Annotated in this window: 54 protein-coding genes (1 of these 54 running past the window's edge); 20 read left to right on the forward strand and 34 right to left on the reverse strand. The window is 68.8% G+C overall.

Translation table 11 applies throughout. From position 1 onward, the window contains the following. Nucleotides 1-66 precede the first annotated feature (66 nt). The 12 genes from RBB34_RS09025 to RBB34_RS09080 form a co-directional block, all read right to left on the reverse strand. Entirely contained in the window at nt 67-1659 is a 1593-nt protein-coding gene (locus tag RBB34_RS09025; protein WP_306118883.1) for an ABC transporter ATP-binding protein, read from the reverse strand. Between the two features lie 47 nt (nt 1660-1706). Continuing rightward, complete coding sequence (locus RBB34_RS09030; protein ID WP_306118884.1) at nt 1707-2741, reverse strand: BMP family ABC transporter substrate-binding protein; 1035 nt, start codon at nt 2739-2741, stop codon at nt 1707-1709. 25 nt (nt 2742-2766) lie between these two features. Beyond that, nucleotides 2767-3558, reverse strand: coding sequence for a GntR family transcriptional regulator (locus tag RBB34_RS09035; RefSeq protein ID WP_306118885.1), 792 nt, complete (start codon nt 3556-3558; stop codon nt 2767-2769). Between the two features lie 107 nt (nt 3559-3665). Beyond that, entirely contained in the window at nt 3666-4718 is a 1053-nt protein-coding gene (locus tag RBB34_RS09040) for a dihydrodipicolinate synthase family protein (RefSeq protein ID WP_306118886.1), read from the reverse strand. Beyond that, on the reverse strand, nt 4715-5398 hold the full coding sequence (locus RBB34_RS09045; RefSeq protein ID WP_306118887.1) for a TetR/AcrR family transcriptional regulator: 684 nt from the start codon (nt 5396-5398) through the stop codon (nt 4715-4717). The genes RBB34_RS09040 and RBB34_RS09045 overlap by 4 nt, the downstream gene beginning before the upstream one ends. Then, nucleotides 5385-6413: an NAD(P)-dependent oxidoreductase gene (locus tag RBB34_RS09050; RefSeq protein ID WP_306118888.1), complete on the reverse strand. Its 1029-nt coding sequence runs from the start codon at nt 6411-6413 to the stop codon at nt 5385-5387. Before RBB34_RS09050 ends, RBB34_RS09045 begins: the two co-directional genes overlap by 14 nt. A gap of 29 nt (nt 6414-6442) precedes the next feature. Next, nucleotides 6443-7897: a mandelate racemase gene (locus RBB34_RS09055; RefSeq protein WP_306118889.1), complete on the reverse strand. Its 1455-nt coding sequence runs from the start codon at nt 7895-7897 to the stop codon at nt 6443-6445. Continuing rightward, complete coding sequence (locus tag RBB34_RS09060) at nt 7894-8736, reverse strand: sugar phosphate isomerase/epimerase family protein (RefSeq protein WP_306118890.1); 843 nt, start codon at nt 8734-8736, stop codon at nt 7894-7896. Before RBB34_RS09060 ends, RBB34_RS09055 begins: the two co-directional genes overlap by 4 nt. 2 nt (nt 8737-8738) lie before the next feature. Then, the gene (locus RBB34_RS09065) at nt 8739-9236 is read right to left on the reverse strand and encodes a tripartite tricarboxylate transporter TctB family protein (RefSeq protein ID WP_306118891.1); all 498 of its coding nucleotides are present in this window, start codon (nt 9234-9236) and stop codon (nt 8739-8741) included. Then, a complete protein-coding gene (locus tag RBB34_RS09070) occupies nt 9233-10282 on the reverse strand; it encodes a Gfo/Idh/MocA family oxidoreductase (protein WP_306118892.1) in 1050 nt (349 codons plus the stop codon). The genes RBB34_RS09065 and RBB34_RS09070 overlap by 4 nt, the downstream gene beginning before the upstream one ends. Then, nucleotides 10275-11792, reverse strand: coding sequence for a tripartite tricarboxylate transporter permease (locus RBB34_RS09075; protein WP_306118893.1), 1518 nt, complete (start codon nt 11790-11792; stop codon nt 10275-10277). Before RBB34_RS09075 ends, RBB34_RS09070 begins: the two co-directional genes overlap by 8 nt. Nucleotides 11793-11884: 92 nt before the next feature. Further along, the gene (locus tag RBB34_RS09080; protein WP_306118894.1) at nt 11885-12898 is read right to left on the reverse strand and encodes a tripartite tricarboxylate transporter substrate binding protein; all 1014 of its coding nucleotides are present in this window, start codon (nt 12896-12898) and stop codon (nt 11885-11887) included. Between the two features lie 169 nt (nt 12899-13067). Between RBB34_RS09080 and RBB34_RS09085 the strand changes: the two genes are divergently transcribed. From RBB34_RS09085 to RBB34_RS09095, 3 genes are read left to right on the forward strand one after another with little or no spacing between them, the layout of a single operon-like run. Then, on the forward strand, nt 13068-14069 hold the full coding sequence (locus RBB34_RS09085; RefSeq protein ID WP_306118895.1) for a succinylglutamate desuccinylase/aspartoacylase family protein: 1002 nt from the start codon (nt 13068-13070) through the stop codon (nt 14067-14069). Nucleotides 14070-14072: 3 nt separating this feature from the next. After that, nucleotides 14073-15014, forward strand: coding sequence for a threonine/serine dehydratase (locus tag RBB34_RS09090; protein ID WP_306118896.1), 942 nt, complete (start codon nt 14073-14075; stop codon nt 15012-15014). Between the two features lie 54 nt (nt 15015-15068). Continuing rightward, nucleotides 15069-15950 (forward strand): DMT family transporter, encoded by an 882-nt coding sequence (locus RBB34_RS09095; protein ID WP_306118897.1) that lies wholly within the window; start codon nt 15069-15071, stop codon nt 15948-15950. On the opposite strand, the gene RBB34_RS09100 is transcribed toward RBB34_RS09095, so the two are convergent. From RBB34_RS09100 to RBB34_RS09115, 4 genes are read right to left on the reverse strand one after another with little or no spacing between them, the layout of a single operon-like run. Then, entirely contained in the window at nt 15941-17059 is a 1119-nt protein-coding gene (locus RBB34_RS09100; protein WP_306118898.1) for an anhydro-N-acetylmuramic acid kinase, read from the reverse strand. The genes RBB34_RS09095 and RBB34_RS09100 overlap by 10 nt on opposite strands. 12 nt (nt 17060-17071) lie before the next feature. Continuing rightward, the gene (locus RBB34_RS09105) at nt 17072-18085 is read right to left on the reverse strand and encodes a serine hydrolase (protein WP_306118899.1); all 1014 of its coding nucleotides are present in this window, start codon (nt 18083-18085) and stop codon (nt 17072-17074) included. Next, nucleotides 18064-19020: an oligopeptide/dipeptide ABC transporter ATP-binding protein gene (locus tag RBB34_RS09110; RefSeq protein WP_306118900.1), complete on the reverse strand. Its 957-nt coding sequence runs from the start codon at nt 19018-19020 to the stop codon at nt 18064-18066. The genes RBB34_RS09105 and RBB34_RS09110 overlap by 22 nt, the downstream gene beginning before the upstream one ends. Further along, nucleotides 19017-20033 carry an ABC transporter ATP-binding protein gene (locus RBB34_RS09115; protein WP_306118901.1) on the reverse strand — a complete coding sequence of 339 codons (1017 nt, stop codon included), beginning with the start codon at nt 20031-20033 and terminating at the stop codon, nt 19017-19019. Before RBB34_RS09115 ends, RBB34_RS09110 begins: the two co-directional genes overlap by 4 nt. Before the next feature lie 135 nt (nt 20034-20168). On the opposite strand from RBB34_RS09115, the gene RBB34_RS09120 reads away from it, so the two are divergent. The 5 genes from RBB34_RS09120 (at nt 20169) to RBB34_RS09140 (ending at nt 25149) form a co-directional block, all read left to right on the forward strand. After that, complete coding sequence (locus tag RBB34_RS09120; RefSeq protein ID WP_306118902.1) at nt 20169-21668, forward strand: ABC transporter substrate-binding protein; 1500 nt, start codon at nt 20169-20171, stop codon at nt 21666-21668. After that, nucleotides 21665-22609: an ABC transporter permease gene (locus RBB34_RS09125; RefSeq protein WP_306118903.1), complete on the forward strand. Its 945-nt coding sequence runs from the start codon at nt 21665-21667 to the stop codon at nt 22607-22609. The genes RBB34_RS09120 and RBB34_RS09125 overlap by 4 nt, the downstream gene beginning before the upstream one ends. Then, on the forward strand, nt 22606-23433 hold the full coding sequence (locus RBB34_RS09130; protein ID WP_306118904.1) for an ABC transporter permease: 828 nt from the start codon (nt 22606-22608) through the stop codon (nt 23431-23433). The genes RBB34_RS09125 and RBB34_RS09130 overlap by 4 nt, the downstream gene beginning before the upstream one ends. Then, complete coding sequence (locus tag RBB34_RS09135; protein WP_306118905.1) at nt 23430-24242, forward strand: GntR family transcriptional regulator; 813 nt, start codon at nt 23430-23432, stop codon at nt 24240-24242. Before RBB34_RS09130 ends, RBB34_RS09135 begins: the two co-directional genes overlap by 4 nt. Nucleotides 24243-24387: 145 nt before the next feature. After that, a complete protein-coding gene (locus RBB34_RS09140) occupies nt 24388-25149 on the forward strand; it encodes a dienelactone hydrolase family protein (RefSeq protein ID WP_306118906.1) in 762 nt (253 codons plus the stop codon). Between the two features lie 63 nt (nt 25150-25212). Here RBB34_RS09140 and speE read toward each other — a convergent pair whose 3' ends face one another. Then, nucleotides 25213-26109 (reverse strand): polyamine aminopropyltransferase, encoded by an 897-nt coding sequence (gene speE / locus RBB34_RS09145; RefSeq protein ID WP_306118907.1) that lies wholly within the window; start codon nt 26107-26109, stop codon nt 25213-25215. 4 nt (nt 26110-26113) lie between these two features. Then, nucleotides 26114-26509 (reverse strand): adenosylmethionine decarboxylase, encoded by a 396-nt coding sequence (gene speD / locus RBB34_RS09150; protein WP_346432534.1) that lies wholly within the window; start codon nt 26507-26509, stop codon nt 26114-26116. A 564-nt stretch (nt 26510-27073) separates the two neighbouring features. Here speD and RBB34_RS09155 point away from each other — a divergent pair. From RBB34_RS09155 to RBB34_RS09170, 4 genes are all read left to right on the forward strand, one after another. Next, nucleotides 27074-27712 carry a gluconate 2-dehydrogenase subunit 3 family protein gene (locus RBB34_RS09155; protein WP_306118909.1) on the forward strand — a complete coding sequence of 213 codons (639 nt, stop codon included), beginning with the start codon at nt 27074-27076 and terminating at the stop codon, nt 27710-27712. A 54-nt stretch (nt 27713-27766) separates the two neighbouring features. Continuing rightward, complete coding sequence (locus RBB34_RS09160; protein ID WP_306118910.1) at nt 27767-29521, forward strand: GMC family oxidoreductase; 1755 nt, start codon at nt 27767-27769, stop codon at nt 29519-29521. Further along, nucleotides 29521-30855 carry a DUF255 domain-containing protein gene (locus tag RBB34_RS09165; protein WP_306118911.1) on the forward strand — a complete coding sequence of 445 codons (1335 nt, stop codon included), beginning with the start codon at nt 29521-29523 and terminating at the stop codon, nt 30853-30855. The genes RBB34_RS09160 and RBB34_RS09165 overlap by 1 nt, the downstream gene beginning before the upstream one ends. Before the next feature lie 100 nt (nt 30856-30955). Then, nucleotides 30956-31738 (forward strand): ZIP family metal transporter, encoded by a 783-nt coding sequence (locus tag RBB34_RS09170; protein WP_306118912.1) that lies wholly within the window; start codon nt 30956-30958, stop codon nt 31736-31738. Between the two features lie 11 nt (nt 31739-31749). Here RBB34_RS09170 and RBB34_RS09175 read toward each other — a convergent pair whose 3' ends face one another. The 3 genes from RBB34_RS09175 to RBB34_RS09185 are packed head-to-tail and all read right to left on the reverse strand — an operon-like array spanning nt 31750 to nt 33986. Next, on the reverse strand, nt 31750-32562 hold the full coding sequence (locus RBB34_RS09175; protein ID WP_306118913.1) for a GntR family transcriptional regulator: 813 nt from the start codon (nt 32560-32562) through the stop codon (nt 31750-31752). After that, nucleotides 32559-33353 carry a hypothetical protein gene (locus RBB34_RS09180; protein ID WP_306118914.1) on the reverse strand — a complete coding sequence of 265 codons (795 nt, stop codon included), beginning with the start codon at nt 33351-33353 and terminating at the stop codon, nt 32559-32561. Before RBB34_RS09180 ends, RBB34_RS09175 begins: the two co-directional genes overlap by 4 nt. A gap of 12 nt (nt 33354-33365) precedes the next feature. Further along, nucleotides 33366-33986, reverse strand: coding sequence for a cysteine hydrolase (locus RBB34_RS09185; RefSeq protein ID WP_306118915.1), 621 nt, complete (start codon nt 33984-33986; stop codon nt 33366-33368). A 105-nt stretch (nt 33987-34091) separates the two neighbouring features. On the opposite strand from RBB34_RS09185, the gene RBB34_RS09190 reads away from it, so the two are divergent. Together RBB34_RS09190 and RBB34_RS09195 are read left to right on the forward strand one after the other, a co-directional pair. After that, entirely contained in the window at nt 34092-35264 is a 1173-nt protein-coding gene (locus RBB34_RS09190; RefSeq protein WP_306118916.1) for an FAD-dependent monooxygenase, read from the forward strand. A gap of 27 nt (nt 35265-35291) precedes the next feature. Then, nucleotides 35292-36794, forward strand: coding sequence for an aldehyde dehydrogenase (locus RBB34_RS09195; protein WP_306118917.1), 1503 nt, complete (start codon nt 35292-35294; stop codon nt 36792-36794). Nucleotides 36795-36835: 41 nt separating this feature from the next. Here RBB34_RS09195 and RBB34_RS09200 read toward each other — a convergent pair whose 3' ends face one another. The 9 genes from RBB34_RS09200 to RBB34_RS09240 are packed head-to-tail and all read right to left on the reverse strand — an operon-like array spanning nt 36836 to nt 44596. Beyond that, nucleotides 36836-37702: an alpha/beta hydrolase gene (locus RBB34_RS09200; protein WP_306118918.1), complete on the reverse strand. Its 867-nt coding sequence runs from the start codon at nt 37700-37702 to the stop codon at nt 36836-36838. Then, nucleotides 37696-38523, reverse strand: coding sequence for a DUF4437 domain-containing protein (locus RBB34_RS09205; protein ID WP_306118919.1), 828 nt, complete (start codon nt 38521-38523; stop codon nt 37696-37698). Before RBB34_RS09205 ends, RBB34_RS09200 begins: the two co-directional genes overlap by 7 nt. 1 nt (nt 38524) lies before the next feature. Continuing rightward, complete coding sequence (locus RBB34_RS09210) at nt 38525-38830, reverse strand: hypothetical protein (protein ID WP_306118920.1); 306 nt, start codon at nt 38828-38830, stop codon at nt 38525-38527. After that, a complete protein-coding gene (locus RBB34_RS09215) occupies nt 38827-39888 on the reverse strand; it encodes a class I SAM-dependent methyltransferase (RefSeq protein WP_306118921.1) in 1062 nt (353 codons plus the stop codon). Before RBB34_RS09215 ends, RBB34_RS09210 begins: the two co-directional genes overlap by 4 nt. Before the next feature lie 16 nt (nt 39889-39904). After that, complete coding sequence (locus tag RBB34_RS09220; protein WP_306118922.1) at nt 39905-40885, reverse strand: oligopeptide/dipeptide ABC transporter ATP-binding protein; 981 nt, start codon at nt 40883-40885, stop codon at nt 39905-39907. Next, complete coding sequence (locus RBB34_RS09225) at nt 40882-41889, reverse strand: ABC transporter ATP-binding protein (RefSeq protein WP_306118923.1); 1008 nt, start codon at nt 41887-41889, stop codon at nt 40882-40884. The genes RBB34_RS09220 and RBB34_RS09225 overlap by 4 nt, the downstream gene beginning before the upstream one ends. A gap of 12 nt (nt 41890-41901) precedes the next feature. Continuing rightward, on the reverse strand, nt 41902-42777 hold the full coding sequence (locus tag RBB34_RS09230) for an ABC transporter permease (protein WP_306118924.1): 876 nt from the start codon (nt 42775-42777) through the stop codon (nt 41902-41904). Continuing rightward, nucleotides 42774-43715 carry an ABC transporter permease gene (locus tag RBB34_RS09235; protein WP_306118925.1) on the reverse strand — a complete coding sequence of 314 codons (942 nt, stop codon included), beginning with the start codon at nt 43713-43715 and terminating at the stop codon, nt 42774-42776. The genes RBB34_RS09230 and RBB34_RS09235 overlap by 4 nt, the downstream gene beginning before the upstream one ends. Next, nucleotides 43712-44596, reverse strand: coding sequence for a hypothetical protein (locus tag RBB34_RS09240; protein WP_306118926.1), 885 nt, complete (start codon nt 44594-44596; stop codon nt 43712-43714). The genes RBB34_RS09235 and RBB34_RS09240 overlap by 4 nt, the downstream gene beginning before the upstream one ends. A 133-nt stretch (nt 44597-44729) precedes the next feature. Here RBB34_RS09240 and RBB34_RS09245 point away from each other — a divergent pair, with 133 nt between their 5' ends. After that, the gene (locus RBB34_RS09245; RefSeq protein WP_306118927.1) at nt 44730-45842 is read left to right on the forward strand and encodes a class I SAM-dependent methyltransferase; all 1113 of its coding nucleotides are present in this window, start codon (nt 44730-44732) and stop codon (nt 45840-45842) included. Continuing rightward, on the forward strand, nt 45839-46093 hold the full coding sequence (locus tag RBB34_RS09250; protein ID WP_306118928.1) for a hypothetical protein: 255 nt from the start codon (nt 45839-45841) through the stop codon (nt 46091-46093). The genes RBB34_RS09245 and RBB34_RS09250 overlap by 4 nt, the downstream gene beginning before the upstream one ends. Nucleotides 46094-46202: 109 nt before the next feature. On the opposite strand, the gene RBB34_RS09255 is transcribed toward RBB34_RS09250, so the two are convergent. From RBB34_RS09255 to RBB34_RS09270, 4 genes are all read right to left on the reverse strand, one after another. Further along, nucleotides 46203-47711 carry an ABC transporter substrate-binding protein gene (locus RBB34_RS09255; protein ID WP_306118929.1) on the reverse strand — a complete coding sequence of 503 codons (1509 nt, stop codon included), beginning with the start codon at nt 47709-47711 and terminating at the stop codon, nt 46203-46205. Between the two features lie 321 nt (nt 47712-48032). Next, nucleotides 48033-48653 (reverse strand): 3-isopropylmalate dehydratase small subunit, encoded by a 621-nt coding sequence (gene leuD / locus RBB34_RS09260; RefSeq protein ID WP_306118930.1) that lies wholly within the window; start codon nt 48651-48653, stop codon nt 48033-48035. Continuing rightward, on the reverse strand, nt 48653-50059 hold the full coding sequence (leuC, locus tag RBB34_RS09265; RefSeq protein WP_306118931.1) for a 3-isopropylmalate dehydratase large subunit: 1407 nt from the start codon (nt 50057-50059) through the stop codon (nt 48653-48655). The genes leuD and leuC overlap by 1 nt, the downstream gene beginning before the upstream one ends. Next, on the reverse strand, nt 50056-50865 hold the full coding sequence (locus RBB34_RS09270; protein ID WP_306118932.1) for a GntR family transcriptional regulator: 810 nt from the start codon (nt 50863-50865) through the stop codon (nt 50056-50058). The genes leuC and RBB34_RS09270 overlap by 4 nt, the downstream gene beginning before the upstream one ends. A 195-nt stretch (nt 50866-51060) precedes the next feature. On the opposite strand from RBB34_RS09270, the gene RBB34_RS09275 reads away from it, so the two are divergent. From RBB34_RS09275 to RBB34_RS09290, 4 genes are all read left to right on the forward strand, one after another. After that, nucleotides 51061-52743: a hydantoinase B/oxoprolinase family protein gene (locus RBB34_RS09275; protein WP_306118933.1), complete on the forward strand. Its 1683-nt coding sequence runs from the start codon at nt 51061-51063 to the stop codon at nt 52741-52743. Continuing rightward, nucleotides 52740-54794 (forward strand): hydantoinase/oxoprolinase family protein, encoded by a 2055-nt coding sequence (locus tag RBB34_RS09280; RefSeq protein ID WP_306118934.1) that lies wholly within the window; start codon nt 52740-52742, stop codon nt 54792-54794. Before RBB34_RS09275 ends, RBB34_RS09280 begins: the two co-directional genes overlap by 4 nt. After that, nucleotides 54791-55711 (forward strand): isocitrate lyase/phosphoenolpyruvate mutase family protein, encoded by a 921-nt coding sequence (locus tag RBB34_RS09285; protein WP_306118935.1) that lies wholly within the window; start codon nt 54791-54793, stop codon nt 55709-55711. Before RBB34_RS09280 ends, RBB34_RS09285 begins: the two co-directional genes overlap by 4 nt. A gap of 436 nt (nt 55712-56147) precedes the next feature. Next, nucleotides 56148-56474, forward strand: partial view of a methyltransferase domain-containing protein gene (locus RBB34_RS09290; RefSeq protein WP_306118936.1) — the start only. 1356 nt of this gene lie beyond the right edge of the window; the window shows 327 of its 1683 coding nt (coding positions 1-327); its start codon is at nt 56148-56150; its stop codon lies beyond the right edge, outside the window.

Below are 56474 nucleotides of genomic sequence, written 5' to 3' on the forward strand. Positions count from 1 at the left end.
TTGGGCCATCGTCAGCAACCGGACGCCCTACGCGACAAACTTCAAAAATGCTGCTTGACTCAAACATTAGGCTGCCACGTCCCGGCCGCTATCGGTCTGCAGCATCAGCCGGCCGATCGCCTCGGCCGTCGCCTCGGCCGCATCGATCGTGCCGACGATCCGGCCCTCGGCCATCACCACGATGCGGTGGCACAGCGCGATCAGCTCGTCGATCTCCTCGGAGACGACGAGCACCGCGCCGCCATCGCGCGCATAGTCGCGGATGATGCCGTGTATGGCGGCGATGCCGCCCAGATCGACGCCGCGCGTGGGTTGGGCGATCACCATCAGGCGCGGATCGGAGGCGATCTCGCGCGCGAAGACGACCCGCTGCTGATTGCCGCCCGAAAGGCTGCTCGCCGGGTCGGCGAGCCGGCCGTAACGCACATTGAGACGGGCCAGCCGCTCGCGCGCGGCCGCGCCGAAGGCGCGCAGATCGATGAGCGGGCCGGCGCGGTATTGCGGCGCGCGCTGGCTGGCCGCCATCACGTTGTCGCCGATGGTTGCCGACCTGGCGAGCCCTTCATGGCCGCGATCGGGGCTGACGAAGCCGACGCCCGCGCGCCGGAAGGCGGCATTGTCCTTTCCCGTCAGGTCCGTGCCGGCAAGGCCGATCGTGCCCGAGGCCGGCGCGCGCAGCCCTGTCAGGCATTGGGCCAGTTCGTCCTGCCCATTGCCGGAAACGCCGGCAACGCCGACGATCTCGCCGCGATGGACGGCAAGGTCGATATCGAAGAGCGGGTGCGACCGGTCGACCGAGATTGCGCACAGCCCCGTGACCGAGAGCAGCGGCGCGCCGTCCCCGTCGGCGCCGAACTCGGTGCGCGCGGCATGCGGCACCACGCCGCCATCGCCGATGATGTGCCCGGTCAGCGTGTCGATATCGGTCTGCGCGACGGGCGTCGAGGCGATGATCGCGCCGCGCCGCATCACGGTCACCCGGTCGGCGAGCGCCATCACCTCGTGCAGCTTGTGGCTGATGAAGACGATCGAGGTGCCCTCGGCCCGCAACTGGCGCAGCAGCACGAACAACTCGTCCACCTGCTGCGGCGCCAGCACGGCGGTCGGCTCGTCCAGGATCACCGTGCGCATGCCACGCCGCAGCAGCCGGAAGATCTCCACATATTGGCGCACATGCACCGGCGCGGCGCCGCCGCGGCGATCCCAGTCGATCTCGATGCCGGCGCGCGCCGCCATTTGCGCGCCCTGCCCGCGCGCGGCCGCCCAGTCGATCAGCGCCAGCGGCCCGCCGCCGCCGCGCGGCGGCTCGTCGCCCAGCACGAAATTCTCCAGCAGGCTCAGATCCGGCGCCAGCATGAATTCCTGATGCACCATACCGATGCCGAGCCCCAGCGCGTGCTGCGGATCGCGCAGCCGGATCGGTTCGTCCTGGTGGATGATGGTGCCGGTATCGGGCTGTTCGAGCCCCTGCAACAGGCGCATCAGGGTCGACTTTCCGGCCCCGTTCTCGCCGACGATGGCGTGGATTTCGCCCGGCGCGACGCCCAGCGTGATGTCGCGATTGGCCAGCACGGCGCCATAGCGCCTGGAAACGCCCTGCGCACCGAGCCGGATCGCCACGCCGTCGACGCCGGCAGCTTTGTGGACTGGATGGGTCACGCCGTCTCTCGTGGCGGTGGCCGGCGGGCGCCCGCGACGGCCGCGGTTTACTGGAAGAACGTCGGATAGCCCTGCGTGGAGACGTCCCAGACCTCGATCTCGCCATCGATGATCTGCTGGCGCATCTCGGCAATGCGGTCCAGATAGTCCTGCGGGATCATGTCGCGCGTGTATTCCATCTCGGTCAGCGCCACGCCGTTCTCGGCAAGCCCGAAATCGAGCACTTCGCCGCCCGGAAAGTCGCCGGCCGCATAGTCCTCGATCACCGACTGCACGGCGACGTCGACGCGCTTGATCACGCTGGTCAGCACGTTGCCCGGCGCCATGGAATCCTGGTCGGTGTCGACGCCGATGGCGAACCTGCCCTCGGCCTTGGCGGCCTCGATGATGCCGATGCCGGTGCCGCCGGCGACCTGGTAGACGATATCGGCGCCCTCGTCGAACATGGCCCGGGCGAGCTGTTCGCCCTTGGCCGGATCGCCGAAGGATTCCGCATAGGCCACCTTGACCTCGACATCGGGGTCGACGGCCTTCGCGCCCTCGATATAGCCGGAGATGAACTTGTCGATGCCCGGCGACTTCACCCCGCCGATCACGCCGATCACGGCGTCCTCGTTGATGCCCTCGATCGAGGTGTCGGTGGTCACCTGCGCGGCCAGCGCACCGGCGAGATACGAGCCCTCATGCTCGCCGAACACGACCGAGGCGATGTTCTCGCCCTGCCGGGTCTGGTTCATGATCACCCAGTTGGCGTCGGGATAGTCGGGGGCGAGGTTTTCCATGGGCTCGCCATGGATCCATTCAAGGCTGATGATCAGCCCGAAACCGCCATCGGCGGCGCGGCGCATGATTTCCTCGCCCTGGGCGACGACATCCTTGGATTCGATCGTCCGCCCCTCGAGCCCGGTGGCTTCGATCGCCGCCTGATAGCCGGCATGGGCGGTATCGTTCCACGAGCCGTCGCCGAGCCCGCCCTGCGCGATGATCAGCGCGACAGGCGCGGTTTCGGCCTGTGCGGCGACCGGCGCGAGCGCTGTGCCGGCCAGCGCCATGGCGGCGCCGAATGCAGTCAAGGTTTTCATTTCACTCCCCTTTGCGGTGACATGGTCAAGCCGTGAACCCTTCGCTCGATGCGGCCAGGCGCGGCCCCTTGCTGGCGTCGCGATGACCGCGCACGAGATGGGCGTCATAGGTGTAGTAGTCGGCGCGATAGACGGCCTCGACGGCCTCGATCAGTTCGCCGTCATCGGCATAGCTCATGCGCAGCACGACGATCACCGCCGCCGGCGCCGTAATGTCGAGCAGCGCGCATTCCTGGGCGGTGGCCAGCCGCGCCGTGACGCGCTCGCGCGCCTCGCAGATGCCCAGCCCCGCCTCGCCAAAGGCGCGATAGAGCGAAAAATCCGGCGCATCGAGGCGTTCGTCGCCCTTTGCGCCGAGCGCCGGCACCCGGTGGCACACCCAGACCGGCAGCAGCGAATTGTGCACCGCGCAGGGGGTGGCATCGACATGGCGCACCCGGCGAAGCAGCATGGTCGGCACGGAAAGGCCGAGCTGGCGCGCTTCTTCGGCACTGGCGGGGCGAAACTCGATCGGCGTCTGGCGCGTGTCGTGCCCGTCCCTGCGAACCGTCTCGGTAAAGCTCAGCAATTGCCCGGCCTTGCGGTGCAGCGAGCGGCTGGCGACGAAACTGCCCGCCCCCTGGCGCCGGGTCACGAAACCCTGGTCGACGAGCTGGCCGATGGCGCGCACCACCGTGCCGCGACTGACCCCGTTGCGGGCCGAGAGTTCGGCCTCGCTGGGCAGCCGGTCGCCGGCCTGCCATTCGCCGCTCTCGATTCGGCCGCGAAGCTCCTCGGCGAGCAGGCTGTAGCGTGGGGCGCGGGGCATCTGGTCCATGCGGCGACGCTAAACTGCGCTAGTTGACTAGTCAACTTCGAAATCATGACGCCGCCGATCGCGCACCGCGGGCGGTCGCGACGGCGCCGCCGGCGCCGCCGGCGCGTTCAGGCGAGCCAGCGTTCGAGATTTGCGCGCACGAATGCGTCGTCGGTCAGTTCGGGATAGTCGCGGCAAATGCGGTCGAGTTCGTCCGCCTGTCCCGGCCCCATCGCCTCGTTGGGATCGAGGCACCACGTCCCCTCCAGCAGTCCCTGCCGGCGCAGCACCTCGTGAATGGCGGCGATGCAGCCGGCGAAATCGTTGGCGACATCGAACAGGACGCCGTTGGCGTCGGTCACGCGCGCGTCGAGCTCGAGCCACGCATCCGTCGAGCGCGCCTCGGGCCGGTTGTGGATCTCGTCGAGCAGTTCGACCGCCCGCTTCGTCCACACGGCCCAGTGGCCGAGCAGTCCGCCCCGGATCCGCACGGTCACCGGTACGCCCTCGCGCCTGAAGGTGAACGGGGTCAGCAGATCGGCGACGATGTGATCGTCATTGCCGGTATAAAGCGTGATGCGGTCCTCGGCCCGCGCCTCGATCACCGCGCGCACCACATCGAGCGTGCGATAGCGGTTGAACGGCGCGATCTTGATCGCCACGACGTTCTCGATGCCCGCGAAGTCCTTCCAGAAGCGGTGCGACAGGCGCTGGCCGCCCACCGCCTCCTGCAAGTAGAAGCCGACCAGCGGCAGCACCTCGGCGACCGCGCGGCAATGGGCGACCAGTTCGGCTTCGGAGCGGTCCTTGAGCGCGGCCAGGCTCAGCAGCACCGCGTGATAGCCGTGGGCGCGGGCGATCTGTGCTTCGCGCACCGCATTGGCGGTATCGCCCACCGCCCCGGCGACCATCACCGGCTCGCAGGCCCGCGCCGCCGCTTCCTCGGCGGCCAGCGCCAGCACCGGCTCGAAAAGGCCGTGCTGGCGGATTTCGAACTGCGTGGTGTGCACGCCCACCGCGAGCCCGATCGCGCCGGCATCGAGATAGTAGCGCGACAGGGCGCGCTGGCGCCGCTCGTCGAGCCTGCGCCCCGCGTCGAGCGCGAGCGGATGGGCCGGAATGACACCGCCGCGCCGCAGCGCCTGATACGGTGTCGAGGCAAGGTCTGGCTTGGCCGTCACGATAGCGTCTCCCGATCGCCTGCCCCGGGCCGCAGATAGCCCAGAACGACCTCGACGATGTGCCCGCGCCGGGCGCGTGCGACATCGGGCGTTCGCGGCAGGTCGAAGATTTCCGAAAGGGTCGCCCGGTTGGCCGTGAAGAAATAGGCGACCGAGGCGATGGTGATGTAAAGCTGCACCGGATCGACGCCGGCGCGGAACACGCCCTGCCGTTCGCCCCGGTCCAGGATGCGCCGGATCACCGCGACCAGCGGCGTGGTCAGCCGGCGCGCGTCGCCGGTGTCCCTGAGGTGGACGGCACCGTGCAGGTTCTCCTCGTTGAGCAGCTTGATGAAGCTGGGATTGCGCTGGACGTAGTCGAAGGAGAATTCGACCAGCCGGCGCATTGCCGTCTCCGGCGGAAGGTGCTCGAGGTCGAGCGCCTGCTCGGCGCTGCGGATCCTGTGATAGGTGCGCTCGAGCACGGCGGCGAACAGTTCGTCCTTGCCGGCGAAGTAATGATAGATGAGCGCCTTGTTGCAGCCCGCGCGTTCGGCGATCGCCGCGATGCGCGTGCCGCCGAGCCCCTTTTCGGCGAACTCCCCCTCGGCCGCGTCCAGGATGCGCCGGCGGGTGGCCACGGCGTCGCGCTGCGGCGCCGTCGCCGCGACCGCGCCCTCGGCCGCGTCAGTATGTGCCATCGCGCACCTCGAATCGCGTCGGCTTGCCGAGCGTCTTGCCGCCGCGCTTGAGCCAGTCGGCCGTCCAGTCGACCAGCACCGGCAGCGGCACGGTCGGATAGCCGAACAGGCGCTGCTGCCTGCCGGTGTCGACGATCCACGCTTCGTCCTGTTCGGCCCCCTCGAACGTCACGTCCTTGCCGAACAGGTCGCCAAAGCGCAGCGCAATCTGCCGCACCGAGGCCAGCTCCGGTCCCGACAGGTTGAGCACGAATGCGGGGTGATCGGCGTGCGCCAGCGTGCGCAGGGCGATGTCGTTGGCATCGCGCTGCCAGATCACGTTGCAGTGCCCGCTCGCCAGCGGCACCGGCTCGCCGTCGAGCACCGCGCGGGCGATATCGTGCAGGACGCCGTAGCGCAGGTCGATCGCATAGGACAGCCGGATCAGCGCAAGCCTGGTGCCGTGCACATTGGAGAAATGCTCGAACATGCGCTCGCGCCCGATGCAGGAATTGGCGTACTCGCCCGGCGGCGTGAGCGGGTCGCCCTCGCGTGCGCCGGGTCCGTGCACATCGGCGAAGGCATAGACGCACGCTGTCGAGAACACGGCGATGCGGCTGTCGCGGAAGGCCTCGGCGACGATGGCGGGCACATGCGAATTCATCGCCCAGGTCAGCGGCTGGTTGCCTTCCGAGCCGAACTTGCGGCCGGCCATGAACACCGCATTGGCGGTCTTTTCGAGCCCCTCGACCGCCGAACGGTCGAGCAGGTCGCAGGCGACGGTCTCGATGCCCCAACCCTCGAGACGGTCGCGCAGCGCCGCATCGGAAAACCGCGCGACGCCGATGACCCGCTTGTCCGGCGCCGCGCGCTTGGCCATGCGCGCCAGTGTGGGTCCCATCTTGCCGCCCACGCCCAGGATCGTGATGTCGCCCTCGAGCCGGGCGAGGGTCTCGACCAGCGCGTCGCTGGGCTGCGACAGCATGTCGTCGAGCATCGCCTCGTCTTCGATGGCCGGGGGCACTTGCGTTGTCATGGTGAAGGTCCTTGTTCTTGTCGTTTCCGTCAGTCGGCCCGCGCGGCGAGCGTCGCCGGGTCCCATTGCGCCGCCGGCGTCATGGCGTCGAGGTCGGGCGCACACGCCGTGCCCAGCCCCGGCACCTGCAGCGAGGCGATGTGCAGCCGGCCGGTCTCGGTGACCAGCCGCGCACCATCCGCTTCGGAGCGGTAGAGGTCGGCGTGATGGCCGACCGCGCACTCGATCTCGGCCGGCGTCAGATGGCCCAGACCGCCGAAATAGTGATGGCCGTTGCGCTCGACATGGCCGATGCCGAGTGTCGCCACCACGGCGAGATCGGCGTTGAGCGAGACGATCGGCAGGCAGCTCAGATCCTCGGCGGACTGGAAGTAGTGCCCCGCCCCCGCCTCGCTGTTGCGCCGCGCGATCAGCATGGCGTTGAGCAGCGAGTGGATGACGCCCTTGCAGTTCTTGTGGCTGACGCCGCGATAGCCCAGCGCCATCGCCTCGTGGAAGGCCGTCGTCCAGCCATCGGCCTCGTCGATCAGCATGGGCAGGCCGATGGTCGCAAGCGCGGCCGCGTCGATCGGGCCGGCCATCGCCGCATCGCGCGTGACGGGCTGTTCGATGAACAGCGTCCGGCCCAGCAGGCGCGCTACGGCCTCGCTCGCGCGGATCGTCTCCAGATAGCCGGCGAACGCATCGATATCGGCGAACTGCTCGTTGCCGTCGAGCGTGATCGCGATGTCGCGGCCGGTCGCCTCGATCAGCCGGCTCATCCGCGCCAGCCGCTCGCGGTCTTCCTCCAGCGTGCCGCCGATCTTGACCTTCAGATAGGACAGATTGTCGTGCGCGATGTAGTCCTCGAGCGTCTCGGGGGCGCCGTCGCCGCGCCGGTCGGCCGGTGCGATCTCGTCGGCGAAGATGGGATCGGCGAGCCCGACCGTGTGCCGCAGACCGATATCGGCGGCCGGCACGGCGGGCAGCGCCTCGGCGACCGTCATGCCGGCCAGTTCGTCGAACACGGTTTCGGGCGCCAGCGCCAGGTCGTTGTCGACAACCAGGTTGAAGAAGGGCTTTCCGAGCGCCCGGCCGAGCGCGTCGATCATCGCCCGCTCGACCATCGAAACGCCGAAGGACGCGCCCAGATGGTTGAAGCCGGCGGCGATCGCACGGTCGTGGATCTCGGCATCCAGCGCGCGCCAGTTCTCGAACGGGTTCGCCGCCTGCATCGCGCTTGCCGCGGCGATGGCATCCCCGCAGACGCCGATCAGGTCGGTGACATTGTCCTGCGGCGTCTTTTCGGGGCGCTTGTCGAACCATTTGTAGGCCAGAAGATCGGAGGCGTAGCCGGTCAGGCGGGTGCCGTTCACGCTGACGTCGAGCGCCAGCGTGGCGCTGGCGACCTTCTCGATGGTCACCACGCCGAAGCGGAACGGCATGCGCGCATCGATATTGACGATGCCGATCCGGCCTTCATGCACCTTGAGGCGATGGGTCACGCATGGTCTCCTTTTGCGGCCTCGATGAGACCGCGCACATAGCCGATCGCGCGGGCGGCCGAGGCCGGCCCGTCCGGGTGATAGTCGAAGGGCTCGATTCCGATCAGCCCGTCATAGCCGTGATCGGCGAGCGTGCGCACGATCGGCGCGAACCGGTGTTCGCCCTGGCCCGGCCCGCGCCGATTGGACTCGTTGAAGTGGATATGGGCGATCATGCCGCCCGGCAGGTGGCGCGCCAGCACCGCCTGCGGTTCGTCGGCCTCCCCGCCCCAGGCCGCCGAGGTGTCGAGCATGGTCCTGAGCCCGGCCGTATCGGCGCGGGCGATCAGCGCGAGCGCCTCGTCGACCGAATTGACGAAGTCGGTCAGCACCGGCGACAGCGGCTCCAGACAATAGGTCAGCCCGGCCGCCTGCGCCGCCGCGCCCGCCGCCTGCAGGTGACGCACGGCGACCTCCTCGGCGCGTTCGCGGCTTTCGGCATGGGCAATGGCGCGCTGTGCGGGCGAGCCGTGAACGATCACCGAGCCGCCGAGCTGATGGCACAATTCGACCATTGCCAGCATGTGATCGCGCGTGCGGCTGCCCGTCGCCGGGTCGTCGCTCGTCAGCGAAATGCCTTCCGGCACGTTCATCAGCCAGTGCAACCCGGTGATGGCGATGCCGGCGTCTTCGGCCATGGCGCGAATCTGCCGCGCCCGGTCGCCGCGCACCGTCGCCGGCTGGTCCGACAGCGTGAAGGGCGCGATCTCCAGCCCGTCATAGCCCAGTGCGGCAGCGAAACGGCACTGGTCGGCGATGTCCAGATCGGCGATGACTTCATTGCAAAGCGTGATGCGCATTTTCACCCCGGCAGCGTGACGAGAAAGAGTTTGGTGAACACCCCCCATATGGCGATGGTTGCAACGCCCGACAGCACCGCGGCGCCCAGCGCGGTGCGCGCCAGCGAGGCGGTGCGGTCCGTGCGCATCCACTCGGCAATGAAGGTGAACACGAAAATGAACCCGGCGGTCGCCGGGACGAAGGGCACCTGTCCGAAAAGGCCGATGCCGTAGACCACGATGGCGCCGATGGTGAAGCCGGTGCGCAGCGCCGAGGCGCGGTCCCAGTTGGCGATGCCCGGATTGCGATCCTCGCCGCCACCGCGCAGGCCGCGCAGCATGAGCGCGATGCCGAGCACCAAGATGATCGCCGACAGCAGTCCGGGCGTGATGCCCGGCGCCGTCAGCGGATCGATGTTGCGCTCGGCAAAGCGCGGCATGCGCCACGAGGCGGTCAGCGCCGCCGCCCCGAAGACGGTGACCACCAGGCCCGCAATGGCATCCACGCGCCTGACGCTCATGCGGCCCGCCCTCCGCGCGCGATCTCGATTTCGGCCAGTGCCGCCCGGTCGATGGCCGCCGGCAGCGCCTCGACGAGCCGGGCGAGGTCGCAAACCGCCCAGCGCGGCGGCACCATGACCGGGCTTCGGCCGTCGACCGCCTCCAGGAACCGCGCAAAGCCGGCCGCCAGCAGCGATTGCGGCGTGACATTCTCGACGGTCTCCACCACCGGTTCGCCCGGCAGCGGGCGGACGATCGCCTCGTCCTCCTCGAAGCGGACCGGCCGCAATTCGAGCCGGTTGGCGTTGAAGTCGAGCGTCAACGTGCCCGCTTCGCCGACGACACGCAGATATTTGTCGGTGCGCGCGCCGGGCGCGAACGGATCGTCCGCGGCGCCGGGCGCCAGCATGCCCAGCCCCAGCCGCGCCGGAAGATCGTCGCCGAAGGTCAGATCGAGCGCCAGATCGTCATAGCCGGTGCCGCGGAAACGCCCAATGGCGCGTGCCCCGATCCGCGAAATTGGCCGGCCGGCGAACAGGCGCATCAAATCGATGATGTGCAGCCCGTCATTTTCCAGAAGGCTGACCGCGCGGAATCGCCGCTTCCAGCCGGCAAAGCGGCCCTCCATCAGGGTCGGCCGCCCGACGGCCCCGCCGGCGAGCATCTGCCGGGCCCGCGCGACCAGCGGATGCATGCGCAGGATGAACCCGACCTGCAGCGGCAGGCCGCTGTCCTCGAGCCGCGCCATCAGCGCGTCCGCCTGGGCGACCGAAGCGACGGCCGGCTTTTCGAGCAGCACCGGCTTGCCGGCGTCGAGGGCGGCCATGGCGAGATCGAAATGGGTCGCCGGCGGCGAGACGATGTCGACGATGTCGGCACCGGCGATCGCGGCCACCGGATCGGCGGCGATGCGGGCCTGGGCAATGCCGTCGGCCGCCGCGCGCGCCCGCGCTCCTGCCCCCGGCTCGGCAATGCCGAGTTCGATATCGGCGCCCAGCGCCCGCCAGGCGGCCGCATGCTGCGCGCCGAACGCGCCGTAGCCGCAGATCAGGACGCGCCTAGGCATTGGCCTTCTCCTGCCCGCGCCGGAACAGCCGCGCCAGCGCCCGCCGCACCGGCGCAAGGCCGACGATGACGACGACCAGCACCAGCCCGGCCAGGATCGCGCTGATCGGCCGCGAGACGAAATCCATCGGGTCGCCCTGGCTCAGCGACAGGCTGCGCCGGAAGTTGGCGTCCAGGATCGGCCCCAGAACGACGCCCAGGATCAGCGGGGCGACCGGAAAGCCCGCCTCGCGCATCAAGAAGCCCAATATGCCGAAGGCGACCATCACATAGACATCGAACACGCGCCCGGCCACGGCAAAGGCGCCCACCGCGCACAGCGCGAAGATGACGCCGAGCAGCCATTCGCGCCGCACCTGCAGGATCATCAGCAGCGGCCGCGTGAGCGCGATGCCGAGCACGAAGATCGCAACGCTCGCCCAGAACACCATGGCGACGATCGAAAAGAAGAAATCCGGCTGGGTGATCATGATCAGCGGACCCGGCCGCAGCCCGTGGATCACCATGGCGGCCAGCAGCACCGCCGCCGGCGCCGAGCCGGGTATGGCGAGCGTCAGCACCGGCACGAGGGCGCCGGGCACGGCGGCACTGTTGCCGGTTTCGGCGGCGAGCAGCCCTTCCACCGAGCCGCGGCCGTATTGCCCCTGCTCGCGGGCGGCGCGCCGGGCCGCCGCGTAGGACACCCAGGACCCCATGTCCTCGCCGACGCCCGGCACCACGCCCATGAACGTGCCGATCAGCCCCGAGCGCAGCCAGGTGCGCACCGAGCGCACGCCATTGCCCACGCCGCGCAGCACCGACTGCGCATTGGCCCGCACCACCTCGCCCGCCGGCTGGCGCATGACCGAGATCACCTCGGCGCAGCCGAACGCGCCCACCAGCACCGGCAGCAGGCCGAATCCGCCCTCAAGGTCCCGATAGCCATAGGTGAAACGCGAATAGGCGTGGATGCTCTCCTGGCCGACCATGGCGATGAACAGGCCGAAGAAGCCGGCGATCCAGCCCTTGAGCGGATCGTCGAGCGCGGTCAGCTGGCCGCACAGCGTGATGCCGAAGATCGCCAGCCAGAAGAACTCGAAGGAGGTGAATTCGAGCGCGAACTCGGCCAGCACCGGCGCGATCATGGCAAGCCCGACCATGCCCGCCATGGTGCCCAGGAACGAACCGGTCGTCGCCACCGCCATGGCTTCGCCGGCGCGTCCGGAGACGGCCAGCGGATGGCCGTCGAGCGCCGTCGCCGCATTGGCCGGCGTGCCGGGAATGTTGAGCAGGATCGCCGAGCGGCTGCCGCCGTAGATGGCGCCGATGTACACGCACACCAGGATCAGGATCGCCGACTGGGCCGGCATGGTGAAGGTCAGTGTCGCCACCAGCGCCACGCCGAGCGTCGCCGTCAGCCCCGGGATCATGCCGACGACGATGCCCAGCAGCGTCGCCCAGGCCACGTGCACGATCTGGCCCGAAAGCGCGATCTGGGCGATCGCGCCGGCAAATTGGGACAAGCCTTCCATGGCGTCAGATCTACCCGACCTGGCGTTGCGGGGGAACCAAGTGGAAAACGGCGGCTGACCGCGTCAGCCGCCGTTCCGGGAGGTCCGCGACCTTATTCGGGCCGCGGGATGCCGAAATCGGCCGGGCTGTTGGGCGCGGTCTGCGCCTCGTATTGCTGCCAGGCATTGATGCTCAGGAAGGGCATGGCCTTCTCGGCGGCTTCCTGGCCATAGGAGGGATCGAAGATGGCCGCGCGCTCGGCGGCGAACTTCCGCAGCGCCTCGGAATCGGCGATCTCGTTCTCCCAGACCGCATCGAGCGTGTTCAGGATGTTCTCGGGCGTGTCGGCCGGAACGAAGACGCCGAAATAGTTCGGCGCGGTGCGGATCTCCGGAAGCCAGTCGGTGATCGGCGGGATGGTGCCGTCATAGCCGTCGATCTCGAGCGCCGTGCCTGCGACGGCGGCGAGCGGCCGCAGGCGGCCGGCGCGGATCATGTCGACCTGCTCGGTCGCCGTGGCGGCCGTCATCTGGGTTTCGCCGGCGACCGTCGAGATCACCGCCGGATTGCCGCCCTCATAGACGATCTGCCGGTAGTTGATGTCGGCCACCGCGTCGATCGCCTGCATGTTGACGGCCGTTGCCGAGGTCAGACCGGCCGAGGAGACGGTGATCGGCTCTTCGGCGGTCTTGAGCGCCTCCAGCAGTTCGCCGAAATCGTCCCACTCGCTGTCGGCGGGCACGGAAATCAGGCCGGGATAGGCGACATGCAGATAGAGCCGCCAATCGTCGAGCGTGGCGTCCAGCGTGCCGATCACCGGATAGGCGCCAAGATCGCCGGCCGCGCCGGCGGCCATGGTCAGCCCGTCGCGATCGGACTCCCAGACCGAGCGCGTGCCGACCGAACCGGCCGCCCCCGGCTGGTTCATGACGACCACGTCCTGGCCGAGCGCCTCGGTCAGTTCGCCGGCCAGCACGCGGGTGACCGTGTCGGTCGAACCGCCCGCAGCCCACGGCACGATGATCGTGATCGGGCTTTCGGGTTGCCAATCCTGCGCGTTCGCGGTCAGCGGCATCGCCACCAGGGCGACGGCGGCGGCCGCCAGAACTCCAATGCGAGACAGCATGCGCTGTGTCCTCCCTAATTAACTAAACGGTTAGTTAGTAAGCATCCGGCCCGGAGGCTGTCAAGTCTGGCATCGCCGACCCATGGCTTGACAGGGACGCCCGTCGCATCGCTTATCCGGGCAGGCAATTTCATATGGAAAACCGGGACTTGGCAGGGCGGAGACAGACATGGGCACCGATATCGGCTGGACGGACATCGATTTTGACAGGCCCGGCAAGCAGACCGGCTTCTTCAACCTGCCCAACTCGGTGCATGACGATGCCTGGGGCGTCGTGCCCATCCCGCTGACCGTCATCGCCAACGGATCGGGGCCGACGATCATCCTGCAGGGCGGCAATCACGGCGACGAATACGAAGGGCCGATCGTGCTTGGCGAACTGATCCGCGATCTCGATCCGGCGACGATCAGCGGCCGGCTGATCATCGTTCCGGCGATCAACCTGCCGGCGGTCGAGGCCGCCTCGCGCGTCTCGCCGGTGGACGGGCTCAACATGAACCGGACGTTCCCCGGCGACCGGCTCGGCTCGCTGACCCGGCAGATCACCGCCTTTGTCCACGACACGCTGTTTGCCATGGCCGATGCCTTCGTCGACCTGCATTCGGGCGGCTCGTCGCTAGCCATCGTGCCCGCCGCGATCGTCGAGCCGTCCGAGAATGCCGAACTGGCGCGCAAGAACCGCGAGGCGGTCATGGCCTTCGGTGCGCCGATGAACGTGGTGATCTCCAACTATGGCGACCCGCGCACCTCGACCGCCTCGGCCGTGCGCGCCGGGCTGGTCACGGTCGGCACCGAAATGGCCGGCGCCGGCACCGTCACGCCCGAGGCGGTGCGGGTATGCCGGCGCGGCGTGCGCAACCTGCTGGTCCATTTCGGCGTCACCGAAGGGCAGATCGAGCGGCCGCAGACGGCAAGCGGCGAACTTCACGCCATTGCCGGCACGCATTCTTATGTTATCGCTCCCAGCCATGGCGTGTTCGAGCCGTATCACGAGCTTGGCGCGACGGTCCGCGCCGGCGAGCCGGCCGGCCGCGTTCACGCCCTCGCCGACCCCGCGAGCCCGCCGCGCGAACTGGCCTTCGGCGCCGACGGCATCGTCTTTGGCCGGCGCCATTTCGGTCGCGTCCGGCCGGGCAATTGCTGCCTGGTCGTCGCCTCGCCCACGGAGTAGGCAATGATCGAACTTGACGACATCAAGACCGCCGCCGAGCGCATCGCAGGCCACGTCCGGCGCACGCCGCTGATGGCGGCCACCGCGCTCGAGGCCCCGCCCACCCGTGCCGCGCTGCATCTCAAGCTAGAATGCCTGCAGGCGTCCGGCTCGTTCAAGGCGCGCGGGGCGACCAACAAGCTGCTGGCGACGCCGCCCGAGGCGCTGAAGGCCGGCGTCGTCACCGCTTCGGGCGGCAATCACGGCCTGGCCGTCGCCCGCGCGGCCCGCTCGATCGGCGCGTCCGCGACGATTTTCGTCACCACCAGCACCACGCAGGCCAAGGTCGACAAACTCAACGCGCTTGGCGCCGACGTCACCGTGATCGGCTCGGTGTGGAACGAGACCAACGAGCATGCGCTTGCCTTCGCGGACCGGCACGGCGCGGCCTATTTCCATCCCTTCGCCGACCCGCTCGTGGTCGCCGGCCAGGGCACGCTGGCGCTGGAGATCCTCGACCAGAACCCCGGTCTCGACACGGTGCTGATCGCCATTGGCGGTGGCGGTCTGATCACCGGCATGTCGGTGGCGCTCAAGGCGCTCAAGCCCGATATCCGCATCATCGGCATCGAGCCGGTCGGCGCGCCGACCTTTCACGCCTCCGTCGCCGCCGGCGGCGTGGTCGCGCTCGATGCCGTGACGACGCGCGTCGCCACCATGGCCTGCGCGAAGACGGACGAAGCGCTCTTCGAACGCGCCCGCCCCCTGATCGACGAGATCGTTCTGCTCGAGGACGCCGAGATGCTCGACGCGGCGAAGTGGCTGTGGTTCGAGATGGGCCTCGCCGCCGATCTCAGCGGCGCCGCCGCCGTCGCCGCGCTGCGCACCGGCAAGGTCGCGCTTCCGCCCGATGCGGTCGCCTGCGCACTGGTCTGTGGCGCAGGTCCCGACGCGCTGATGGACTGATCGAACCTCGACCGCGCTTGACTTGGGCGCAACGCAGGCGTGGTAGTTGCCGCGATGAACACGCAAATCCTGCCCGCCCTGGCGCTGGCGATCTTCGGCCTTGCCGCGCTGACGGGCATGGACGCGGTCGCCAAATATCTTTCGGCCGACTTCGCCACCGACGAGATCCTGTTCCTGCGCTATCTCGGTCCGGCGGTCGCGCTTGCCGGCGTGATCGCGCTGACCGGCCGGCGCTGGCCGCAGCGACACTTCTTCGCCACGGCCGCCTTGCGCGCGGTCTTCATCGCGCTGACCGGCTTCCTGTTCTTCTTCGCCATATCGCGGCTGCCGCTGGCCACCGCGACCGCCATCGCCATGACCGGCCCGGTCTATATCGCCCTGCTGGGCGTGTTCGCGCTCGGCGAAGCCTGGAACAGATCGCTGACGGCGGCGCTGATCCTTGCGCTTTCGGGCGCGCTGACGATCGTGCTGGGATCGGCCAATTCGCCGCTGGCCGCCGGCGGCGACCCGCTCGCCTGGGCCGCCGCGCTTCTCGCGCCGGTGACCTATGCGGTCATGATCATTCTGTTGAAGCTGCATGCCGCCCAGGAAGGCGCGATCGCCATCGGCTTCGGCCAGGCCGTGCTGGTCGCCGCGATCATGGCGCCCTTCGCCCTGCCTGGCATGGCCATGCCCCAGGGCGCCCAGTGGTGGCCGGTCACCGGCATCGGCGTGCTCGGCACCGTGGGCATGCTGGCGCTGACCCGTGCGCTCAAGGCGCTGCCGGCCTCGCTGTTTTCCTTCGTCGACTATCTCTCGCTCGTCTGGGCGGCGCTGTTCGGCTACGTGTTCTTTTCCGAATGGCCGACCGTGCCGGTCTGGTTCGGCGCCGGTCTGATCATTGGCGGCTGCATCCTCGCCGCCACGCGCCAGCGCCAGCCGGACGCTCAGGGCTGAGCCAGGCGCCCGCCGCACAGCGGCTCCGGCACGCCCGTCGTCTCCGGAAAGCTCAATGGCAGGCCCGCGAGATGGCGCATGGCGAGGAAGGCAAAGCATTCCGCCTCGATGGCATCGCCCCGCCAGCCGACGGCCTCGGCCGGCACCGCCTCGACGCTGGCGCGCACCGCCAGCGCCGCCATCAGCGCCGGATTGCGCCGGCCGCCGCCGCACACGATCAGGCGGCTGGGCCGGACGGGCAGAAGATCGAGCCCCTTGCCGACGGCGGCCGCCGAAAACGCGGTCAGCAAGGCCGCCCCGTCCTCGGGCGAACAGCCCTCGGCCATCCCCATGGCGAAATCGAACCGGTCGAGCGACTTGGGAAAGGGCGCGGCGAGATAGGGATGGTCGAGCAGTTCGGCAAGCCGTGCCTCGTCGACCGTGCCCGCGCGCGCCAGCGCGCCGTCATGGTCCATCGGTCCGAGCCCCTGCGCCTTGACCCAGTCGTTGATCGGCGCGTTGGCCGGACCCGTGTCGAAGGCGATGAGCCGGCCGGCACCGTCGGTCCAGCTGACGTTGGCGACCCCGCCCAGATTGAGCACCGCCGTCTGCGGACCGGCGCCAAGCGCGCCGAGCAGCGCGGCATGATAGGCCGCCGACAAGGGCGCGCCCTGCCCGCCCGCCGCCATGTCGACGCTGCGGAAATCGAAGACCACAGGCACGCCCAGCTTTTCGGCCATCAGCGCCCCGTCGCCGAGCTGGCGCGTCGCGCCCTTGCGCGCCGCGGTGGGCGCCCGGTGCAGCACGGTCTGGCCGTGAAAGCCGACCGCCGCGATCTCGGTGAGCGCAAGCCCGGCCTCATCGACCAGCGCCGCCACCGCATCGGCCTGCGCGATGGTCAGCGCGCGCTCGGCCTCGGCGAAGATCGCCGGCTCCGGACCTTCGAAGTTCCAGGCGCGCGCCGCGTCGAGCGTACGCTCGAGCAGGTCCCGGATCGACTGCGGATAGGGCGCCAGCGTGTAGGCGCCAAAGGCGGCCACCCGTTCGCCATCGGTGCGTATCAGCGCGACGTCGATATTGCCGTCCAGCACGGTTCCGGTCATCAGCCCGACGGCCCATCTGGCCTCCATGGCGCGCACTCCTCAGTTGGCGTTGACGATGTCGCCGACATTGCGGCGCAATGCGTTGATGCCGGTTTCGACATGGCGCGACGGGTGCACGCGATTGGTCAGAAGCGACCAGGCGCGCCCGCGCTCGAAATCGAGCCACAGCCCCGTGCCGGTGAAGCCGGTATGGCCGATCACCGAGCCATTGCAGTCATCGCCGCCAGACCAGCCCGCATGCGGTGTCTGCCAGCCATGGCTGCGCGTCGGCCGCACCGGACTGCGCATCAGCGCGATCGTCTCCGCCGCCAGCCCCGCGCCGGCGAGCACGTCGCGCGCGAAATCGAGCACCGCGTCGATCGTGCCGAACAGCCCGGCATGGCCCGCCCCGCCGAGCGCGAAGGCGTTCTCGTCATGCACCTGCCCGCGCATCACCCGGCCGCGCCACGTGCAGCGCTCGGTCGCCGCGCACGCATCGGCCGGCGGCGCAAAGCTCAGGCCCCAGCCGGGGTCCATAGCGGCGAGCATGCGGCCGCGCAGCCGCTCGAGCGCAATGCCCAGCACGATGAAGTTGATGTCCGAATAGACCGGCGGGCCCTTCGGCCATTCGCGCTGCAGGATGAAGGCGCGCAGCGTCTCCGGATCCTGCCCGTAGGTGTAAAGCGGCGCCACCGCCGGAAACGGCGTGTCGTGCCCCAGGCACTGCCGGAACGTGACCTGCCGTTCCCAGCAGTCCGCATGGTACTGGCGATAGTCCGGGATCAGGCTGGTCAGCGGCGCGTCGAGATCGATCCGCCCCTTGGCCGCCTCTTCGAGCACCTGCGTGGTCGTGAAGATCACCTTGGTCAGCGAGGCCAGATCGAACCATGTCTCGCGCGAAAGCGCGACCGTCTCGGGCGCGCGCTGGGCAAGGCCAAGATGATGCACCGCCCGCGTCCCGTCCCGCGTGACAAGACCCAGCACCGCGCCGGGGATCGCGTCGGCCTCGACCGCCGCGCGCACCGGCGCAAAGGCGCGCGCGGCCAGCGCGTCTATTGCGTGTACAGATGACATGCGGTCTGGTTTCCCGGCAGCGGGTCCCTGCCCGGCTCCAGTTGCGGGCGCACCTTGCGGCACACATCCATCACATGCGGACAGCGATTGTGGAAGGCGCAGCCCGGCGGCGGATTGGCCGGGTCGGGCGGCTCGCCGACGATCGGCGTGCGTGCCTGCGAACGGCGAACGCCGAGCCGCGGCACGGCGGCGATCAGGGCCTGCGTATAGGGATGGCGCGGCGCGTCCATGATCTGGGCCGCCGTGCCGATCTCGACGATCCGGCCCAGATACATCACCGCGATCCGGTCCGAGACATGCCGGATCACCGACAGGTCGTGGCTGATGAAGACGATCGACAGCGACAGCTTCTCGCGCAGATCGGCGATCAGGTTGAGGATCTGCGACTGGATGGAGACATCGAGCGCCGAGACCGACTCGTCGGCGATCAGAAGCTTCGGCTCGAGCGCCAGCGCCCGGGCGATGGCGATGCGCTGGCGCTGGCCGCCCGAGAACTCGTGCGGGTAGCGCCGCGCCGAATCCGCCGGCAGGCCAACGAGGTCCAGCAGTTCGGCCACCCGTGCGCGCCGCGACGCCGCGTTGCCGACGCGATGGACGATCAGCGGCTCGGCGATGACATGGCCGACCGTGTGGCGCGGGTTGAGCGAGCCGAACGGGTCCTGGAAGATGATCTGCAGGTCGCGGCGATAGTGCTGGAAGCGCCGCCGGCCGACCGTCATCAGATCGGTGCCCTCAAAGACGATCTGGCCCGCATCGGGCTCGACCAGCCGCAGCAGCGAGCGCCCGAGCGTCGACTTGCCGCAACCCGATTCGCCGACCACGCCCAGCACTTCGTCGGCGCCCACGCTCAGCGACACCTCGCTGACGGCCTGCACCACCGCGCCGCCGGGCCCGGGATAAGTCTTGGTCAGTTGCCTGACTTCCAGCAAGGTCATGGCACCGGGTTCCAGCAGGCGTGCTGATGGTCATCGTCGGTCAGCACCGGCAGCGTCGACCGGCACACATCGATCGCCGCCTCGCAGCGCGGATGGAACGCGCATCCGGGCGGCCGCCTGCCGGGCGCGGGCACCGTCCCGCCGATCGCCGGCAGCCGCGCGCCGGGCGTGTTGGCCGACGGAATGGTCTTCAGTAGCGCCTCGGTGTAGCGGTGGCGCGGATGGGCGAACAGCGTCCCGGCATCGGCCTGCTCGACGATGCGCCCGCCATACATCACCGCCACGCGGTCGCAATATTGCGAGACCACGCCCAGATCGTGCGTGATCAGCAGCACGGCCATGCCGCTCTCGCGCCGCAGATCGTCGATCAATTCGAGGATCTGCGCCTGCACCGTGACGTCGAGCGCCGTAGTCGGCTCGTCCGCGATCAGCAGGCGCGGCTCGCAGGCAAGGGCGATGGCGATCATCACGCGCTGACGCTGGCCGCCCGAAAGCTGGTGCGGATAGCGCATGAGTGCCGTCTCCGGCGAGGGAATGCCGACCCGCGCCAGAAGCTCGGCGGCACGCGCATTCGCCGCCTTGACCGAAAGGTCGCGATGCAAGAGCAGCATCTCGCGAATCTGGTCGCCAATGGTGAAGACCGGATTGAGCGAGGTCATCGGCTCCTGGAAGATCATCGCGATGTCCTCGCCGCGGATCGCGCGCAAAGCGGGCTCGTCGAGTGCGGACAGGTCGCGCCCGTCGAAATCGATACGCCCCTGGGGAATGCGCATGGGCGGCTCGGGAATGAGTCGCACGATCGACAGCGCTGTCACCGACTTGCCCGACCCCGATTCGCCGACGAGCCCGACCATCTCGCCGGCGTGGATATCGAGGCAGACCGCCTCGACGATCGGCGTTGCGCCCGCATGCACATGCAGGTCGCGTATGCTCAGCAGCGGGCTGGTGGGAGATGGCGGCGTCAACGGGGCGATGGGCTCGAACGGGACGTGAGGAAGCGGCAGGACAGGCATCTTGCCTAAGCCGAGATAATACCATACGCTCGGAATTGTCCAGTCTTGTCATAAACTGGTATTATCCGGACAGGCGGCTCCGGCCGGTCGTGCCTGTCCGCCACCCCGAGGCCGGGGCAACAGGGAGAGTAAGCTATGCATCTGAAGACACTGGGCGCCGCGCTCGCGCTGTCGACCTGCATCGTGGCGGGCGCGCAGGCCGCCACCCTCGACATTGCCGTCGACTCCTCGCCGGCGGGTCTCGACCCGCATCTGATCACCGCCTTCAACTCCGTCGTCATCGTCGGCGACACGGTCTATGAGGGCCTGACCATGATCGCCGAGGATCTCTCGGTCCAGCCGGCGCTGGCCAGCTCCTGGGAGGTCTCCGACGACGGCCTGAACTACACCTTCGAGCTCGAGGAGGGCGTGACATTCCATGACGGCTCGGCCATGACCGCCGAGGATGTCGCCGCCTCGCTGCGCCGGGTGCTCAGCGAAGAGGTCGCCTCGCCGCTGGCAAGCCGCATTTCGCCCATTACCGACATCACGGTCGTCGACGACACGACGATCTCGCTGACGCTGGACGCCCCCTTCGCTCCGATCCTGACCTCGCTCGCCGGCATCGCCATCGTGCCCGCCGAGATGGAGAGCGACGTCGAGTCGCTGCAGCAGACCCCTGTCGGCACCGGCCCGTTCAGGTTCAACGAGTGGAAGCCCAACGGCTATGTCAGCCTGGTCGGCTTCGACGACTACCGCCAGGAAGGCCTGCCCAAGGTCGACGAGGTGCGCTTCAACATCGTGCCGGAGGCGGCCACGCGCCAGGTCGGGCTGTCCAGCGGCCAGTTCGAGATCCTGCCCGGCGTCGACCCGGCGACGGCGCTGCAACTGCAGGCCGCGCCCAGCGTGACCGTGCATGAAACGCGCGAATTGTCCTACACGCTCGTGGGCATGAACGCCGAGCGCGCGCCCTTCGACCAGGCCGTGGTGCGCCGTGCCTTCAACATGGCGCTCGACCGCGGCGAGATCATCCAGGGCGCGCTGTTCGGCGCCGGCGTGCCGGCCGGCCCGCTGAGCCCGGCGCTCGTCAACTGGGCCGTCGATACCGACAGCTTCGATTGCTATGCCAGCGACCCCGAAGCGGCGCGCGCCATGCTCGAGGAGGCCGGCATCGAGCTGCCGATCGAACTGTCCATGAACGTTCTGCCGCGCCAGGATGTCAAGGACATCGCCCAGGTCGTCCAGCAGCAGGCCGCCGAGGCCGGCTTCGAGATCGAGCTTCTCAACCAGGAGATCGGCCAGTTCGTTCAGGACTGGCGCAATTCGAACTTCGACCTGTTCGCCTCGGCCAATGGCGGCAATCCCGACCCGGACGGCTATTTCTACCGCACCTTCTACGGCGGCGGCTCGACCAACGTGTTCAAGTATGACGACGCCGAGATCAACCGCCTGCTCGACGAGGGCCGCACCACGACCGATGCCGCCGCGCGCAAGGCCGCCTATGACGCGATCCAGAACAAGCTCGCCTGCGAGGGTCCGATCGCCCATATCGCCTATGGCACGCTGGCCACGGCCGTCCACGACAGCGTCGAGGGGTTCGAGATCAACCCCAATCGCCGCCTGACCAGCCTCAAGCAGGTCTCGCTGAGCGAGTGATCCGTGCCGGCCGGCTGCTCGATCTGGCGATCGTCCTGTTCGGCGTGTCGATCATCGTGTTCGCGATGATCCGGCTGATCCCGGGCGATGCGGTGGCGATCATGCTGGGCGCCAATACCGAGATCACGCCCGAGCGCATCGCCGAGCTCGAATCGCGCATCGGCCTCGATAGGCCGCTCGTCACCCAGTACATCGACTGGATATCCGGCGTGGTCACCGGCGACCTGGGCACCTCGCTGTGGACCGGCCGGCCCGTCGCCGCCGAGATCGGAGCCAATCTCTGGCCGACCCTGCAACTGACCTTCATGTCGGTTCTGGTGGGCGCCGTTCTCGCCGTGCCCATCGGCTGCTTCATGGCCGAGGCGCGCGGCAAGACAGCCGACGTGCTCGTGCGCATCGGCGCCATTGCCGGGCTGACGATCCCTTCCTTCTGGCTGGGCATCGTGGCGATCTTCCTGCTGTCGCGCTGGCTGCCCGGCTTTTCCTCGCTGGGCTATGTGCCCTTCTTCGAGGATCCGCTCGAAAACCTGCAGCGCATGGCGCTGCCGGTCATCGTGCTGGCGCTGCCCATGCTCGCCAACCTGTCGCGCCTGGTCCGTTCGGCCATGCTCGACGCGCTCGGCCAGGATTACATCCGCACCGCGCGCTCCAAGGGCGCCGGCCGCCGCCGCATCGTCTACCGCCACGCGCTGCGCAATGCGCTGATCCCCTTCATCACCTCGGTCGGCGTGGCGACCGGCTATCTGCTCGGCGGCGCCATCGTCATCGAGCAGGTCTTCGCCATTCCCGGTCTCGGCCAGCTTGTCCTGGGCGCCATTTCCGAGCGCAACTATCCGCTCGTTCAGGCAACGATCCTGGTCATGACGACCGCCTTCGTCATGGTCAATTTCGTCGTCGACATCCTTTACGCCTTCATCGATCCGCGCATCACCCAGAAATGATCGCCACCCTGACCCGCGACAAGCTGCTTTTCTTCGCCGTGATCTTCGTGATCGTGCAGATCGGCCTGGCCGTTTTCGCGCCGCTGATCGCCGGCGACCCGTTCGCCCAGATCATGGCCTCGCGCATGCAGGGCCCGTCGGCCGACAACCTTCTGGGCACCGACCAGCTCGGCCGCGACGTCTTCGCGCGCATCCTGTTCGGCTATCGCACATCGCTGCTGACCTCCGGCACGGCCGTGCTGCTGGCGCTGCTCGTCGGCGGCTCGCTCGGCATGCTGGCGGCCTTCTATCGCGGCTGGTTCGACCGCATCGTCATGCGGCTGATGGACGTTCTGTTCGCCTTTCCCATCATGCTGCTCGCCATCGGCATCATCGCCGTGCTCGGACCCAACGCCTTCAGCGCGGCGATTGCCATCGGCATCGTCTACGTGCCGATCTTCGCCCGTCTGCTGCGCGGCCCCTCGCTCGTCATCTGCGAAAGCGAATACGTGATGGGCGCGCGCGCCATCGGCGCGTCCGACGTGCGCATCGTCTTTTCGCATCTGCTGCCCAATCTCGCCTCGGTGATCCTGGTGCAGGCGAGCCTGCTGCTGTCGGCAGCGATCCTGGTCGAGGCCTCGCTGTCCTTCCTCGGCCTGGGCGCCCAGCCGCCCATTCCCTCGCTTGGTCAGATGCTTGCCGAGGGCCGCAACTTCCTGCTGCTCAGCCCGTGGCCGGCGGTGTTCTCCGGCTTTGCGATCCTGTTTCTGTCCTTCGGCTTCAATCTTCTGGGCGATGCGCTGCGCGACACGCTCGACCCGCGGCTGAGGGGACAGGAGCAATGAGCCTGGAGCCGCCGCGACCCGACGATCCCGCCGCCGGCCGGCCGGCCCCGCTGACCATCATCGAGCAGATCGTCGCCGGCCTGCCCGCGCCGGGCGTTTCGGCCAACCCGCTCTATTTGCAACTGGCCGGCGCGATCCGCGCGCTGATCGAAACCGGCGCCTTGAAGGATTCCGAGGCCCTGCCCTCCGAGCGCGATCTCGCCGCTGCCACCGGCCTTTCGCGGGTCACCGTGCGCGGCGCCATCGACACGCTGTGCGAGGAAGGGCTGATGGCGCGCCGGCGCGGCGCGCGCAGCTATGTCACCGCGCAGATCGACCAGCCCCTGTCGCTGCTGGTCGGCTTCACCGACGACATGAAGCGGCGCGGCGCGACGGCCTCCTCGCGCGTCATCGAAAAGACCGTCTCGCTGCCCAGCCCCGAGGAGTCCCTCAAGCTCGCCCTGTCGCCGACCGATCGCGTGGTCCGGCTGACCCGCATCCGCATGGCCAATGGCGAGCCGCTGGCGCTCGAGCGAGCCGTCGTGCCGCTCGAGGCGGTCCGGCCCGAGCAGATTGGCGCGTCGCTCTACAAGGCGCTGCACGAGAACGGCTTTGCCCCCCATCGCGCGCTTCAGCGCCTGCAGGCGGCGACCGCCAGCGCCCGCGAGGCCGAGCTTCTGGAGATCGATCCGGGCAGCCCGATCCAGCAGATCGAGCGGCTGAGCTATCTCGCCAACGGCCAGCCCATCGAGATGACGCGCTCGGCCTATCGGGGCGACCGCTTCGACTTCCTCGCCGAACTGCGCGTCGAGGTGCCCGGCGGCGCATAGCGCTGCCGGCGCAGCGAGGCCGGCATCACGGGACCGGCCTCAAGGGCCGGCGCTCGGCGCGATCACATTGCGTCCGACCGCTTCTTGAAGGTCGCACGGCTGGCGCTAGCTGACGAGGCGGTCACAGCCCTAAGAGGATTGCCCGATGAAACATTCCGTAACCTGCATTGCCTTTGCCGCCTCGCTCGTCGCGACCGGCGCATCCGCCGAAATCGTCGGCGAAACGTTCGAGTACACGGTCGGCGACACCGTGTTCGAAGGCTACGCCGCGCGCAACACCAATCTCGAACAGACACGCGGCACCGTGATGATCGTCCATGACTGGGACGGCATGACGGCTTATGAAGAACGCCGCGCCGACATGCTCGCCGCGCTTGGCTACACGGCCGTCGCCATCGACGTTTACGGAAGGGACACCGATCCGCAGTCGGTCGACGAATACAGGCAGTTGTCGGGTGCGCTCTATCAGGACCGCGACCTGTTCCGCGAGCGCCTGCTCGGATCTCTCGACGCGATCTCCGATGTCGAAGGCAGCACCGACGATGTGGTGGTGATCGGCTACTGCTTCGGCGGCGCGGCCGTCCTTGAAATGGCGCGGGCCGGCGCCGACGTCGAGGGCTATGTCAGCTTTCATGGCGGGCTCGGCACGCCCGAGGGTCAGGACTACGCGGCGACCCAGGCGCCGGTGCTGCTCCTGCACGGTTCGGCCGATCCGGTTTCGGGCATGTCGGACCTCGCCACGCTGATCGACCAGTTGCAGTCCAACGGCGTCGAGCACGCCGCACGGGTTTTCGGCGGCGCACGCCACGCCTTCACGGTCTGGGACTCACAGGACTACGATGCCCGCGCCGACCGCGGCTCGTGGAACGCCCTGCAGGGCTTCCTGCAGGAAAACCTGGGAAGCTGACACGACCGGCGGCGCCCGCCAGAGCCGGCCGGCGCCGCCCCGCATGGTGGGCGGAGCGGCCGGTCAGATCTGCCCGCGCCCCTCTTCCACCGCCTCTTCGATGAAGCGCGGCAGGGCGAAGGCGGCGCGGTGCACCGCCGGCGTGTAGTAGCGCGTCGAAAGGCCCGCCTGGGCGAAACGCGCCGCAAGCGTTTCGAGCGGCACGTCGGCCTTGGCCGCATCGTCGGTGGCGAACCCCATCGCCATGTGCCCGCCCACATAGGTCGGGATCGCCGCCACATAGGCCGTCGACAGCGCGAACGAGCGGCCCAGATCGCGCATCGAGCCGACCAGTTCGTCCTTCTGGAAGAAGGGCACGCCGTTCTGGGTGACGGCGACGCCGCCCGGGGTCAGCACCCGGTGCAGACCGGCATAGAATTCCGCCGTGAACAGCACCGCGCCCGGCCCGACCGGATCGGTCGAATCGACGATCGCCACGTCGAACCGGTCCTCGGTCGTCGCCACATAGTCGGCCCCGTCGGCGATCACCAGGTCGAACCGGTTATCGTCGAAGACCGGCGCGTTGAAGTCGCCGAAATGGGTGCGCGAGAACTCGACCACCGACGCGTCGATCTCGACCTGCGTCAGCCGCTCGACCGACTTGTGCTTGAGCACTTCCTCGGCCATGCCGCAATCGCCGCCGCCGATGATGAGCACGCGCCTGGCCGCGCCGTGCGCCAGGATCGGCACATGGCTCATCATCTCGTGATAGATGAACTCGTCGCCCGTGGTCACCTGCGTGATGCCGTCGAGCATCAGCACCTTGCCGAACGCCGCGTTCTCGATCAGCGCCAGTTCGAAATGGCCGGTATCCTCGTGATGCAGCACTCGCTCCGCCTTGAAGGCGAAGCGCACGCTTGGATAGAGGTTCTCGGCGAACCAGCCCGCCGCGCCAAAGGCCCGTGTCTTGTCATCGGCCATCGGCTCACACGCCCTTGCCGCGCAGCAGTTCCGACACCGCGATGCGCGCGGGACTGAACGCCCGGCGCAGCACCTCGACGCACTTTTCCGGCCGGGCATCGCCGCACATGAACACGTCGAGCGCCGCATAGCCGTTCTCGGGCCACGAATGGATCGAGATGTGGCTTTCGGCCAGCACCGCCACGCCCGAAACGCCCGCCACGTCGCAGCCCAACGGCTCGAAGCGGTGCAGATGGATGTGCAGGAGCGTCGCCCCGGCGGCCTCGACGCATTCGACCATCGCCCTTTCGATATGCGCGATGTCGTCGAGCCGTTCGGCCTCGAAGAGGTCGATGATCAGATGCGCCCCGGCGCACTTGGTGCCGTTGCGTTCGATGAAGTGGTCCTTCGGCAACGCCATTGCGGCGGCAAAAGGCACGTTCGTATCTTCCGTTTGGGTGGTGCTTTGGTCCGCAAAGTCCATCCCCAATTGGAAGAGGGCGTCGTTGGTCATGGCGCTCTCCCCAACCAGCAGATGTCCCGGCTCGTGCCGGAGCCGCGCAGGTATTGGTTTTGCCTGTCACAATCAACCGGGTCGACGCACTTTTTCGCCCGGCGCCGCGCGATTCTTCTGACTGGCGGCGGCGGGCGCCGGCACGGGCGAAAAAGTCCGCCCGCGCCGGAACCGGATCGTTGCGCGCGCATTGCGCCTTCACAGGGCGCAATGCGGGAGGATGCCGCGCCATGATCCGATTGTTTCCGACAAGCAGCGAAGCGACGACCGTGATCCGGCTCGCCCGGCCCCGGCGGCCGTTCGCTCGCAGGAGGTTCGGCGCCCTGGCCGGCTGACCCGCCGGCGCCATGGCCGCGGACGGCGGCGACTCGCGGTTCGCGGCTCGACAGTCGGGATCGCGCCTTGCCGGCCGACCCCGACGCAACCTGCCGCCACGGACCGCCCGTGCGCGGCACGAGAAGGGAGCCAGACATGACCACCCAGCAACCCCCGACCTCTCAACGTCCACCCTGGACACAGCTGAGCCGGCGCGGCGTGCTGCGCATCGGCGTGGGCGGCACGGCGGCGGCCATCGCCTATCATGCCAGCGCCCTCGATCTGCTGGCACAGGAGCAGCAGGGCTACGCGGTCTTCAACGTGACCGACGGCCGGACCATCGAAGCCATCGTCGAACGCATCTGGCCCGAATCCGACACCCCCGGCGCGGTCGAGATCGGCGTTCCGCGCTATATCGACAACGCCCTCATCGGCGCCTACCAGCACAAGCAGCTCGACTATCACAAGGGCCTGCGCAACCTCGATGCGGCCGCAAGGCGCATGCACGGCACCGTGTTTGCGGCGCTCGAGCCCGATCAGCAGACCGCCTTGCTCGAGAGCATGGAAAACGACGAACTCGACGAGTTCGACGAGGGCGAGGGCTCGGAGTTCTTCTCCACCATCCACCAGCACACGATGGAGGGCCTGTTCGCCGATCCGATCTATGGCGGCAACAAGGACATGGCCGCCTGGCGGGCCGTCGGCTACCCCGGCCCGTTCTACGCGATCTCCGAGCAGTCCCAGCAGAGCTTCGAGCCGCTCGATCTGCCCATGCAGAGCATCACCGACCTTTGAACGCCGCCTGCCCGGCCAACGGACAGGACGACACAGAATATCCGGAGGAGAACCATGGCCGTACAACCCAGAAAAGACGTCGTCGTCATCGGCTACGGAGCCGCGGCCGGTCCGGTCTCGCTGGAACTCGCCCAGGATGGGCGCAGCGTGATCGTGCTGGAGTCGGGCAAGCGCCGCACGACCGAACAGGATTTCCAGCGCGGCTCGTTCGACACGCTGCGCTGGCGCACACGCGGCGAGATGCTGCCCGGCCCCGAGCGTGCGCCGATGACCTATCGCAAGTCCGAGGACGAGGACGCCCTCCCCGCCAGCTACATCATGGCGTCGACGGTCGGCGGTGCCTCGGTGCACTGGTCGGGCCAGTCCTGGCGCTATTACGAGGACGACTTTCGCGTCAAGAGCCGCATCGAGGAACTGTACGGCGATACCGGCAGGCTCGACTATCTGCAGGAGGATCGCGCCGCCATCCAGGACTGGCCGATCTCCTATGACGAGGTCGAGCCCTTCTACGAGAAGGCCGAATGGCAGATCGGCATTGGCGGCTGGCCGGGCAACATCGATGGCGAGATCCGCCCGGTCAATCCCGAGGAGGGCAACCCCTACGAGGCGCCGCGCAAGCGCGACTATCCGTTCCGGCCGCTGCGCGACAACGCGACCGACCTGACCTTCCGCCAGGGCGCGCTCGAACTGGGGCTTCGCCCGTTCCACGTGCCCACCGCGATCACCACCGAGACCTGGACGTCCGATCTGGGCATCACCCGGCCCGGATGCACCTACTGCGCGTTCTGCACCAGCCATGGCTGCTGGAACGCGTCGAAGTCCTCGAGCCTGGTCTCGCTGCTGCCGGCCGCCGAGGAACTCGACAATTTCGAGATCCGGACCGAAGCCCATGTCATCCGGCTCAACCACGAGAACGGCCGCGTCACCTCGGTGACCTATGTCGACGAGCAGGGCGATGTCCACGAGCAGCCCGGCGACATCTTCATCCTGGGCGCCTATACGTTCCAGAACGTGCGCCTGATGCTGCATTCGGGCATCGATGCGAACGGCCAAATCGGCAAGTATTTCATCAACCGGCCGTCCATCAAGGTCAGCGCGACCTTCGATGACCGCTACCTCAATGGCTGGAACGGACCGGCCGTGCAGCGCCAGGGCGTGGACGACTTCAATGGCGAGAACATCGCCGAGCGCAAGCTCGAACTGGCCGAGGATGCCTTCTTCATCCGCGGCGCGTTCATCGGCTCGCCCAGCCAGCGCTTCCCCTTGCAGACCTTTGGCGACCATCCCGACGACATTCGCGGCTGGGGTGCCGAGTACAAGGACTACTTCACCGAGAACCTGAACCGCTACATCTCGCTGCAGCTCCTGATGGAGCCCCTGCCCTATGAGGACAACTACATCGACCTGGACCCGAACTACACCGACCGCTTCGGCGTGCCGGCGGCACGGGTGACCAATCGCGTCCACAGCAATGAAGAGCGCATGGGCCGCTTCATCCACGATCGCGGCGTCGAGATCCTCGAGGCCGCCGGCGCATCGCGCATCTGGGGCAGAGCCGAAGCGACGGCGCGTCCGACCATGACCCACGATCTTGGCGGCGCCCGCATGGGTGACGATCCGGCGAATTCGGCGACCAACCGCTATTGCCAGGTCTGGACCATGCCCAACCTGTTCGTCGGCGGCGGAGCGGTGGCGCCGACCATGTCCGGACACAATCCGACCGAAACCATCTGGATGCTCAGCTACTGGATGTCGGATGCGATCCGCAACGGCAAGGTGAACCTCGACGACGCGTCGGACTTCAGCTGATGGCGACCGCAACCATGGACGCCCGCCCGGCGGCCGATGCGGTCGCCTGGCGTGACTTCACGGGGGGGCTGGCCGAGGCCGAACGGCGCGGCCTGCCGGTCCTGGTGTCGTTCGACCCGGGCTGGACCACCGCCGGTCAGCGCCTGGCGCTGATTGTCGACCGCGATGCCCGGCTGCGCCGTGCCATGCGCGAAAGCTGCGTGCCGGTGCAGGTCGACCCGCTCGACCGGCCCGACCTTGCAGACCGCTACCAGGCCGAGGCGGCCACCCTTTGCGGCTATCCCGGTCCGCCCACGCTGCTGACCCTGCGCCCCGATCGCACGGCCCTCATCGCGTTCACCTCCCTGCTCTTTGAGGGCGACGGCCACCATGCGCCCTCGCTCGCCTCGATCCTGCTCGCAAGCGCGGCGGCCCTGGCTGGCGACCTGCCGGAGGCGGGCGAGCCCGGCGCGGCATCGCCGGACCACGCACCCGCGCGCCAGCCGGCACTGATCGATCCGGCCGGCCTTGAAGCCCTTGCCGACCGCGCCGAGACCGATGCCGCCGAACGCGACCGCCTTCGCGCAACGCTCGGCGCGATCATCGATGGTGGCGTTCACGACCGGATCGGCGGCGGCTTCCACCGCGGCAGCCGCGATCCGGGCTGGATCGTGCCGTTCTTCGAAAAGCCGCTCGCCGAAAACGCCGCCATGGCCGCCCTGCTCGCCCGGGCGGCATCGATCCTGGACGAGCCCGACCTTGCAGAATGCGCGGATCGGACGGCGGCATTCGTCTTCGCGCAGCTACTCGCCGATCCCGATGCACAGGCGATCGGTGCCGACAGCGATCACTACACCTTCACGCCGCGGGAGTTCACGAAGATCGTGCCACCGCAAGCGTCCAAGACCGCGGCCATGCATTTCCACATGACGCAGGCGCCCGTGCCGCATGTGATTCATGCCGCTCGCAGCGCCGAGGATATCGCACGGACCGAAGGCACGGACCTGGTGACGATCCGGCGGGACATCGCGCTCGCAACCGAGCATCTGGCCCGCGCCCGCGCCGCCCGCCCCGCACCGCCGCTCATCGCCCGGCCGGCCACCGACCGGACGGCGACCCTGCTCGAAGGTCTGATCCGGGCAAGCGACCGCGGCTGCCTTGCGGATGGGCGCGATGCCCTTGCGACGATGGCGTTCGACCTTCTCTCCGCCCGTGAAATCGCGCCGGGCCGGGGCTGGCGCCACACACGCACGGGCAAGCGCGGCTATGCCAGCGACGAGGCGGCGGCGCGCGTGCTGGCCCGACGCGCAAGACAGAGCTTCGACGAGGTCCGTTTCGACCGGTTCCTGACGTGACCTCCGGCCCCCGGCGGTGCGGGCCCGGATCGCTCGTTCTGCCGCAGCGCCCGATCCGCGCGGGTGGCCTATCCGTTGATCAAGCCAGGGGGCCGTTCGCTTGGACCCGCTTTCGCCGATCGCACTGGGTTTTCTTGGCAGCCTCGCCGCCGGGCCGATGACGGCGGCCGGCGCGCTTCCGGTGCTGTTTGGACGCATCCCCTCGCGCGCGATGCGTGACCTCTCGCTCGGCTTCGCCGCCGGCGTGATGCTTGCCGCCTCGTTCTTTTCGCTGATCATTCCAGCGCTCGATGCAGCCGATGCGCGCTTCGACAGCGCGGCCGCCCCGGCCGCGGTGGTGTGTCTGGCCATTTTGCTTGGCATGGGCGCGGTCGCGTTGCTGAACGAGCGCCTGCCGCACGAGCATTTCGCCTCGGGCCGCGAAGGACCCGAGGCGGCCGCGCTCAGACGCGTATGGCTGTTCATCGTCGCCATCGCGATCCACAACTTTCCCGAAGGTCTCGCGGTCGGAGTGGGCTTCGGGGCCGAAGGGCTCGACAGCGGCCTGCCGCTCGCCATCGGCATTGGGCTGCAGAACGCGCCCGAAGGGCTTGCCGTCGCCGTCGCGCTCCTGGGCGAGGGCTATGGCCGATGGCGCGCCTTTGCGATCGCCGCCCTGACCGGTCTGGTCGAGCCGGTCGGGGGACTGCTCGGAGCGGGGGTCGTGACGCTGTCGCAGCCGCTTCTGCCCTGGGGCCTCGCCTTCGCCGCCGGCGCCATGCTCTACGTGATCAGCCACGAGATCATTCCCGAGACCCACCGCAGCGGGCATCAGAACAGGGCCACGCTCGGCCTGGCGATCGGGCTCGTCATCATGCTGTTTCTCGATGTCTGGCTGGGATGACCGCTCGCCGCTCAAACGCCGCTGTTGGTGGTCGACCAGACGATCTGCCCGGCTTCGCCGCCATCGACCCGTTCGAGCGTCATGTCGAGCTGGTAGGCATCGGGCCGGTAGTGCACGACGATGTGCTGCACGGGCCGGCGCCGCGTATCGCGCACCACCCGGCGCACCCGCAACAGCGGCGAGCCGACCGCGACATCGAGGACCGACGAAAGATGCCGATCGGCCAGCACCGCCGTCACCGACTGCGCGGCGGCGCCGATCCGGTGCCCGGCGGCCTCGATGAACGCCAGGATCGGCCGCGACTCCAGCGCCCCTCGGTCGAAGGTCCGGCCGATATCCTCGGGCAGGTAGGTCAGCATGGAAGAGAACGGCACGCCGGCATGCATGCGTCGGCGTTCGACACGCTGGACGGGCGCGTCGGCAGGCAGTTCGAGCGCATCGGCGATCTCCGGTGGCGCGGCGACATAGTCGAACGACAGCACCTCCAGGCGCGTCGTCGCGTCGATCTCGACCAGCGTATCGACGAGCCCGGCGAAATCGGCCTGCATGGCCCGGCTGGGAACCGTGTCGGCGACCACCGTCCCCCGGCCGCGATTGCGCACGACGAGCCGCGCCCCGGCCAGTTCGTTCATCGCGCGCTTGGCCGTGATCCGCGAGACATTGTGCAGGCTCGACAACGCCTCTTCGCTGGGCAGGCGGGCGCCGCCGGCCAGTTCGCCGGTCAGGATCTTCTGGCGGTAGAGCAGGAACAGCTGGTGATAGAGCGGTGTCGGATCGTCCGGATCGATGCCGGCGCGGGCCGGGCCGCTTGCCGTCCGCGTCATGGCTCGCTCTGCGTCCCCTCGGGCGCGAACAGCATGCGGTAGCGCGCCCGCCAGCTCTCGCCGCCGATCCAGCGCCGCAGGCTGTCGCGATCCGGCTCCTGCCCGGCGCCGCTTCCGGCCAGTGCCCAGATCAGCGCGAGATTGCAGGAGATCGCCGGTGGCCCGCCCTGCTCGGCCAGCGCGAGCAGCGGGCCAAGCGTTGCCATGCCGGTGCCGAGCATGACGATCGCATCGCAGTCGCCGGCCGAAAGACGCCGCGCCGCCGCCAGCGTGGCATCGCCTTCCAGCGCATAGATCGGGTGGAACTCGCCGCGGGCAAGGTCCGGCCCGACCCTTGCGGCCACGGTGAAGCCGACGCTCCGCCAATAGGCGCCGCAGGCCGTATCGAGCGCACCCGGATAGGGCGAAACGAGGCCGATACGGCGCGCGCCGAGCGCCCGCAGGGCGGCGATTGTCGCCGAGGCGGCCGTGTGGACCGGCACGTTGTGGCGTTGCGCCAGTTCGCCGATCAGCTCCGCCTCGCGCTGCGCGCCGATCAGATAGGAAGGGCCCGTGCAGCCCACGCCGAGCGCCGTGATCGGCGCGTTGGCGAACTCGCCGGCCACCGCGGCGAACTTTTCGGTATAGTCGACCAGGCGCTCCTCGATGGTCGGCCGGTTCGAGGTCAGCCTGGCATTGATCATCGACCACCCCGGCGGCATCAGCGCCCACAGTTCGGGCTCGACGGTGGTGTTGGCCTGCGGCGTCAGCATGCCGATCAGCCCCGCCCGGCCATAGTCGAGCCGCGCCATCGCGCCGCCTCCTCAGGCGCCAAGGACCGCCTCGGCGGCCTCCTCGCACCGCAGGACCGTGGCGATCGAGCCCATGTCGGTTATGGCCGTCTCGTGCGCTTGCCGCGAAAACGCGCCGCAGCCGTCTTCGAGCACGCCCACGCGCAGATCGCGGACATGCGCATCGCGCACGGTCGAGGCGACCCCGCCATTGGTCACGATGCCGGCGACCAGCAGCGTGTCGATGCCGACCTTGCGCAGAACCCATTCCAGCCGGGTCATGTAGAACGCCGAATAGGCCACCTTCTCGACGACCAGATCGGCCGGCTGCAACCTGTCGACCAGCCGGTGACCCCATGCTCCGGGCGCAAAATCGCCCCTGCCCAGGAATGGCCGCAGCGCCTTCAGATGCGGCGAGATCAGCGGTTCGTCATTCTTGCCGGGCACCAGGGTGAACTGCGTCGAGACGACCCAGCCGCCCTTGTTCCGCAACGCGTCGGCCACGGGCGCAACGCGCGCGGGCAGCGCCGCGATTGCATCGCTGGTCTGTCCACCGCGCGCATAGGCTCCGTCAGGGTGCAGGAAATCGTTCTGCAGATCGACGATGAGCAGCGCCGTGGTGGACGCGTCCCGGACAAGAGCGGATTCGGGCATGGGAAGACAACCTCGGGGTTGGCAAAAAGGGTTTCACGACGCGCCCGAAACGGTATAAGAATATACCATTATGTCAATCAACATGTCAGTGCCGGGCCCGAACGCATGCATCCTGTCCTGATCGTCGGGGCCGGCCCGGTGGGCCTGACGCTCGCCTGGCGGCTGGCATGCGCGCAGCTGCCCGTCATGGTTCTGGAAGCCGAGCCGGCCATCTCCGACCAGCTTCGCGCCTCCACCTTCCATCCGCCCACCCTCGACATGTTCGATGCGGCGGGCATCACCGCCGAACTGGTCGCGGCCGGCCGCATCACGCCGCAATGGCAGATCCGCCACCACGAGACCGGCGACAGGGTGGTGTTCGACCTTGCCGCCATCGCCGGCGACACCGGCCATCCCTATCGCCTGCAGTGCAGGCAGGCAGTGCTGTCGCGCGCCCTGCTGGCGCGCCTGCCTGCCGGCACGGTACGCTTTTCGGCCCATGTCGACGAGGTCGGCCAGGATCACGAGGGCGTTTCGGCGCGGATCGGCGAGGACACGGTGCGCGGCTCCTGGCTTGTCGGCTGCGACGGCGCGCGCAGCGTCGTGCGCAAGGCCATGGGCGTCAGCCTTGAGGGGCAGACCTATCCCGAGCACACCATCCTCGCCACCACGCACCTGCCCTTCGAGGATCATCTGCCGGGCCTTTGCGGGGTCAACTACATCTGGGAGCCCCGCGGCACCTACTCGCTGCTGCGCCTGCCCGATGTCTGGCGCATCTCGCTGCATCCGCGCGCCGGCGAAACGCCGCAGGCCGCGCTCGAGGACAGCGCGCTGCGGGCGCGCACGGCCGAGCTTCTTCCCGATGCGCCGCCGGTCGAGATCGTCGAAAAGCGCATCTATCGCGTGCATCGGCGCATCGTCGACCGCTATGTCGCCGGGCGCATGGTGCTCGCCGGCGATGCGGCGCATCTGAACAGCCCCAAGGGCGGCATGGGCATGAATGGCGGCATCCACGACGCCATGAACCTGGCCGACAAGCTGGTCGCGGTCGCGAACGGGGCGCGCGCCGAACCGCTGCTTGCCGCCTATGAGCGTCAGCGCCGGCCGATCGCGGCCGACGAGATCCTCGCCCGGGCCGACGCCAACCGCGCCCGGATGAACACCACCGATCCGGCCCGGCGCGCCGCCCATCTGGCCGAGCTCAAGGCGATCGCCGCGCACCCGGACCGGGCGCGCACCTTCCTGCTCGGATCATCGATGATCGCCGGCCTGCGGCGCGCCGCGGCGTTGGCGGCCTGACACACTCACCACGGGAGAAACCATGCCATGAACCAGGCCTTTGAGCTGCCAATCGAGCCGCCCCGAACGGTCACCGGCCGCGTGGGCGACGCGGCGAGCGCCGGCGGCGGCGCGGAGATCCCGGTCGTCTATCCGGCTACCGGCGCACAGGTCGCAACGCTGATCGAGGACGGCGCCGACGCCGTCGGCGCCGCCGTGGCCTCCGCCCGTGCCGCCTTCGACAGGGGCGAATGGCCCCGCACCGGCATCGAAAGGCGCGCCGAAGTGCTGCGCGCCTGCCGCCAGACCGTGCTCGACCATGCCGACGAACTGGCCCGGCTCGAATGCCTGAACACAGGCCTTGTGTTCCGCGAGCTGCGCGAGCGCCATCTCGTCCGTGCGGCCAACAATTTCGGCTTCTTCGCCGACTACATCCTGCAAGCCAAGGGCGACCGCTACGACCAGGCGGACGGCTTCGTGACCACCGTGGTGCGCGAGCCCGTCGGCGTCGCCGCGCTGGTCGCGCCATGGAACGCGCCGACCGCGCTCGCCTCGATGAAGATCGCCGCTTCCATCGCCTTCGGCAACACCTGCGTGCTCAAACCCTCCGAGCAGACCCCGCTGGCGCTGGCCCGTCTGGTCGAATTGCTGCTGCCGCACCTGCCCGAGGGCGTGCTCAACCTGGTCAATGGCCGCGGCCCGGTCACCGGCGCGGCGCTCGTCTCCGATCCGCGCGTCGATCTGGTCAGCTTCACCGGCGGCACCGGGACCGGCAAGCAGATCATGGCGGCCGCCGGCGCCAATCTGACGCCCTGCACACTGGAACTGGGCGGCAAGTCCGCCAATGTCGTCTTCGCCTCGGCCGACATCGAGCGCGCGCTGGACGGCGCGCTGGTCGGCATTTTCTCCAACAACGGCCAGCAATGCCTGGCCGGTTCCCGCATTCTGGTCGAGCGCACGATCTTCGACGACTTCGTCGAACGCTTCCACGAACGCGCCGCGCGCATTGTGGTCGGCGATCCGATGGCCGACACCACCGAGATCGGCCCGCTTGCCTCCGAACCGCATATGCAACGCGTGCTCGGCTATGCCGATATCGCCCGGGCCGATGGCGGGCGCCTTCTGACCGGCGGCCATCGCCGCGAGGATCTGGGCGAGGGCTTCTTCATCGAGCCGACGGCGGTGCTGGCAAGGTCCAACAAGGACCGCGTCTCGCAGGAGGAGATCTTCGGCCCCTTCGCCACCTTCCTTGCCTTCGACACGATCGACGAGGCCATCGCCATCGCCAATGACAGCGCCTTCGGCCTTGTCTCCTATGTGTGGTCCGATCATCTGCCCACGGTGATGCGCATGACCGAGGCGCTGCGTGCCGGCATCGTCTGGGTCAACACGCCGCTGATGCGCGAATTGCGCGCGCCCTTTGGCGGCATGAAGGAATCGGGCGTCGGTCGCGACGGCGGCGAGGCCTGCGAAGCCTTCTACACCGAGCAGAAGACGGTCACGATCCCCACCCGGCCGGTCAGTCTGCGCCGCTACGGCGCCGGCGGCTGACACGGCGACCGGCGCCGCCCGGCGCCGGCCCCTTGTCCGACCTATCCGTCCAGGCGCGACAGCCAGCGGGCATATTCGCCCGCGGTCGCCTCGGCGGTTTGGGGCGTGTAGACCCCGGCCGTGATCAGGCTTTCGGCCCCCGCGATCATCGCGGCGATCGTCGGCACGTGGCCCGCCTGGCTGTTGTCCCGGCCCGCCGTTACAAGGGTCGGGCAACCGATCTGCGGCAGCACCGCCGCCTTGTCGTGCATGAACGCCGCCCGGTAATAGGCGCCGAAATGCTGCATCGACTTGATCACCTCGACCACCTTGTCGTGCATCTCCTCGAGCGGTGGCAGGCCGACCCCGCGCGCATGGTCGGCGTCGGTCCGGAACCACGGCCAGAAGAGATAGGTGTCGCGGACAAAGTTCCACGCCTCGATCAGGTGCAGGCCGTGCTTGTGCTTGTCGATCACCGGCACGTAGCGGTCGGCAAAGGCCGCCGCTTCGGCCGGATCGTAAAGGCCCATGCTGTCCAGGATCACCGCCTTGACCTGTCCTGGCCGCAGGACGGCGAGTTCGGCGGCAACACAGGCGCCGGCATGAAAACCGTAGACCGCGACCTCATCGAGCCCGGCCGCATCGAGCATCCGGGCGACCGAGCGGGCATAGTCGGCCATGGCCGGGCTGTCCGTCTCCGGCGGCGCGCTGTCGCCATTGCCCGGCAGGTCCGGCGCGATCACCGGCCGCTCGCCGCCAATGCGCCGCATCAGCGGGACCATGGTGCGCGAACTGCCCGAGGCCTGGTGCAGCAGGACCAGCGGCAGGCAGCCGGTCCGCTCGCGCCCGGCCTCGCGATAATGCGTCTGCCCGGCCGGCAGGTCGATGAAGCGCCGATAGACGGGCGCCGGCGCGGTTCCGGTCACCATGGCAGGGTCGCTCCGGCGATCGGCTGGCCGAACCCGGCCAGATCCTCGGGCAGCACGGGCCGGTGTCCGGGCCACCAGTGGAACGGCTCCGGCGCATCCTCGTATTCGGTCGAAAGCGGCCCGCCCCTGGTGCGGAACAGATAGATGTTGCCGGTCAGGCTGCCATAGGGTCCGTGCGGCACATGCGGCGGCCGCCAGAAATAGGCGCCCGGCCGCATCACGCCCAGATTGCCGTGCACTTCGCCGGCGATCAGGAACATCTCCTCGACCACCGGATGGCGTTCGGCGCGTTCGGCCCAGCGCAGGCCGAGCGTGCCCAGGATCCACGTCTGCTCCTTGGTGACCGGATCCTCGAACAGCATGCGCCGTCCGGCACCGGGCGGAAACTCGGGATGGAAATTGCCGGTATAGGGCATCCTCATGGCGTCGAGCGCCTCGACCGTGCGGGCCGGATCGGCCGTTGCGGCGCCATCCGCCGGCGCCGGGGTCGCCGAAAAGAAGGTGACGACGATGGCGCCTTCGGGCGCGGCCATCGCGCCGCGCTCATAGCCGGCGGGCAGATGCGCATAGCCCAGATAGCCGTGCTCCCGCGCGCCGACCGCCAGCGAACCGTCGAGCACGAGCAGTTCCTCGTCGCAGGCGAGCGTCTGGCCGGCCGGCGCCTGCCAACCAGCCGGATAGCGCACGACCAGCGAACACGCGCCGGTATCGGGATCGGCGCTGAGCAGGCGCGCCTGTGCACCGCGCCGCACGCCGGCGACGGGCGCGGCGGTCCAGGGCAGATGCTGGGACTGGACGAATTCGATTCGCGGCCTCGCCATGTCAGCCCTGCGCATCCGGCGCTTCGTCGCGCAGCGGCCCCATCTTGTCGCCGGCCTCGACCATGATGCGCATGATCCGCGCCATCGACCGGTCCAGTTCGGCGCGCGCCCTGGCCAGGAAATCGGCATCGTCGGCAAGCGCGTCGATGGCCTCGGCCGACACCGCACCCTGGCGCACCAGCGCCTCCTGCAGCGCCAGTCGCGCCTGGCGCTCGACATGCAGTTGCGCGCCCAGATCCATCACCAGCGCACCCAGCGTGTCCGCATCTGTCTGGTTGGACAAAAAGCTCAGTTCGTCGCGTTTCATTGCGCCATCTCCGCTTCCAGAACGGCCCAGGGGAAATGCCATTCGGCCCGCTTGGGCCATTTGGCGCCGTCGAGACGGCCGGTCCCGCGCTCGTCGAACGCGACCCATCCAGCTTGCGCAAAGCCGGCATCGCGCGCCATCTGGCAGGTGTCCGACGCCATCATGCCCGGCATGAAGGGCTCGTTGTTGCGCGCGCCATGGTCCATCACGGCGGTGTCGCGGACCGGATCGCCGGTGAACTGGAAGTCGAGCACCCGCAGGCGCCCGCCTGGCTTGAGCAGCCGCGCCGCCTCGGCGAAAAACCCCCTGAGCGCCGGCTGCGGCAGTTCATGAATCAGCATGGTCGCGGTGACCAGATCCGCCTTTCCCGCCTCAAGCCCCGTATTGGCGGTGACGTCGCCCTGCCGGTAATGCACGGCAAGGCCCAGGGCCTCGGTCTTGGCATGGGCCAGCCGCAGGCACGGCGCGGCGAGGTCGACGCCGATCACTTCGGCATCGGGATAGGCCTGCTTGAGCGGCCAGGTCGACTTGCCGAACCCGCAGCCCATGTCGACCAGGCGCGTGGGCTTGTCGAGGTCGCCGGCGCATGTTTCCACGAACCGGCGATGGAAGGCGTAATCGTCATTGTCGCCCATCATGACGAGTTTGGCGCCCAGTTCGTACACATAGGCCGATTCGTCGGCGCGCCACACGCCGCCCGGCTGCACATGGATGTCCCATTCGGTGTACCATTGCGGCAGCTCGAGATCGGGATCGAGGGTCAGGCTGCCGGCCGGCTCTTCGGGCAGTAAGATGGGCGGGTTGTTCGCCACCGCATCGCTGACCGCGCGCCACAGCGCCTTTTGCGACGCGCGTTCGGACCAGCCGAACCAGGTGTGCACCGGCTGCGCGCGGACATGGCTCATGGCCTGCTTGCGGTCCGCCGGCAGGCCGTCGCCGACATTTTCGCGCACCTGGCGGTCGAGCTCGGGAAAGAGGGTGTCCGCCCAGCGACGGCGCCAGGCAAGCACGAAGTCCAGATCGGCGCGTGCGGTGTGGCCTAGGGGTGATTGATGCACGGGGTGTCCTCCCTGTTCAGGCGTCGAGCAGATGGGCCAGTGGCGGAGCCACCGAGCCGGGAAAGTGGCAGGCGACGGCACGGCCGCCCGGCTGCGGCTCCAGCGCGGGTGCCTCGGTCCGGCAGCGGTCCTGCGCCGCCGGGCAACGCGGATGAAACGGGCAGCCGCTCGGCCGGTTGATCGGCGAGGGCGGATCGCCGCGCAGCACGAGCCGCTCGCGGCCGGTGCCGTCGACCGTCGGCGTGGCCGCCAGAAGACCGGCGGTATAGGGATGCAGCGGCCGTGCCGTGATCTGTTCGGCCGGCCCCTGCTCGACCACGCGGCCCAGATAGAGGACGACGATGCGGTCGGCGATCTGGTGGACCAGCGGCAGGTCGTGGGCGATGACCAGATAGGCCATGCCGAGCCGCTGCTGGATGTCCTGCAGCAGGTTGATGATCTGCGCCTGGATCGACACGTCGAGCGCCGAGACCGGCTCGTCGGCGATCACCAGATCCGGTGACAGCGCGATGGCGCGGGCGATCGCGATGCGCTGGCGCTGCCCGCCCGAGAACTGCGAGGGCAGGCGGTCGGCGGCATCGGGCGGCAGCCCGACCGCCTCGAGCAGTTCACGCACGCGCGCGGCGATTTCAGCCCGCGAACCGAAGCGATGGGCGACCAGCGGTTCGGCGATGATCCGCCTGACCTTCATGCGCGGGTCGAGGCTCGCATAGGGGTCCTGGAAGATGATCTGCAGGCGCCGGCGCACCGCGCGCAGCGCGCGCTGCGGCAGATGTCCGATCTCCCGGCCGTCGAAGTGGATCGTGCCGCCGGTCGGCCGGGTCGCGCACATCAGCGTCATCGCCAGCGTCGACTTGCCCGAACCGCTTTCGCCGACCAGGCCGACGGTCTCGCCGCGCGCCACGCTCAGGCTCACACCGTCGAGCGCGTGGACATTGCCGCGCCGCGTGGCGAATGTCACCGACAGGTCGCGGGCTTCGAGCAGCGGAGCGCTCATCGGGCGGCCTCCTCGATCGGATTGTGGCAGGCGACCCGGCGCTCCGGCCCGCTGGCGACGAGCGCCGGCGCCAGTGCGCAGGCCTGGCGCGCATGCTTGCAGCGCGGCTGGAAGGAACACGCCGCGCGCTCGCGCGTCGGCCCGGGCGGCTGGCCCGGGATCGGTTCGAGCCGGCTTCCCCGACTGCCGAAATGCGGCACGGCCGCCAGAAGTCCGGCGGTGTAGGGATGGCGCGGCCGGCGCAGCACATCGGCGGTCGGGCCCTCCTCGACGATACGGCCATGATAGATCACCGCGATCCGGTCGCAGATATCGGCGGCGACGCCGAGATCGTGCGTGATCATGAGGCCGCCGGCGGCATGCAGCCGGTCGCGCAAGAGGTCGAGGATCTGTGCCTGGATCGTCGCGTCGAGCGCCGTCGTCGGCTCGTCGGCGATGATCACCTTGGGATCGTTGACCAGCGCCAGGGCGATCATCACCCGCTGGCGCAGCCCGCCGGACAATTGGTGCGGATAGGCCGAAAGCCGTTCGCGCGCGGCCGGAACGCCCACCGCCAAGAGCGCCTTTTCGGCGATTTCGAGGGCGCGCCTGTTGTCGACGCGCTGGTGACGGCGCACCGACTCGGTCAGCAGCGCGCCGACGCTGCGCACCGGGTTGAGCCCCGTCATCGGGTCCTGGAACACCATGCCGACCGTGCCGCCGCGCGTCGACCGCCATTGCCGCTCCGGCAGGCCGATCAGTTCGCGCCCCTCCAGCTTGATCGACCCGGACAGGACCCGGACCGGCGGCGGCACCAGCCCGATCATGGACAGCGCCATCATCGACTTGCCCGATCCGCTCTCGCCGACAAGCCCGACGATCTCGCCTTTCGCGATAGTCAGGTCGACGCCGTCGAGCACGATGACCGGCGCGCCGCCATCGGGCGCCGGCATGCCCACGCGCAGATTGCGCAGGGCGACGAGCGGCGTCTCGTCGGTCGGGCTGGACTGGGGCAGTGTGCGCATGCTCGTCATCGGTCAGCCGATCGCCCGCCCGCGCTTGCGGGCACTTGCGGCGATGCCGTCGCCGATCAGGTTGAGCGCCACGACGGCGAACACGATCGCCCCGGCCGGCACCAGCATCATCCATGGCGCGGCGACCAGATGCTCGCGGCTTTCGGCCAGCATGTTGCCCCAACTGGGCGCCGACAGCGGAACGCCCAGTCCCAGAAAGCTCAGCGCGCTCTCGGCGATCAGCATGTCGGCGAAGGTAAAGGCGAACATGGTCAGCAGCGTGGGGCGCAGCGCCGGCAGCACATGAGTGGCCAGCACCTTGACCGGGCCGACACCCGCCAGCACCGCCGCCACCACATAGTCGCGCTTGACGATGCTCATCGCCTCGGCATAGACGACGCGCGCCGCGATCGGCCAGGTCGCCAGCCCCAGCGTGACCGCCAGCGGCCAGAAACCGCGTCCCAGAAGGGCGATCACCGTCACCGCGATGACGAGGCTGGGAAACGCGATCACCGTATCGACCACGGTGCGGATCACGCGGCGCGGCCAGCCCGGCAGCCAGGCCGCGATCAGGCCCATGACCGTGCCGATGGATAGCGCGATGATGGCGGCGACCAGCGCGATGCCCAGCGACCATGGCATGCCGGCGGCCAGCCGCGCGCCAAGCGAGCGGCCGAGCTGGTCGGTGCCGAAGACATGGCCGCCCAGCGAGGGCGACTGGAAGCGGCTCATCAAATTGCCGGTATAGGCGCTTTCGGGCGGATTGAGGCCGAACAGCAGCGTCAGCACGGCCAGCAGACCGGCCATGGCGAGGCCCGCGATCAGCATGGCGTCGCTGGCGGCACGCCTTGGCCAGACGCGCAGGCGCGGCAGCAGGCCCGTTGCCGGCCGCGCGCTCATCGGCCCTGCTCCCGCAGCCTGGGATCGAGCAGGCTGAACAGGATGTCGGTGAGGGCGTTGACCAGCGCCACCAGCACCGCGATCACGAACACCGCCGCCTGCACGACCGGAAAGTCGAGCTGGTCGACCGCATCGACCAGGAGCGCCCCGAAGCCCGGCCAGGCGAAGATCACCTCGGTGATCAGCGAGCCCGACATCAGGAAGGCGAACTGCGTGCCGATCAGCGCCGTCGCGCCAAGCAGCGCGTTGGGCAGGGCGTGGTTCATCAGGATCTCGCCCTCGCCCGCCCCGGTGGCGCGCGCGGTGCGGATATAATCCTCGCGCATCGCCTCGCTGACATTGGCGGCGACCACGCGCACCATTTTGGGCACCAGGAACGAGGCCAGCGTCAGCGCCGGCAAAATCCAGCTCGACGGTCCCTGATTGCCGATCGACGGCAGCAGGCGGAACTCGACGACGAAGAGCTGGATGAGCAGAAGGCCGACAATGTAGCCGGGCACGCCCTGCAGCACGAAGACCACGGCATTGGTCGCCTTGCGCGCATTGGCGTCGGGCCTGAAGCCGAGCCAAGCGCCAAGCGGCACCGAGATCGCCGCCGTGATCGCCAGTGCCAGGCAGGCCAGCAGCAGCGTGCTGCCCAGCCGCTCCAGCACCAGCCCGAGCGCGGCCTGGTTGGCCCGCAGGCTCTCGCCGAAATCGAGTGTGACGAGCGAGGCCATGTAGCGCCAGTACTGGACGATCAGCGGCTGATCGAGGCCATAGCGCGCGCTGATCAGCGCGACGGTCTCGGGATTGGCCTCATCGCCCGCCAGCACCGCCGCCGGATCGCCCGACAGCCGCAACAGGAAGAACAGCACCGTGGAAATGGCAAACAGCAGCACCGCCAGTTCGGTGCCGCGCCGCACCAGCGCCGCGCGTATCGCCGCCGCGCCGGTCATGCCGCCACCCGCTCGAGCCGCGCGCCGCCCGGAAGGCGGTCCATGCGCACGCGCCGCCCCTCATAGGGCGGCATGGCGATCGCCTCGCCCCCGTCGATCGCCGCGACAAGCGTGACCATGGCAACGCCCAGCGGCCAGCCCTGGCGCCCGGCCCGTTCGGCCACGCCGGACGGATAGGCATCGATCTCGATCAGGCTTTCGCCGGCAAGCTGAAGCGAGGAGATGCGGATGCGGTGATCGTCGGGCAGGTTCATCGTCCGCTTGAGCACCGGCACGTCGACGGGCCGGTCGGAGATGCGCCGGCCAATGGCATGATCCTCGAGCCAGGCGCGGTCGGCCTCCAAATCGCCGCTGGCGAGCACCGCGATGAAGCAACGCTCGACCGGCAGGCGCGCCCGGCACAGCTCGAGCCCGCCCGCATAGGCGCGAACATCGGTCAGATAGAGCGCCTCGCCCGACGGGCCGGCGATCTGCCCGGCACGGATCGCCCCATTGCTGCCGAGCGCGCGCGCCGCGCCAAGTTCGGAAAAGCCGGCCGCGCAGGCTTCGGCCATGCGCGCATCGGTGTCGATCACCGACAGTTCCGCCGCCGCCCAGCCGAGCGAGGCGAGCGGCGCGCCGTCTGCCGGCTCGCATGCCAACTCCACCAGGCGCAAGCCGCCCGTCGCACGCGCGCCATTTGCCTTCGCCGCGAGCAGCACCCAGGGCGCCCCGTCGAGCGCCGGCGCGTCCCACAGCCGCGCCAGCGCCGGCGTGATTCGCCCGCGCGCCACGACGACAAGGCCCAGACCGGCATTGTAGACGGCCACGGCGGTGGACAGATCGGCCGTGGTGACCGTAACGCACAAGATGGGACCGCTCCTGGCGGAAAGATCGGACATGCGGCGCACATCCCTGGTTGTGATGCAACAATATTCTGTATTATTATAGATACAAGTTGGGTGGAGCAAGCCGGCATTTGAACGAATTGCCGCCGGCCCACGCATCGATCGTCATCAACCCCGAGGAACCGCCATGTCCCATGCGAACCCGACACCAAACCAGCCGCCTCCGGTCGATGCCGTCATCGACTGGCCGGCCGACACATTGCCGGCCATGACGACGATCCTGGCCCTGCGCCGGCGCTGGTTCTCGCACGATTACAGCGCTTTGCGGGCCGAATACGAAGCGGCGACCAGCAATGGCCGCGCCCCCGCCACTCAGGACGAAGCCGAACCGCTCGTCCAGTCGCTGCCCAGCGCGCCGGCCTTCCAGTGGATGCACCGGCACATCCAGGATCGCACCTGGCGGCTGTGCGAGCGGATCGTCGAGCGGCGTGCCGACGAGATCGCCGCCGCCATGCAGCCGACCGACGACGATCTGGGCACGCTCGAGGGCACCGAGGACTTCCAGTACCCGGCCTACTACACCTTCGACTATCACCGCCAGGACGGCGGCATCTGGCGGTCCGACGCCGGCGCGGCGATCTACCTTCTGGGTGCGCGCATGATCCATGTCGGCCGCAATTCCGATTTCCAGCTGCACGACCAGCTCGTCGACGAACTGGAACTGGACAGCGAGCCCGGGCGCATCGTCGATCTGGGTTGCGGCTTCGGCAAGACGACCTTCTCGCTCAAGAAGCGCTGGCCCGATGCCGAGGTTCACGGCGTCGATCTGGCCGAGCCCTGCCTGCGGCTCGGCCGCAAGATGGCGAGCGCGCGCGGCCTGGACATCCATTGGCGTCAGGCCGACATGGAGCGCCTGCCCGACGCCGACCGGAGCACCGATCTGGCGGTGATCACCATGGTGCTGCACGAAATGCCCGAGTCGGCGATCTCGAACGTGCTGTCCGAAGCGTATCGGATCCTGCGCCCCGGCGGCCGCCTGGTGATTCTGGAGAACCGGCTGATCGGCGACCCGTTCCGGGACACGCTGCTCAAATGGTACAGCCAGCTCATCGACGAACCCTATTGGGAAGCCTGGCGCCATCTCGACATCGTTGCCATGTGCGGCGCCGCCGGCTTCGAGACCGCCCAGCAGTCCCGATGGTATCTCGCCGGCACGGACGGGGCCGCCGCCGAGGCCGACCCCAGGCGCTGGTGCACACCGTGGGGACTGACCCAGGCAACCAAGGGAGACCTGCAATGAGCGCCGCCATCGAACAGCCCGTCCGCGACACCGAAATGCCCGAAAGCCCGGCGATCGCCGTGGGCGCGCTCCTCGGCAAGGGCGATGTCGATCGCCTTGCCTCCGTCACCCATGCCCTGATCGAGGAAATCGCCGATCTCGCCGTTCGGATCGAACGCATCGAGGCGCGCCTGGATGGGTCCGATGCGCCCGAAGACCTCGCAGCTGTGCACAAACAGACGGCGGCGCTGGTCGGCCGCGTTCTGGGCTGAGCAAGACAGGCAACCGGAAAAAAGCAAGCCGCCGCGGGATGCCCGCGGCGGCTTGGTCTTTGGCCGGTGGACCTTGCGGTCCCGGCCGGCGCCATTGGTCCTCGCCCGGTTACTCGGCCATCGTCACGTAATCGTAAAACACCGTCCGGTTGACATAGCGCAGGCCATCGACACCCGGCGCGATCCCGGTGACGTCGACCTGCTCGACCAGCCAGATGGCCGGCAGCACCTCATTGGTCTTGGCGTGCAGTTCGTGCAGCAGCGATTCGCGCGCATCGGCATCGAACTCCTCGAAGGTCGCATCGATGAACGGCGTCATGCTCTCGTCGCAGAAATGGGCCGGCGACTTCATGCAGGTCATGTAGGTGTACGGCCGGATCGTATCCATGTAGGGCGATGTGTTCCAGGACGAGCCGAACATCTCGCCGGGCCATTCGTTCTTGAGGAAGAACTGCAGCCATTCGGGAAAGCTGATCTGCTGCAGCTCGACATCGATCCCCACCGCCGCAAGGTCGATCGCCGCCTGCTGGTAGATCTCGCTGTCGGCGGGGAAGGAGCCGACCACGACATGGGCGGTCGCCGCGATGCCGTCACCATGGCCGGCCTCCTCGAGCAGCGCCCGGGCCTGGTCGGGATCGTACGGATAGGAGGAAATGGACGGATCGTAGCCGAACGCGTTCGGCGTCCCCGCCTGGCCGGCGCCGCTGCCGAGCCCGCCCAGCAGCACCTCGGCGATGAGGTCGCGATTGACCGCAAGGTTCGCCGCCTGGCGCACGCGCACATCGTTGAACGGGCTGTCCGGGTGCGCCTCGGTGGCAAAGGCCAGCGACATCACCTGCGGGGCCGGGCTCGCCGCGACGCTGAAGCCGGCCGATTCCATCTGGCCGATCTGGTCGGGCGAAAAGCCGAAGCCGACATCGATCTGGCCTGACAACAGCGCCTGAAGGCGCGCCGCGCGCTCGGGCAGGCTGAGGATCCGCACCTGCTCGAGCTCGGTTTCCCGCCAAGAGCTGTCATTGGCGGCCAGTGTCACGTCGCCCGTGCCCCAGCCCTCGACGGCGAAGGCGCCCGTGCCCACCGGCGATTCGGCAAAGCCCTCCGGTCCCAGTTCGGCCCAGGCGCCCGGCTCGACGATGAACATCAGCGCCAGCTTGTTGGGCAGCACCGGGTCGGGACCGCTTGTCACGATCTCCACGGTCCGCTCATCGATCTTTTCGACGGACGCCAGGTCACGAAGCTCCGTGCCGACCGAACTGGCCCGCCCCTCTTCCGACAACAGGTATTCGACCGTTGCGACCACCGCGTCGGCGTTGAACGGCTCGCCATTGGAAAAGGTGATGCCGTCCTTGAGCGTGAAGCGCCAGCGCGTCGGCTCGATCGCCTCCCAGCTCTCGGCCAGCACCGGCGCGGGCGCGCCGTCATCGCCGATCCGCACCAGCGGATCGAAGATCGCGTCCCAAACGAAGATCGAGGGCACCGAGCGCGCGGTGAACGGGTTGCCCTTGCCGGGCGGCAGGTCCCACACACCCACACGCAGCGTGTCGGCCTGAGCGGCGCCGGCCGTCAGCGCCAGGCTGGCGCCGGCGGCCAGCGCAACAATCTTTGACCGGATGATCATGTTCGGTTTCTCCCTGAGCAGACATGGATCGTGGAATTGTCGGTGCGGCGGCCGCGCGCCGTCGCGCGGCCCGAACGCGGCCGCGGGCATTGCGGGTCCAGCGAGGCCGGCGGCAAGGCGGCAATGGTCGGAGCGCGGTCGACGGCGGCCGTCAAACGGTCCGCTACGGCCCACTTCATCGACGAGGCACTGACGCTGATCATACCGCAACCTGTCTTATATCTATGATAGATCAGCATGCCTTAATGATTCAGATGCGTCAACAGGCGCCACCGGCGCAGGCCCGGCGGCGAACCGTGACGGGGCGTCCGCCAACGCGCTTCAGTGGCCGGTTTCGGTCGCTACGGCGGGCCACAGCCACGGCGCCGCATCGCGCCGGGCGGCGGCGTGGCGCTCGATCGCCTCGCCATGCTTGAGCGTCAGATCGATGTCGTCCCAGCCATTGATCAGCTTTTCGCGGCTTTGATCGTCGAGTTCGAAGCCAATCGAAAGCCCCATGGCTTCGAGGCGCCGGGCGGCAAGGTCCACCCGCAAGGCGAGCGGCGCCGCCGCGATCAGCCGCTCGGCGGTCGCTTCGTCGACGCGCGCCGGCAGCAGGCCATTATTGACCGCATTGGCCGCGAAGATGTCGCCAAAACTCGGTCCGATCACCGCGCGAAAGCCGGCGTCGATGAGCGCATACACCGCCCCCTCGCGCGATGAGCCGCCGCCGAAATTGCGTCGTGCGATCAGGATCGAGGCGCCGGTCGCGGCCGGATCGTTGAGCGGGAAGTCCGGGCGCGGCGCGCCGTCGGCATCGTGGCGAAGATCGTGCAGCAGAAAGCGGCCATAGCCTGCCGACCGCGGCGTCGCCATGAACCGCGCCGGCAGCAACTGGTCGGTGTCGATCCCCGCCAGCGGCAGGCCGACCGCCAGACCCTCATGACGGGACCATCCGGCCATCACACGCTGCGCCCTTCCAGCAGCGGGCGGCAATCGGTCAGCGTGCCGGTCACGGCGGCCGCCGCGACCATGGCCGGGCTCATCAGATGCGTGCGCGCGCCCGGACCCTGGCGACCGCGGAAATTGCGATTGGTCGTCGACGCGCAGCGCTTGCCCGGCGCGACGACGTCGCCATTCATGCCCACGCACATCGAGCAGCCGGCATTGGCCCATTCGAGCCCGGCCTCGGTGAAGATGCGATCGAGCCCCTCCTGCTCGGCCTGCAGCTTGATCCGGCTCGAACCGGGCGAGACCAGCCCGGGAACGCGTGCGCGCCGCCCCGCCAGAACGGCGGCCGCCACCCGCAGATCCTCGATACGGGCATTGGTGCACGAGCCGATGAAGACCTGGTCGACCGGCGTGTCGGCGATCGGCCGCCCCGCCTTGAGATCCATGTAGTCGAGCGATGCCGCGATCGTGCCGGCACGCGCCGGATCCTTCACGCGCGCCGGATCGGGCAGGCACGCGGTGATCGGCAGCGCCTCTTCCGGGCTCGTGCCCCATGTCACGATGGGGGCGAGTTCGCCCGCATCGAGCGCGACCTCGCGGTCGAACATGGCGGCCGGGTCGGTCGCCAGCGCCCTCCATTGCGCCACCGCGCGGTCCCAGTGCTCACCCTGCGGTGCGTAGGCACGTCCGTGCAGCCAATCCAGCGTGGTCTCGTCCGGCGCCACCATGCCGCAGCGCGCGCCGCCCTCGATCGAAAGGTTGCACAGGGTCAGCCGCCCCTCGACGGACAGCGCCCGCACGGCCGAGCCGTCATATTCGATCGCATGCCCCCGTGCGCCATCGGCGCCCAGCGTGGCGATCCAGTTGAGCGCCATGTCCTTGGCGCCCACGCCCGGCGTCGGGCGACCGTCGATGGTCAGGCGCATGGTCTTCGGCCGGCGCTGCCAGATGGTCTGCGTCGCCAGCACATGGGCGACGTCGGTCGCGCCGATCCCGAAGGCAAACGCGCCGAGCGCGCCGTGACCGGAGGTGTGGCTGTCGCCGCAAACCACGATCATGCCGGGCAGTGTCAGTCCCTGCTCGGGGCCCGTCACATGCACGATTCCCTGGCGCGGGTCTCCGACCCCGAAAAGGGCAAAGCCGTGCCGCGCCGCATTGTCTTCGAGCGTTGCGATCATGCGGGCAATCGCGCCACCCGGCGCCTGTCCGGCGCGCGTGGGAACATAGTGATCCGCAACGCCGAAGGTGAGCGCCGGCTGGGCCACCGCCAGCCCGCGATCGGCGAGCTTGCCGAAGGCGTGGTGCGATCCTTCGTGGACGAAATGCCGGTCGACCCACAACAGCGCCGCGTCGTCGGCGCCCCTGGCGATGACGTGACGGTCCCAGATCTTCTCGAACAGCGTCCGCGGTGCCGTCATTCGGTCTCGTCGGCCTGGCGTTCTGGCATGAGCACCGGCTCCCAGTGGCGCTCGGCCCCTTCGCCGACGCGCGCCAGCGTCATTTCGAGCCGAAACCGGTCGGGCCGGTACAGCGCCGAGAGGTGCTCGATGCCGCGCCCCGACACGTCGTAGACGACGCGCGTGAGCGCGATCAGCGGCGCGCCGACGGCCAGGTCGAGCGCTTCGGCGACGTCGGGCGCGGCCAGCACCGCCGAGACCGACTGCTTGGCATGGTCGACCTGGACGCCGCTGCGTTCGAACAGGCGGAACATCGGCGTGGTTGCCAGATCGGCTTCCGAAAATCCCTGCGCGATGTCTTCGGGCACGTGCGTTGTCAGGTGAGAAAACGGCAACTCGCCGATCAGGCGCAGGCGCACCGCATGCTGCACCCGCGCATCGGGCGCAAGCTGCAGCGCACGCGCCACCTGCGGCGGTGCCGCTCCATAGCTGAACGCCAGGAGCCGCGCCCCGGTCCGCTGTCCCATCTGCACGATCTGCGGCATCAGCTTGGCGAAATCGGCGGCGATCGGCCCGGGCTCCTCGCGCGGTGCGCGCACCACGGTACCGCTGCCCGGCCGGCGCTCGATCAGCCCGTCGCCGGCCAACGCGTCGAGCGCCCGGCGGATCGTCACGCGCGAGACGCCGTGGCTTTCGGCCAGGCGCAATTCGCCCGGAAGCGAGTCACCGGGTAGATGGGCGCCATTGACGATCGCGTCGCGAAGCAGCAGGTACACGCGCCGCGCCTTGCCGCCATCGGGGGCCTGCTGGGAAAGATGCTCTGCCATAGCGGTCTATAACCTGTCCGCGCACCAAACTACCGATTGCCGGTGGGCATGCAAGTGTCTTGTCGCACGACAAGGCGCAAGGCCAACCGGATAACGACTCCCAATTGGTATTGTATATCAGACAGGAGTTTGGTACCAGATCAATGCAACGAAGGGAAGAGGGGCGCGCCGGATCCATGGCTGAAGGGACATCCGATGGATATTGATCCGATCACGCTTGCCGTCCTTGCGGGCCGCATGGAGCAGATCGCCGACGAAATGGACGCGACCCTGTTCCGGCAGGCCTTCAACCCGATCATCGCAGAAGCCCATGACGCAAGCCATGGGCTCTATCATCCCCGGACCGGCGAAACGCTAGTGCAGGGCAAGTCGGGCCTGCCCATCTTCGTGGGCGTAATGGCCTTTGCCGTCAAGGCCGTCATCGACCGGGCAGACGGCGATCTGAACGACGGCGATGTGTGGGCCTTCAACGACGCTCATCTGGGCGGCACGCATTTGTCCGACATGCGCCTGGTGCGGCCCTATTTCCACGATGGCAAGGTGTTCTGCTATCTCGCCTCCGTCGGCCACTGGCACGATATGGGCGGCGCGGTCCCCGGCAACTACAATCCGCAGGCCACCGAGGTTTTCCAGGAAGCGTTCGTGCTGCCGCCGGTGCGGCTCGTGCGCGGCGGCGAACTGCAGCAGGACATAGTCGACATCATGCTGCGCAACACGCGCCTGCCCGCGTCGGCCAAGGGCGATCTCAACGGCCAGCTCAACGCGCTCGACCTGGGGGTCGGCCGGCTCGACGCCCTGCTCGCCGAGTACGGGGCCGACACGGTGCGCGCCGCGCTCGACGCCCTGAGCGGACGGGCCGAGGCGCTGGCCTGCGCCGAGATCGCCGAACTGCCCGACGGGCGCTGGGAAGCCGAGGACTTCCTCGACAATGACGGCATCACCGATACGCCCTTGCCGATCCGCGTGGCGCTCGAGGTCAGGGGCGACAGGCTGAGCCTTGATTTCGCGGGATCGGCTCCGGCGACGGCCGGCCCGGTGAACATATCGCGCGGCACCGCGATCGCCTGCGTTTACGTGGCGATCAAGCACATCTTTCCCGCATTGCCGGCCAATGCCGGCGTGCTGCGACCGATCGACGTTTCGATTCCCGACAAGTCCCTGCTGTCGGCCGAGTTTCCCGCGCCCACCGGCGGCTATACCGAAACCATCCTGCGCATGATCGACGTCATCTTCGCCGCCATCGGCAAGGCGGCGCCCGAGCGCGCCATCGCCAACGCCTACGGCACGATCAACGCGCTGTCCATTGCCGGCCATCGGGCCGACGGCCAGCGCTGGGTCATGTTCTCCTTCTTCGGCGGCGGCCATGGCGGCAATCCCGAGACCGACGGCCTCAACCACGGAAATGCGCCGATCTCGACGGCGACCATCCCGCCCGTCGAGATCCTCGAGGCGGCTTATCCGATCGCCTTCCGGCAATGGGCCCTGCGGCCCGACAGCGCCGGTGCCGGCGAACATCGGGGCGGGCTCGGTGCGGTCTACGAGATCGAACTGCTGGAGGCCAGCGCCCGCGCCTTCCTGTTCGGAGAACGCGGCCGCTTTGCGCCCAAGGGCGTGGCCGGCGGCGCGCAAGCCGCGCTGACGCGCTTCGCTTTCGGCGGTCCGGACCGCTGGGACACGCCGCCCATGGTGTCCAAGATGGTCGACATTCCCCTCAAGCGTGGCGAAAGGGTGCGGCTACAGACGCCGGGCGGCGGCGGCTACGGCCCGCCAGACGAACGCGAACCGGCCCGCGTCGCCCGCGACGTCGCGCTGGGCTATCTGTCCGCCCACCGCGCCGACGCGATCTACGGCACCGCATGGCGCGAGGTGAACCCATGAGCCGGCTGATGATCGGTGTCGATGTCGGCGGCACCTTCACCGATGTGTTCATTCTCGACGAGGCCTCCGGGCAGGCCCGCATCGCCAAGGTGCCGACGACCCGGCCGGACCAGTCCGGGGGATTCCTCGCCGGCCTGACGGCCGATGGCGATGCGCTGTCGGACATGGCAACGGTGGTCCACGGCACCACCGCCGGCACCAATGCCCTGCTCGAACGCCGCGGCGGCCCGATGGGCGTGATCACCACGGCGGGCTTCGGCGACGTTCTGGAAATGCGCCGCCGCGACCGCCCGCGCACATGGGGGCTGCGCGGAGAGTTCGAGCCGGTCGTTCCGCGCAACATGCGCCTTGAGGTGGCCGAACGGGTGCTCGCCGACGGCACGGTGGAGACGCCGGTCGACATCGACGCGGTCCGCGCCGCCGGCCGGCGCCTGCTCGAGGCGGGCGCCCGGGCCGTGGCGGTGCTGTTCGTCAATGCCTATGCCAACCCGGCGAACGAAAACGCCGCCGTCGCCGCCCTGCGCGCGGTGTGGCCCAACGATCACGTCGCCGCATCCTCGGAGATCCTGCCCGAAATCCGCGAGTTCGAGCGTTTTTCGACCACCGCGCTCAACAGCTATCTGCAGCCTGAGGTCTCGGGCTATCTGGCGCGCCTGGAGACCGCGCTCGAGCAGGGCGGCTTTGGCGGCGAATTCCTGATCGTCCAGTCCAATGGCGGCGTCATGGACCCACCGACCGCGCGCCGTTTGCCGATCCGCACCGCCCTGTCGGGTCCCGCCGCCGGCGTCATCGCCGCCGCCCACATCGCACGGCAGTCGGGCCATCCCAACGTCATCACCGGTGACATGGGCGGAACATCCTTCGATGTCGCGCTGATCGACAATGGCGACAGCGTCCTGGCCGCCCAGACCTCGATCGATTTCGGCATGGTGGTGCGCACGCCGATGATCGAGATCGCAACGATCGGCGCCGGCGGCGGCTCGATCGCCTGGGTCGACAAGGGCGGCCTGCTCAACATCGGTCCCGAAAGCGCCGGATCCGACCCCGGTCCGGTCGCCTATGGGCGCGGCAATGACCGCCCCACCGTGACCGACGCGAACATCGTGCTCGGCCGTATCAACCCGGCAAGACCGATCGGCGGGGGAACCTTGCATGTCGAGGCGGCGCGCACCGCCATCGACACCCATGTCGGCGCGCCGCTCGGCCTCGGCACGGACGAAGCGGCAGAGGCGATCATCCGTGTTGCCAACTCGCGCATGGCCGGCGCCGTCCGGCTGGTCTCCATCGAGCGCGGTTTCGAGCCGCGCCGCTTCACTTTCATGCCCTTCGGCGGCGGCGGCGCGCTGCATGCGGGCGCGCTGATATCCGAGGTCGGCCTGTCGAGCGCGCTCGTGCCGCGCTATCCGGGCGTGACCTCGGCCATGGGCTGCGTCATCGCCGACATGCGCCAGGATTACGTCCAGACGGTCAACATGCCCACCAGCGCGGCCGATGTCGGACAACTCGCCGAACTGATCGCCGATCATCACCGCCGCGGCGAAAAATTCCTTGCGGACGCGCAGGTGACCTTTTCGGGCCGCGACACGATCGTCGAACTCGACATGGCCTATGTCGGCCAGACCCATACGGTCGCCGTGCCGCTTCCGGTTGCCATCGCTGACGGGACCGTCGTCCCGTTCGACCATGGCGCGATCGAAAGCGCGTTCGAGGCGGCCTACAGGCGCGTCTACGGCCGGCTGCTGCCCGGCGGCGTCACGCGCATCCTCAATCTGCGGACCGCGGTGATCGGCCGCCGGCCGCGGATCGACCTTGCCACGCTGGCGCCCGATGCGATCGGCACGAGCGCCGATGCGCGGCGCGGAACCCGCCCGGTCCATTTCGGCCGGTGGCTGGACGCGGCGATCTATGACAGGCTGGCCCTGCCGGTCGGCGCGACCGTCGAGGGGCCGGCCGTGCTCGAACAGCCCGACACCACGATCCTCATCGAGCCCGGACTCGTCGGCACCGTCGACCGTTTCGGCAACGTCATCATTGAAAGGGAAGCGCCATGAGCGGACTGCTCGATCGGGTCAGCCGGAATCCGATCCTCATCGCACCGGGCGTGTTCGACGGACTGACGGCATCGCTGGCCGCCGCCGCCGGGTTCGAGGCGCTGTACCTGTCCGGTGCGGCGGTCGCCTACACCCGTCTTGGCCGTCCCGATCTCGGCCTGACCACCATGTCGGAAATGGCCGACACGCTGGCCCTGATCAACGAGCGCGTCGATCTGCCGGTGATCGTCGACGCCGATACCGGCCATGGCAACGTGCTCAATGCGCGCCGCACCATGCAGGTCTATGAGCGCGCCGGCGCCGCCGCCCTTCAGGTCGAGGACCAGCGTTTTCCCAAGCGCTGCGGTCACCTCGACGACAAGATGCTTATCGCCGCCTCCGAAATGGCCGGCAAGATCGCCGCCATGGCCGATGCACGGCGCAGTCCGGACACGCTGATCATCGCCCGCACCGATGCCATTGCGGTGGAGGGTTTCGAAGCGGCCCTGGAACGCGCCGATCTTTACCTGCAAGCGGGCGCCGATGCCCTGTTCGTGGAAGCGCCGCGCTCCAGCGAGGAGCTCGCCCGCATCGCACGGGCGCTCGCCGATCGCGCCCCGCTCATGGCCAACATGGTCGAGGGCGGCGCGACGCCGATCACGTCGGCCGACGATCTGCAGGCGCTGGGCTATTCCATCGTGATCTTTCCCGGCGGCATCGTGCGCGCCATGGCCCGGACCGCCGAGGCCTATTACGACAGCCTGAAGCGGCACGGCACCAACGCCCCCTTCGCCGATCGCATGTTCGACTTTGCCGGGATGAACGCACGCGTCGGCACGCCGGCGCTGCTGGACGTGGCCAAACGCTTCGCCGGCGATGAGCCCGCCGACTCGGCGGTTGCAGCGCCGCTCGGCCGCGCCTCAGGCGGGCAGAGCTGACGCAATCGGCGCAATCGGGCCGCATTTGCGCCATCGCGCCAGCCGCGGCCCGGTTTGCTTCGGTCGGACCATGCCCGACGCGAAAATTTCCATTGAAACAAGGGGTTGCCGCGTGGTCAGAAAACCGGCGGACGACCTGTGCGGCGCAAAAAATTCATCAAAGAGTCGCAAACAGGACTTGAATTGTCGCATCGAAGCTGGGATGACTTGACCGCGGCCGGCGGTGAGCGCCCTGTTTGCCAAGGCCATGGCCGCACGGCAATGCCCCGCAAGAAGGACGGGGCCATTGGCCGGCCTTCGCGCGTCGCGGCGCGACGGGTCTTGAAAGCACAGAGTTGACGGATGGCGGCGCGCCTGGGGCGCAATGCCTCCGTTTGCGCGGCAATGCCGGCCGTTGCGCCGCTGCCGACGTTCCAATCGCACGTGGAGGTTCATCGTGAACGAGTTTCAATCCAACGCCGAACTCAAGATGGAGGATCAGACCTATAGCGACGATCCCCTCAGCGACCGCGAGACCGACCACTACCGCAAGGAATACGTCAAGACTTTCGTCGACAAATGGGACGAACTGATCGACTGGCGCGGCCGCGCCGAAAGCGAAGGGCAGTTCTTCATCGACATTTTGCGGGCGCGCGGCAAGGAACGCGTTCTGGACGTGGCCTGCGGCACCGGCTTCCACTCGGTGCGCCTGACCGAGGCGGGCTTCGACGTCACCGCCTCGGATGGCTCGGCGGCCATGGTCGCCAAGGCGTTTGAGAACGGC

The sequence above is a fragment of the Roseitalea sp. MMSF_3546 genome (assembly GCF_030732865.1).
GTDB lineage: Bacteria > Pseudomonadota > Alphaproteobacteria > Rhizobiales > Rhizobiaceae > Roseitalea.

Bases quoted from the DNA above. Each gene is read 5' to 3' on its own strand.
- RBB34_RS09175 (WP_306118913.1), bottom strand. From the start codon at position 32,562: ATGACGCGGACGGCAAGCGGCCCGGCCCGCGCCGGCATCGATCCGGAC.
- RBB34_RS09050 (WP_306118888.1), bottom strand. From the start codon at position 6,413: ATGACAACGCAAGTGCCCCCGGCCATCGAAGACGAGGCGATGCTCGAC.
- RBB34_RS09070 (WP_306118892.1), bottom strand. From the start codon at position 10,282: ATGCCTAGGCGCGTCCTGATCTGCGGCTACGGCGCGTTCGGCGCGCAG.
- RBB34_RS09275 (WP_306118933.1), top strand. From the start codon at position 51,061: ATGGATATTGATCCGATCACGCTTGCCGTCCTTGCGGGCCGCATGGAG.
- RBB34_RS09250 (WP_306118928.1), top strand. From the start codon at position 45,839: ATGAGCGCCGCCATCGAACAGCCCGTCCGCGACACCGAAATGCCCGAA.
- RBB34_RS09230 (WP_306118924.1), bottom strand. From the start codon at position 42,777: ATGAGCGCGCGGCCGGCAACGGGCCTGCTGCCGCGCCTGCGCGTCTGG.
- RBB34_RS09100 (WP_306118898.1), bottom strand. From the start codon at position 17,059: ATGGAGGCCAGATGGGCCGTCGGGCTGATGACCGGAACCGTGCTGGAC.
- RBB34_RS09120 (WP_306118902.1), top strand. From the start codon at position 20,169: ATGCATCTGAAGACACTGGGCGCCGCGCTCGCGCTGTCGACCTGCATC.
- RBB34_RS09220 (WP_306118922.1), bottom strand. From the start codon at position 40,885: ATGAGCGCTCCGCTGCTCGAAGCCCGCGACCTGTCGGTGACATTCGCC.
- RBB34_RS09105 (WP_306118899.1), bottom strand. From the start codon at position 18,085: ATGTCATCTGTACACGCAATAGACGCGCTGGCCGCGCGCGCCTTTGCG.
- RBB34_RS09135 (WP_306118905.1), top strand. From the start codon at position 23,430: ATGAGCCTGGAGCCGCCGCGACCCGACGATCCCGCCGCCGGCCGGCCG.
- RBB34_RS09130 (WP_306118904.1), top strand. From the start codon at position 22,606: ATGATCGCCACCCTGACCCGCGACAAGCTGCTTTTCTTCGCCGTGATC.
- speE (WP_306118907.1), bottom strand. From the start codon at position 26,109: ATGGCCGATGACAAGACACGGGCCTTTGGCGCGGCGGGCTGGTTCGCC.
- leuD (WP_306118930.1), bottom strand. From the start codon at position 48,653: ATGGCCGGATGGTCCCGTCATGAGGGTCTGGCGGTCGGCCTGCCGCTG.
- RBB34_RS09095 (WP_306118897.1), top strand. From the start codon at position 15,069: ATGAACACGCAAATCCTGCCCGCCCTGGCGCTGGCGATCTTCGGCCTT.
- RBB34_RS09155 (WP_306118909.1), top strand. From the start codon at position 27,074: ATGACCACCCAGCAACCCCCGACCTCTCAACGTCCACCCTGGACACAG.
- RBB34_RS09205 (WP_306118919.1), bottom strand. From the start codon at position 38,523: ATGGCGAGGCCGCGAATCGAATTCGTCCAGTCCCAGCATCTGCCCTGG.
- RBB34_RS09245 (WP_306118927.1), top strand. From the start codon at position 44,730: ATGTCCCATGCGAACCCGACACCAAACCAGCCGCCTCCGGTCGATGCC.
- RBB34_RS09115 (WP_306118901.1), bottom strand. From the start codon at position 20,033: ATGCCTGTCCTGCCGCTTCCTCACGTCCCGTTCGAGCCCATCGCCCCG.
- RBB34_RS09075 (WP_306118893.1), bottom strand. From the start codon at position 11,792: ATGGAAGGCTTGTCCCAATTTGCCGGCGCGATCGCCCAGATCGCGCTT.
- RBB34_RS09085 (WP_306118895.1), top strand. From the start codon at position 13,068: ATGGGCACCGATATCGGCTGGACGGACATCGATTTTGACAGGCCCGGC.
- RBB34_RS09065 (WP_306118891.1), bottom strand. From the start codon at position 9,236: ATGAGCGTCAGGCGCGTGGATGCCATTGCGGGCCTGGTGGTCACCGTC.
- RBB34_RS09185 (WP_306118915.1), bottom strand. From the start codon at position 33,986: ATGCCCGAATCCGCTCTTGTCCGGGACGCGTCCACCACGGCGCTGCTC.
- RBB34_RS09255 (WP_306118929.1), bottom strand. From the start codon at position 47,711: ATGATCATCCGGTCAAAGATTGTTGCGCTGGCCGCCGGCGCCAGCCTG.
- RBB34_RS09090 (WP_306118896.1), top strand. From the start codon at position 14,073: ATGATCGAACTTGACGACATCAAGACCGCCGCCGAGCGCATCGCAGGC.
- speD (WP_346432534.1), bottom strand. From the start codon at position 26,509: ATGGCGTTGCCGAAGGACCACTTCATCGAACGCAACGGCACCAAGTGC.
- RBB34_RS09210 (WP_306118920.1), bottom strand. From the start codon at position 38,830: ATGAAACGCGACGAACTGAGCTTTTTGTCCAACCAGACAGATGCGGAC.
- RBB34_RS09035 (WP_306118885.1), bottom strand. From the start codon at position 3,558: ATGGACCAGATGCCCCGCGCCCCACGCTACAGCCTGCTCGCCGAGGAG.
- RBB34_RS09285 (WP_306118935.1), top strand. From the start codon at position 54,791: ATGAGCGGACTGCTCGATCGGGTCAGCCGGAATCCGATCCTCATCGCA.
- RBB34_RS09165 (WP_306118911.1), top strand. From the start codon at position 29,521: ATGGCGACCGCAACCATGGACGCCCGCCCGGCGGCCGATGCGGTCGCC.
- RBB34_RS09030 (WP_306118884.1), bottom strand. From the start codon at position 2,741: ATGAAAACCTTGACTGCATTCGGCGCCGCCATGGCGCTGGCCGGCACA.
- leuC (WP_306118931.1), bottom strand. From the start codon at position 50,059: ATGACGGCACCGCGGACGCTGTTCGAGAAGATCTGGGACCGTCACGTC.
- RBB34_RS09160 (WP_306118910.1), top strand. From the start codon at position 27,767: ATGGCCGTACAACCCAGAAAAGACGTCGTCGTCATCGGCTACGGAGCC.
- RBB34_RS09195 (WP_306118917.1), top strand. From the start codon at position 35,292: ATGAACCAGGCCTTTGAGCTGCCAATCGAGCCGCCCCGAACGGTCACC.
- RBB34_RS09045 (WP_306118887.1), bottom strand. From the start codon at position 5,398: ATGGCACATACTGACGCGGCCGAGGGCGCGGTCGCGGCGACGGCGCCG.
- RBB34_RS09060 (WP_306118890.1), bottom strand. From the start codon at position 8,736: ATGCGCATCACGCTTTGCAATGAAGTCATCGCCGATCTGGACATCGCC.
- RBB34_RS09235 (WP_306118925.1), bottom strand. From the start codon at position 43,715: ATGACCGGCGCGGCGGCGATACGCGCGGCGCTGGTGCGGCGCGGCACC.
- RBB34_RS09140 (WP_306118906.1), top strand. From the start codon at position 24,388: ATGAAACATTCCGTAACCTGCATTGCCTTTGCCGCCTCGCTCGTCGCG.
- RBB34_RS09110 (WP_306118900.1), bottom strand. From the start codon at position 19,020: ATGACCTTGCTGGAAGTCAGGCAACTGACCAAGACTTATCCCGGGCCC.
- RBB34_RS09180 (WP_306118914.1), bottom strand. From the start codon at position 33,353: ATGGCGCGGCTCGACTATGGCCGGGCGGGGCTGATCGGCATGCTGACG.
- RBB34_RS09225 (WP_306118923.1), bottom strand. From the start codon at position 41,889: ATGCGCACACTGCCCCAGTCCAGCCCGACCGACGAGACGCCGCTCGTC.
- RBB34_RS09200 (WP_306118918.1), bottom strand. From the start codon at position 37,702: ATGGTGACCGGAACCGCGCCGGCGCCCGTCTATCGGCGCTTCATCGAC.
- RBB34_RS09190 (WP_306118916.1), top strand. From the start codon at position 34,092: ATGCATCCTGTCCTGATCGTCGGGGCCGGCCCGGTGGGCCTGACGCTC.
- RBB34_RS09080 (WP_306118894.1), bottom strand. From the start codon at position 12,898: ATGCTGTCTCGCATTGGAGTTCTGGCGGCCGCCGCCGTCGCCCTGGTG.
- RBB34_RS09270 (WP_306118932.1), bottom strand. From the start codon at position 50,865: ATGGCAGAGCATCTTTCCCAGCAGGCCCCCGATGGCGGCAAGGCGCGG.
- RBB34_RS09280 (WP_306118934.1), top strand. From the start codon at position 52,740: ATGAGCCGGCTGATGATCGGTGTCGATGTCGGCGGCACCTTCACCGAT.
- RBB34_RS09240 (WP_306118926.1), bottom strand. From the start codon at position 44,596: ATGTCCGATCTTTCCGCCAGGAGCGGTCCCATCTTGTGCGTTACGGTC.